We start from the raw sequence: 57432 nt of genomic DNA on the forward strand, positions 1-57432 counted from the left end.
CCGACCCGCCGTTCTGAACGGTACCGCCGTCGCAACACGTCAAAGGGGCCCGAGGGCCCCTGCGTACTTGAGAAAATTACTCAGCATTGCGCCGCCGTTTAAGCGCGGTTTTACGCCGCCATCAACACCGAGGAAGCCGCGCGTTCGATCGAGGAAGTGGAAGCGCGGCTCCGGGCGTCGGATACGCAGGCGGTTTTCGGCGCGCTGACCGCCGACGGCGAGTTGGCCGCGATCGCCGGCGCGCGCAGGGATGCGCTCGTGCAAGTCGCGCATAAGGCGGTGCTTTGGGGGGTGTTCGTCGCGCCCGCGCATCGCGGCAAAGGGCTCGCCCGTCGGCTGATCGGCGCGGCGTTGACGCACGTGTCGCGCGATTGGGGCATCGCGCAGGTCAATCTGTGCGTGAATATCGAGAATGAGCCCGCGAAAGCGCTGTACGCGTCGCTCGGATTCGAGACGTTCGGCGTCGAGCGGCGCGCGATGCGTGTCGGCGATCGGTTTTACGACGAGCAGCACATGGTTCGAATGTTGCGCTGAGCGCGGTGCTGACGATAAGCGAGACGTATTCGGCCGCATGCGCCGTCGACATGCTTATTTATTCTGCCGCGGTCATGCGGCGTTCGTTCGCTCGACAAGCGCCGCTCCGAGTTGGTCGCCGCGCTCGCTTCGATCGCTCGAGTCAGCCGATGGCCGGCACGCTCCGGCATCGCCGCTGTCAGACGCGCGTTTTCTTGCTTCGCCGGGGCCGGCGATCAATCCGCTGAACGACCGGCTTTCACGCCGCACGTTCGCGGCGTTTTGTTACGTGACGCGTTGTCATCGAGCGACGGTTTGCGCCAGCCTTTGTTGCTGGGCAGCCGCTTCGTTTTCCTGTTCCCATTCGTACCAGTCGTCGCCAAGCAATTCGATCGGATGCTGCGTCCGGTCGGAACCGTTGCCACAAGACAGCGCGTCGACCGAGCAATATCGGTCGCATCCCCAGCAGTTGCGTTCAGGGTGCTTCGGATGCAGCGGGAATTTCTTCGCCATGCCGGGGCCTCGCAAAGTGCGTTGGAGGGTGTTGCGGCGAGCGATGTCAGGACGGCGCCTTGGTGGGCGGGGTAAACGATTTGGAAAGGCGCGACGCGCGCACGACTTCGTGCGTGGCGAGCTGACAAGGTTTCTATCGCCGCGATCTGCCCATTCTGTCGATCGGGCGACGGACTTGCCTTGATATTGCGCATCGAATCGCGCGATGCGACGTTGCGTCGCGCGGCGCCACGTTGCGCCACGCCAGCCGACGTCATTCGGCGCCGAATGACGTCATTCGCGTAATCGGGCGCCCGGCGCGATGCTTACCGTTACCGGCCCGCGGCGTGTGTGGCGAGGTGCTGGCGGATCAGCGTCAGGTAACGGTCGCCGACCGTGTGATCGGTCTCGGTGCGCCGTGTCGGATAGCGCAGCGAAATCGGCGGCCAGACGCCCAGATAACGGCAAATGGCGGACAGGTACGGCTTGCGGACACGCCCCATGCGCTGCGCCGCGCGCTCCACGCGCTCGTCGCCGACCTGGCTGCGCAGCCAGGCGAGGATTTGACGGTCGGTATCGTTGACGATGCGAACCAGGTGCTCCATCTGACACCTCGCTGGTTATAAATACAGTACTGTTAATTTATCCAGTATTTTGCGAGCGTGCAACTGTATTAAATGGGGTGCGAACTGGGTCGCGATGGGTGGTCGGGAGCCGGAAATATGCGTCGCGCAAAGCGAGGCCGATGCGGTTGCGAAGTAGCCGGAGAGGGCCGGGCAGAACCGCTTGGACTGGCGGGAGCGAGTTCTCTTGTGCGTGTGGAGTTCAGGGGATTCGATGAATCCGGCACCGGGTGACAGGAAAGTCGTCAATATCCCGCTTCGATCCTCCACAGGATTTCATCTCGCCGGGTAACGAAATTTTGGTAAGAGCGCGAGCGCAGTTCGACGAGCGGGATGTATCGTGGCGGCCGCATCCGGTCAGTCGTCCGCGGACTTCACGTCGGCGCGCGCAACAAAGCCAGTCTCGTGCGCACTTTCTCCGAAAGGATGCGCACGGCCTTGCCGGGACCGCGGGAGCGCCATGCAGGCGGAGCCGGGCGTTCGAGCCTTTCGGCGAAGATGAAGCACATGACGACGATGGTCGCCAAAACGTGCACAGGCCCTGTCAGCAGTGCAAGCAACATCAACGCCCAGCAATTCCCGGCGCAAGAGACGCCGCTTGCCAGGCCGAAACGCAGCGCATCGCGATCGGCGGCCATGCCGAACGCCGCGAGGGACGGCCGGCGGTGGCAGACGTTCAGGAACCATTGCTTGGCGGGCGAACACTGCCAAAACAGCGCCAGTGCGAGCCCGAGGCCCACGCGCGTCAGGGGTCCCGGCACGGCCCAGATGAATGCGATCGAGACGACCTGCAGGCCGATCCACGCGGCGGTCCAGACAGCCGCATAACCGGCAACGAAGCAGAGTGCGGCTCGCATGCGGCGTCGCGCGAAACTGCGGTCCAGGACGTGCCGGAGCGGCGATGCGGCGAGCGGCGCCATCATGGCCGCCACCATCAGCACCGAATCCGACGCGAACTTCGACGGCGAGCTGGACAAGAACGCAAGATGGAGCCATGTCGACAGCGGCAGCCGCCAGTAGTCTCCCGAGATCGAGCAGAGCGCGGGCGGCATCAGGCCGCCCGCGTCGACGAGCAACGCGGACCAGGCGATCAGGCTGATCGACACGGATACGACGAACGACGCGTCGAGCCGCTGCCCGGCGTGCTTCATCATCGCACCCGCGTCACGTGCTTTGCCGATACACGCTGATGCGGCCGATGCTCACTTGCGATTCTTCCGCCACCGGCGTGAGCGCGACGAGCCGCACGTCGAGCTTGGACAGAGGCAAGGCGCCGGCGAGATGCAGCGCATCGATCACGTGCGAGATTTCGACCACGAACGTCAGGCCGTCGCCCGCGTGCCCTTCCTCGCCCACCGTCGCTTTGCTCACGCCGAAGAGGGCGACGCTGCCGGCAAGATGGTCGGGATATTTGGCGGGATCTTCGCCTTCGGGAACGTTGATGTATACGCTGAGGATCGTGGCGTCGTCGAGGCCGCGGACATTCTCGAGATTCAGGAAGACCCGGTCGGGCGTGGCCGAGGTTGCGGCGGCGGTCTCCGTCAGATTGGCGGTTATCTTGCGGTGCACGGCGGCATCGAGCGTGACGGAAGATCGCGCCTCCGCGCCCTTCACCGCGAGGTTCCGGTCGCTTGCGCCGAACAGTTCGACGATCTTGGGGTCGGTCAACGCGATGTTCTCCTCGAGCGTTTCGGCCGTGACCTGATCCGCGCGCAGGCGATTCAGGCGTGCGGCCGTCAGCGGCGTTTTCGTCGGCGCCGATACGTCATCGTAAGCATAGCCTAGCTTCGAAAGGTTGCTCATTTCGCCGGGCGTGTAGGTCCAGTTGTCTCCGTGCGGCATCGGCATTTTGAAAGGCCGCTCGCCGATGGCTGCCGGACCTTTCAGCCAATTCACTTTGGTCGGATCGACGTGAGTGGGGGGATGCCTGCGCCAGACTTCCCACAACCGATCGATATTCGCGTGGTGAAGCCAGAAAATCGGGTCCAGTCCTGCGATGTCCGGATGGGACATCAATCCGGGCAGGCGCGTATGCGTGTCTTTTCCGCCGACGATGCCATGCACGGCGTCGTGCGGCTGCGTCTCGATACCGCCGTGAACCCCTTTGCTGTGATGGAAGCCCGTGTCGACGCCGCCGAAACCGGGGCCGCCTCCGCTTGCGACGCCTTCGAAATCGGGATCTGCCAGCGCGTTTTGATTGACCCAGTTGATCGGCACGTAGACCTCGCCGTTGTTGTACGGGCCGTAGCGCTGCTTCACGTAGAGCGGATTGTTGCCTTTGCCGTCCGGCCAGTCGGGCGACGCAAAGGCTTTGGGCAGACGGTCCTCGCCGGGCTTGAAGTAGTTCCAGTAGGGGAGCGCCCAATCCTTGGGGCCGTGCAGCTTGACGACCTCGTCTCGAACGACGGCTTCGAAAGCGAGCACGTAGCCGCGATGCCAGGGCAGGAAGTACCAGCTGCCGTGCTGACACTGCTTCCAGTAAGCCTGAATGTCGGCGGAGCTGGGCATCCGGTCATGCGAATTCAGGTGGCCGAGACGGCGCCACAGGTCTTCGTTGAATCCGTGAATGGCCGCGTAGAAACGCCAACTGTTTCGATCGTCGAGGGCGCGCGATTGCATCGCTTTTACGCCGCGTGCGTACCAGAGAATGGGATCGGCCCAATCGGCGCCCAAGGTCCAGACGTTTTTGCGTAGATATGTCATGCTGATTTCCCCTTTTTTAAGTGTGCAGCATGCCGTGATCCGATTGGCGAAATCGGATCATCCAAGTGGTAATCGATGAATTGGAATTTATGAATTTTTATAAAAATTAATTGAATGTAAAGTTAGTTGTTCGTCATGGACAGCGTGGCGATCCGGCTCGCATGGTGCAACGCCAAATATTTGATGAGGCAATAAATTTGTGCTTCGTTTTCTGATTTCCCGAGTCGAGCCATCGCCATGAAAATCGTAGTATATTTTTTACATATTTTCATGCGTGAATGAGGCATTGCTGAAAAATGGCGATTTGATCGAATGGATGCGATTCCAGACGATGGGGCCGGATTTTATAAATCGATCAACGCGGTAAATCGAGCAGATTTGAATCGGATCGAAGCCGGCTTGTTGCGACAAATTGCACTTTCCGATCGAAATGCCGGGGCCGGCGCGCTTGTCGCGGATTGGATCGCGATGCGGTCGTCGCGGCAGCCTCGAATCGGGGCGGCGGGGCAGCGCATCAGGCTCGGCGCGATACGCGAGATCGTCGTACATCGCGCCGGCAGTGAAATCAATCGTCGGGCGCGACTGATCGATCGCATGTGTGCCGCAGCGCCAGCGACAATCGAAAAGAACCGCCGGCGTCGGAAGCGGGCTTCAAAGAACCGGGGCGTGCGGTCGACTTTTTCGGTAAGCAGTTAAAACGAGGGTCGTCGTACCGATTGGATCGAAGTGGTGAATCAGGCAATTGCGAGGGGCGTGTGCCGGAGCCCTGTCGAGCGGCGGCTATCGTTCCTAAAACGCTCGATATTGACGTCGCGGCGCACGCGCCGATAATCCGCCAAGCTGCGTTCAATGGCGCGCGATCGAGTTGCCGGCTGGAGAGTCGTATTCAATCGGCGCCGGTCACGCTTCCGGCCGCGTCTTCAAGTGATCGCGACCAGAAACGCCTCGCCGCTCGACGGCCGCAGACCATCAGTCCGGCCGGCGAAATAGCGCTGCGTGAGATCGTCGGTGGACACGTGCCGCATTTCGCGGAACCCGGCTTCGCGGGCGAGCACGAGCATCTCGGGCGGGCTGAAGAAGCTGACGAACGGGGTGCCCGCCGCCCGCGCGCGCTCGTAGACCGCCTGGTGCTGCGGGCGCTCGGCGGGATCGAGGAGATCGAGCGGCAGCAGGAACGTCATCGCCAGCGTGGTGCCCGGGGCGAGCGTCGCGATCTCGCGCAGCGTGGCGGCGACCGCATCCCGGGTCAGATACATCGAGACGCCGGTCGACGACACGACGGCCGGCTGACCGGCATCGAAGCCGTCGGCCTCCAGCCGTTCCCGCCAGGCTCCCCCTGCCTCGAAATCGACCGGCACGAGCCGCAGCCATTCCGGGATGCCGAAGCCGAGTGCGATCAGGCGCTGCCGCTTCCAGGCCTGCGCGCCGGGCTGGTCGACTTCGAATATCCGAAGGCGCGACGCGAGCTTCGTTCTGCGCTGGGCGAACGTGTCGAGGCCGGCGCCGAGCACCACGTACTGGGCGATGCCGCGTTCGGCCTGCTCGCAGACCAGATCGTCGATGAAGCGGGCCCGGCCGACGATCGCCGCGCGGTAGCCGCGGGTCGCTTGCGGTTCCATGTCCGGACGGTCGCGCCAGTCCTCATCCGGCGCCGCCAGTTGCAGACCGATCTCGTCTTCGAGCACATGCGGCGGCGGATCGATCTGCACATGCATGGCCCGCCACAGAGCGACTCGCACCGCGGTGCTGTCCGGGGCTGCGATGGATTTGTTCGGCATGACGTTCCCCATTCCATAGATGAATGTCGTCGACCGTCACAGTGTATCGATCGTCCGGCGTTGCCCCAAGAGGTCGGTCCACGCCGGATCGGGCCGGCTGTCATTGGGCGAACGTCACGGCCGCGCCGCCGTGCCGCCCGCCATCGCCGGCATCAGTCCGACGTAGCACTCGTCCGTCAGCGTGCGCAGGAACGCGACGAGATCGTCGACATCGGCGTCCGTCATCGCGGGCGGCGTGCCGGGGCGGCGATTCATCGGCGTCGAGTTCACGTTGATGTTGCCGCGATAAGCGGCCGGCACGTCGTCGAACGTGTCGCGCCCGTGATACCAGCGTTTCGGATCGGTCGAGCGCGTGTTGTAGAACGCGACCGCGTCGCGCAGCGTGTCGAACACGCCGTTGTGCATGAACGACGCCTTGATCGCGACGTTGCGCAGCCCCGGCGTGCGCAGATAGCCGCACCATTGCGTCGGTTCCGGCCAGCGCAGCTTCGCGGCCGTGTCGCACAGGCCGTTGTCGAAGCGGCGCGGGTCGCGGTTCGCGGGCAGCGCGCGGTTGCGCGGCACCGCGATCGCGTCGTAGCCGAAGTCGGTGAAGAGCGAGCGCTCGGGGCGACTCGCGGTATCCGATAGCGTATGGCAGCTCATGCAGTTGCCCTTGTCCGGATTCTTGAAGAGCGCGAGCCCGCGCAATTCCTGCGGCGTGAGCGGCGCGCGCTTCGTCACGTATGCATCGAAGCGCGACGAGAACGGCGCCATTTCGTCGCTCTGCAGATACGCCTGCATCGCGTCGCCGAGCGCGCGCACCGTCTGCTCGGGATCGCGCCGGACCGCCGGGCCGAAGCGCTCGGCGAGCGCCGCGGCGAGCTCGGTGCCGTCGATCTTGCGCAAGAGCGCCGCGGGCGATGCGTTGTTCATCTCGTCCGGATCGAAGAGCGGGCCGCGCAGCTGCTCGGCGAGCGTGTCGGCGCGGCCGTCCGAGAACAGGCCGCCGAACGGCGCGGGCGCGAGCGCGTCGTCGTCCTGGTAGAAGTGGCGGCGCGGCACGTAGCGCACGTACAGCAGCGATGGCGCGTTGCGCCGGCTGAAGTGTCCGGGGCGGCTGCCCTGCGGCACGCGCGGGCCAGCGAGCGCCGCGGGCGACAGCGTGGGTGCGAACGCGCGGCCCGGATCGTGGCAGCTCGCGCACGATGTGCCGCGCGGCTCCGACAGCCGCGGATCGAAGAACACGCGCCGGCCGAGCGCGACGAGCGCCGGGTCCGGGCGGAACACGGCCGTCGTCGTATCGATCTTCGACGCGACCTGCGGCGTGCCGCGGCCGATCGTGCCGACGACGCGCTGCGGCGGTGCGCCGGGGAGCAGGACTGTCGTCGGCGATCGGGACGACTCGGCTGTGGCGCGGGCGGTGTTCGGCGTGGTCGTCGTATGCGTCGCACCTGCCGTGCTCATCGCCTTCGTTGCGCTCGTCGCGGCGGGACCGGCTGCGAGTGCGAGTGCCGCCATCGACGCGAAGAGCGCGCCGCAGGCGGTGTGTGCGATTGTCGAAATGGTGCGGCGTCTTTGCGTCGTGCGTCGATGCGGCGCGAACGGCGGCGGAGTTGCACCGTCCGTTTCCGGCGCGGCTTCGGACGGTGGATCGGCGAGCGCGCGGCTCGCGATGCCGAGCGTGCATCGAGCGGACGCTCGGCGCTCGGCGCGCGCCGCGACGTGATGCGCCGGCGCGCGATCAAGCCGGCCGGCGCGCGGCGCAGCCGCGTCGATCGTATCGATCGTGTCGATCGTGTCCATCATGTCGATCATGTCGGCGGCGGCTGCATTCGACGCGCCCGACGATGCGGCGCGGCCCGCACGCTCCGCGAACGCCGGCGCATGCCGCGCCGGCTTGATCCGTGTTCCGCCCGTCACGGTGCGACGAAGCCGGTCTTGTCGCACGTGAGCGTCGTGCCGGCCTGGTCGCAGGTCGCGAGCAGCTTGCCCGCTGCCGTGTACGCCTTGAACGTCCAGCCGCGCGCGGGCGCCGCACGCCGCTCCATCATCAGGAAGCCGAAGCTGTTGTTGTGCGACAGCTTGTCGATGACGACGCCCGGCGCCGGCGTCAGGTTCGCCGGGAACGGATCGGGCAGCGCGACGTCGAGGTTGTCGCCGCCGTTGCCCGACACGATCGTCGCCGGATGTCCGGACGCGAAGTTGATCGCCTGGAAGTCGTGCACGTGGCCGTGCAGCGCGACCTGCACGCCGGGCGGGTAGTACGCCTGCGCATAGAGGCTCGACATCACCGACTGCAGCGCGAGATTGCCCGGCGCGGGCGTGCTGCCCGGGATCGGCGCGAACGCGAGGATTGGATGATGGTTCGTGAAGATCGTCGTCGACATGCCCGGCTTGTTCGCGAGCGCGGCCACCGTCTGGAACTGCTTCTGATAGATCTGGAATTGCACGTCCGTCGTCTTGAGCGCCGCGCGGCCGACCTTCGCGGTATCGAACACGATCACCTGCGAGCCGGTGCCAAGCGGCACCGCGTAGGGCTCCGAATAGTTCGCGTTGCCGTCGTTCGCCGGATCGTTGCACGAGCGCGCGTGCGCGTACGGGCGCGGATCGAGGAAGCGATACCAGCCCTGGCCCGCGCGTGCGCATTCCTCATGGTTGCCGCGCACGACGACCCACGGCGCCTTCGCGAGGAGCGGCGCGGCGGGCTCGAACAGGTCCGCGCGCCACGTGTCCCAGCCGTAGCCCCACGGGCTGTTCTTGCAGCCGGCGATGTCGGGCGGGCACGCGTTTTCGCGATAGTGATAGTCGCCGACGTGAAGCACGAGATCCGGATTCAACCGCGCGACGCTCGACGCGATCGTCGCGAACGGCCATACCGTCGCGTCGCTGCACGCCTGAAACGCGTTGTCGGCCTTCTTCATCCGGCAGCCGGTGTCGGCGATGATCGCGATGCGCTGCGGCTCGGCCTTCGGCAGCGGCAGCGCCCGTCCGGCGACGGTCACGTCCTTCGCGCCCGCGGGCAGCGTCGCTTCGCAGACGGACACCGGAAAGCTCGACGGTTTCGAATCGGCCGGATCGCTCGCGGTCGGACGTTGCGCGACGGTGCCCGCGGCGGCGCGCAGCGTCATCCGCGCGATCTTGCCGTCGGCGCTCAACTGCGGGCAGACAGCGGGCGCCGGGTCGCCCGATGCCGCGGCGGGCGGCGCGTAGCTCGTGATCACGCGGGCGATCGCCTGATTGGCGTCGCCGATCTCGACCCACGCCGCCTGGATGTTCGCGGAAGCGCTCGCGGCGTCCGGCTGGTTGTCGATGCTGCTCGTGCAGGCGTGGAACAGCGTGGCGCCCGCGAGCGTCAGCAGGAGCGCGGCGGCGCGGCGAAGAATCGGTCGTGGCATGGTCGTTCCCGTTGGAAAGCCGTAAAAGTACGCATGGCCGATGTAATAAATGTGAAGGCGGCGTGACATCATCGCTTGGCTTGACTTGGCTTGGCTTGGCTTGGCGTGGCTTGGCGTGGCGTGGCGTGGCGTGACGTGACGTGACGTGACGTGACGTGACGTGGCGTGGCGTGGCGTGACGTGACGTGACGTGACGTGACGTGACGTGACGAGGCGTGACGAGGCGTGACGAGGCGTGACGAGGCGTGACGAGGCAGGACGAGGCAGTGGTCGGGGCCCGAGGCCGGGCCGGCGACGCGTGCGATGCCCTCACCATCGCTGCCGCCCCGCCAGATCGGCGCAGCGCGGATGACCGGCGCGCGACGCACCGCAGTGCTTCGCAGCACCCCCCGCCGCATATCGGCGCGCCACCACCGCTCGCGGCTACGCGGCTCGTCCCTCGTCGAATCGAAAGCGCCGCGCGGGCGTCTCGACGAGAATCGCGCGCCGCATTGCATCGTCGCGCATCCATTGCTGCGCGAGCGCGAACGCACGGCCGAACGTCTCGGTTCGCTCGAACTGCGTGTGCGGCCAGTCGCTGCCCCACACGAGCCGCTCGGCGCCGTATTCGGCTTCGAGCGCGTCGAATGCCTCGCGCGCGTGGGCCGCCGCTTCTTCGGGCGCGAGCGGCCAGGTGCGGTAGATGCCCGAAATCTTCACCCAGACGCGCCGTGTCGCGGCCGCGCGCAGCAGATGGCGAAACCCCGCGTCGGCGATGCCGAGCGCCGGATCCGGGCGGCCGAAGTGATCGACGACGATATCCACGCCATGCGCGAGCAGCGGCGCCATCAGCCGTTCGAGCCGTCCCGCTTCCGCATGCAGCTCGACATGCCATCGCAGCGCTGCGATGCGTTCGAGCGTTGCGCGCCACGCGGGGCTGTCGAGCGCCGGGTCCGGCAGTCCGATCAGGTTCAGCCGAATGCCGACGATGCCCGCGCGATCGAGCGTGTCGAGCGCGTCCTGCCCGCAGCCGGCGTCGATCACCGCAATGCCTCGCAGCCGCCCCGGCTGTCGCGCGAGCGCGCGCAGCAGGTAGCGGCAGTCGCTGCCGAGAAAACTCGGCTGCACGAGCACGCCGTGCGATACGCGATGCGCGTCGAGCTGCGCAACGTACGCGTCGAGCGGCGCGTCGTAGCCGGGCGCGTAGCGACGCCGGCCGGCGAGCGGCAGTCCTGTCTCGAAGACGTGCGCGTGCGCGTCGACGGCCGTCATGCGGCCGGACTCGTCGTGCGCCGGCGCTTCGTGCGCGCGCGCTTTCCGCTCCTGCTCGCTCAACGCTCGATGCTCCTCATTCGATGAAATGACAACGACAACCTGAAAACCATGCGACGACGATCAACGACGCTGCGCACCCGCCGTCGCGATGCGATGCGCGCGCGCATCGATATCGGCGCTTTCGTCGAGCGCGCGTCCGCGCGTCTCGGGCAGCATCAGCACCGCGGCGGCGACGATCGAATACGCGATCGCCGCGTCGATGCCGATCGCGGTGCCGAGCGGCATGCCGGCCGACATGTGGCCGACGAGCACTGGAAAGCCGGCCGATGCGACGCGTCCGAAGTTGTAGCAAAAGCCGACGCCCGTGCCGCGGGTGCCGCGCGGATAGAGTTCGTTGAAGAGCGCGCCCATGCTCGCCGGGATGCCGGCCGCGAAGAAACCGAGCGGAAAGCCGAGCACGAGCATCGCGCCGTTGCCGAGCGGCAGGAACAGATACGCGATCACGGTCGCGACGCAGCACGCGGAGAACACGAGGATCGTGCTGCGCCGTCCGATGCGGTCGAGCAGGTGCGCGCTCGCGACGCAGCCGCAGAAGAAGGCGCCGATGATGACGGCGAGATAGCCGCCCGTGCCGAGCACCGACAGATGCCGCTCGACCTTCAGATAGGTCGGCAGCCACGTCATCAGCGCGTAGTAGCCGCCGTGCGCGCCGACGCCGAGCAGCGCGCCGATCAGCGTCATCCGCAGCGTCTCCCGCGCGAAGATGCCGACGAGCGGCGCGGCCGCCGCGGCTTGCGATGCGGCCGGCGTCTTGGGCGCATCCGTCGAAGGCTCGACGATCCCGCGCCGCACGTAGACGATCAGCAGCGCGGGCAGCAGACCGACGCCGAACATCACGCGCCATGCGAGCGCGGCGGGCATCAGCGAGAACGCGAGCACATAGAGCAGCACGGCGGCGGCCCAGCCGACCGCCCAAGCGCTCTGGACGGTCCCCATCGCCTTGCCGCGATGCTCGGCGCGGATCGTTTCCGCCATCAGCACGGCGCCCGCCGCCCATTCGCCGCCGAAGCCGAGGCCCTGCAGCGTCTTCAGGATGACGAACTGCGGATAGCTCGTCGCGAACGCGCAGAGGAACGTGCCGACCGAGAAGAACGCGATCGTCCATTGCAGCGTTCGAACGCGGCCGAAGCGGTCGGACAGCATGCCGGCCGCCCAGCCGCCGATCGCCGACGCGACGAGCGTCGCGCCGCCGACGAAGCCCGCCTGCGTGCGGGAGAGCGACCACTCCGCGATGATCGCGGGAATCACGAGGCTGAACATCTGCACGTCGAGCGCATCGAGCGCCCAGCCGCCGAAGCAGGCCCAGAACGTGCGCCGTTCGCGGGCCGATATCGTGCCGAACCATTTGAACACGGTCGTCTCCTGTTCCGCGCCGGACGGTCGCCGCCTGCCGCTGCTCGCGGCACGGCGGTCGCCGGTCGGTCGCGCTCGCGTGAACCGACCCTAGCGGATCTCCGCCTGATAGATGAACTCGCTCGCGGGGCCGCGCGAGCGCCGCCATTCGAGCGGCCGGCGATCGTAGCCGTACGCGAGCCGCTCGATCACGACGGCGGGCGTGCCCGGCTCGATGCGCAACAGGCGCGCGTGCACGGGCCCGATCGCCTCGACCGTCAAGGTCTCGGTCGCCGACGCGACGATCTGGTTGCAGTGCGCTTCGTAGACCGGATACAGCAGGTCGCCGATCGCGTCGGGCTCGAGTCGCGCGAACGCGGCGAAGCCTTCGTAAGGCAGCCAGATTTCCTCGGCGAGCATCGGCGCGCCGTCGATCAGGCGCAGGCGCGTCATCTCGATCACGGACGCGCGGCCCGGGATCTGCAGCGCGGCGGCGACGGCCGACGGCGCTTCGACGACCTCGCGGCGCAAGATCCGGCTCTCGGGTATCCGGCGCTCGCCTCGCTTGCTCTGGAAGCGGAAGAAGCGGAACAGCGAGTTGTCGAAGCTCGCGCGCCGCACGAACGTGCCGCGCCCCTGGAAGCGTTCGAGCATCCCGTCGGCGACGAGCAGGTCGACCGCCTTGCGCACGGTGCCGACCGCGACGTCGTAGCGCTTCGCGAGCGCCTGCTCGGTCGGGATCGCTTCGCCCGGCCGCCAATGCCGGGCGGCGATGAGCGCGGCCAGTTCGTCGCGCAGGCGCTGATAGCGGGGGAGTCGGTCGTCGGTGGCGTGCATGGTTTCTCCGAATTCATCTATATGTTTGCATGACTTGGGGCGACGCGAATCGGTGGAAACCCGGTGATGACTGGGATCAATAGGTGGACGGCGCGGGTAATTACGCATTGCCACACTCAACTAATCAACCAATCATCTATATGAATTTATGAGCAAGGAGACGGCAGGTGGACGAGTCCTCAACCCGCGAGCGGGCGGTCATGACGAAAATCGCGCGGCGGCTGATGCCGCTGCTCGTCATCATGTTCCTGATCGCGTTCATCGACCGGCAGAACGTCGGTTTCGCGAAGCTGCAGATGGTGCACGCGCTCGGGATGACCGAGACATCGTACGGGCTCGGCGCGTCGCTGTTCTTCATCGGCTACCTGCTGTTCGAAGTGCCGAGCACGCTCGCGCTGCATCGGTTCGGCGCGCGCCTCTGGCTCGCGCGCATCATGATGACGTGGGGCGTGATCACGGTCCTGCTCGGCTTCACCCATTCGACGAGCGTTTTCTATGTGTTTCGCTTCATGCTCGGCGTCGCCGAGGCGGGCTTCTATCCGGGCGTCATCTATTACCTGACGCTGTGGTTCCCGCAGAGCCATCGCACGCGCGTGCTCGGGCTCTTCACGCTCGGCAGCGCGCTCGCGAACATGCTCGGCTCGCTCGCGGGCGGGCTGCTGCTGTCGCTCGACGGCCAGTTCGGACTTGCCGGCTGGCAATGGGTGTTCGTCGCGACGGGGCTGCCGGCCATCGCCGTCGCGCTCGTCGCGCTGCGCTTCCTGCCCGAGTCGGTCGAGCGCGCGACGTTCCTGTCCGACGACGAGAAGCGCCTCGTGCTCGCCGCGCTCAAGCGCGAGGCGCCGCCCGAAGCGGTGTCCGAATCGCCGTGGCGCGCGCTGATCGATCCGCGCGTGCTGATGTTCGCGCTCGCGTACATGCTGATGTCGACGTCGCTCTACGGCGTCACGTACTGGCTGCCGACGCTGCTGAAGAGCAGCGGCGTGCCGCCGTCGACGAACGGGCTGCTGAACATGATTCCGTGGGCGATCGCGGCGCTGCTGCTGCTGTGGCTGCCCGCGCGGCTCAAGCACGAGCGGATCGTGCTGAAGGCGATGGCGGTCGTCGCGGGCGTCGGCGTCGCCGGCTTCGCGCTGAGCCTCGCGCTGCCGGGCCTGCCGCTGCGTTTCGCCGCGCTCGTGCTGGGCGGCGCGTGCATCCCGCTCCTGTATCCGTGCTTCTGGTCGCTGCCGCCACGTTTCTTCTCCGGTGCGCGCGCTGCCGCGAGCATCGCCGCGATCAACTCGATCGGCAATCTCGGCGGCTTCTTCGCGCAGAACCTGATGCCGTATGTCGGCAAGGTCGCGGGCAACGCGGGCGCGCCGATGCTCGTGCCCGTCGTGTGCCTCGCGACGCTCGGCGTCGGCATGCTGGCCGCCGCGTCGATGGCCGGCCGGCGGCCGCGGGAGGGCGTGACGGCGTGAGCGAGCGCCGCATGACGCGGCGGCGGCGATCCCCTCCGGCGATTCAGGGGCGGGTCGCGACGAATGAGCTTGCGATGAATGAGCTGGTCCGGGCGGCGTTGCGCGAGCACGCCGCCCGGTTCGTTTGGTGCGCGGGGCTCGTGTGCGGCTGAACGAATGGTTCGAATCGTCCGGTTCGTTCGTCGCGAATTCGTTGTCGGCGCGTTTCGTGACACAATCGCGCGCATTGTCGATCTGACGGTTTCCCTTCGGCCACGATAAGCACAACGAGGAAAACTTGGCCTACAAGCTCATCGCCTTCGATTTCGACGGCACGCTCGCGGATTCGCTCGCGTGCTTTCTTCGCGCGCTGTCCGAATCCGCGCAGCAGCACGGCTTTCGCGCGATCGACGACGCGCTGCTGCCGCAAGTTCGCGGGATGTCCGCACGCGAGATCGTCGAGTTGCTCGGCGTGCCGCCGTGGAAGGTGCCGCGCATCGCCGCCGACATGCGGCAGCGGATGCACGCGCGCGCTGCCGATGTGCAACTCTTTTCGGGCATCGACGCGGCGCTGCGTTCGCTCGCGCGGCGCGGGGCGCACGTCGCCGTCGCAACGTCGAATTCGGAGGCCGTCGTGCGCGCGATCGCGGGGCCGGCGACGTGCGCGCACATCCGGCATTTCAACTGCGGGATCTCGCTGTTCGGCAAGGCAAGGCGCTTGCAGGCGCTCGTGCGCGCCAGCGGATTCGCGCGCGACGACGTGCTGTACGTCGGCGACGAAGTGCGCGACGCGCAGGCCGCGGACAAGGCGGGGATCGCGTTCAAGGGCGTCGCTTGGGGGTACACCGCGCCGGAGGCGTTGCAGGCGCATTGCCGGTTGCCGTTGCTCGATCGGCCGGACGCGTTGCTGGCGTTGTAGGTGCGCTGACGGCGTCGTCATGCCGTCGTCATATCTTCGACGCGATGCGGCGCGAAGGCGTCGCGCGAGGCGATGCGGGGACGTTTCATGCGTGCGCCAGATGCTCGGGGGTGACGAAGCGTCACGACGCATCGCTGGTTTCGGGCCGCGCGAGTGTCCTGGCGACGACAGGCTGTCGTCGCGAGCCGCGCGGCCCGCGTCGCGCCGCTCAGGCGTCGCTTGCCGCCGCAGTCTTGCGCGGGCGGCGCGCGCGGGCGGGCGATTTGCGCGAAGCCTTCGCCGGCGCCGTTTCGGCCGCCGTTTCGCCGGCAACGCCTGCCGCGGCTTCGCCGGCCGGCGCCGCTTCGGCTGCTGTGTGCTGCCGCTCCGCTGCGTCGGCCGCTCGCGGCTTGCTCTTCTTCGCCGCAGTCTTGCGTGCGCGCGAACGCGCGGGCTTCGTTGCTTCGGCTTCCTGCGCTTCACCCGTCTCGCTCGCGCGAGCCGGTTCGCGCGCCGCGTGCGTGTCGTGCGCTTCGTGGGCCGGATGTGCTTCGCGCGTTTCGTCCGCCGCGCGCGCGCGACGGGCTTCGCGTGCCTCGACGACATCCGCGTCGACGATATCGGCATCGGCTTCGATGCCGCCGTGGCCTTCCGCGCCCGCGACCGTCTCGACGATCAGCGGCATCTGCTCCGGCACGCGCTTCTTCGCGCCGCGGCCCTTGCCGTGTCCTTTCTTGCCCGACGGTTTCGCGCCGACGTGGTTTTCTTCGGCGGCCGCGGCCGCCTCGACCGGCTTCGCCGCCTCGACGGCCATCTGCTGGATCGACCGGAACACGAACGTGCCCGACTTGTCGTCGCGGCCGATCTCGAGCAGCCCGCGCGCCTGCGCTTCCTCGAGCAGGTTGCCGAACGCGCGGAAGCCGTAGTACGACTCGTTGAAGTCCGGCTTGCGGCGCTTGATCGCGCTCTTGAGCACCGACGCCCAGATCTTGCCGCTCTCGCCGCGCTCCGACGCGAGCGCGTCGAACGTCTCGACGGCGAGCGAGATCGCCTCGGCCTTGCGCGCGTCGCCATCGTGCTTGCGCTGCTTGTCGTCGTCGGCCGCGCGCTTCGAGCCCGCGCCGGCCGTGCCCGCCGTGCGCGCATCGCGCTTCGCGAGCGCGCGCTGCTGCTCGCGCGCGAGGTCGTCGTAGAAGATGAATTCGTCGCAGTTCGCGACGAGTAGGTCCGACGTCGAGTTCTTCACGCCGACGCCGATCACGCGCTTCGCGTTCTCGCGCAGCTTCGACACGAGCGGCGAGAAGTCCGAGTCGCCGCTGATGATGACGAACGTGTCGACGTGCGCCTTCGTGTAGCAGAGGTCGAGCGCGTCGACGACGAGCCGGATGTCCGCCGAATTCTTGCCCGACTGCCGCACGTGCGGGATTTCGATCAGCTCGAAGCTCGCTTCGTGCATCGCCGCCTTGAACGTCTTGTAGCGATCCCAATCGCAGTACGCCTTCTTGACGACGATGCTGCCCTTCAGCAGCAGCTTCTCGAGCACGGGCTTGATGTCGAATTTTTCGAACTTCGTGTCGCGCACGCCGAGCGCGATGTTCTCGAAGTCGCAAAAGAGCGCCATGTTGACGCTGTCCTGGGGTAAGGCCATGAGGTCTCCAACTGAGTGTCGGGTCGATCTTGCGATCGAGAATGGCGAACATGATAGCGGGTCGGCGCGGGGAAGCGGAAATCGGCGTGTGACGAGGGGCGAGCTCAGAGGCGGACGGTGGGGCCGCAACGGGCGTTTGGCCGCGCGCTCGGCGTGCGTCGCGCAGGCGCGCGAGCGTGTCCCGCCGCTCGCCGAGGCACGTGCGCACGTCGCTCGCGCCGTCGAAAAAATGCGGCGTGTCGAGCGGGGCGTTCGACACTTGCGTCGAGCCGCGATGGCACGGCGAGGCGGAATGGGACACGTCCGGAGCCGATCGATCTTCGCCGGCCGGTTCATTGCTGTCGTCGTGCTGCGATGCGTGCGGTCAGCCAATCAATGAACGCGGGACGGTGCCGATCGGCGAAGTGCTCGACGAGCCGCCGGTACTGCGGCGATACGACGCCGCGTGATGTGCGCGCGGCGGCGGAGAGGCGGTCGCATGCAAGTGCAGTACGCATTACGCATTGCGTACCGCGCGCAAGCGCTGTCGCGCCGCTCAAATCGGAAAGCTCGTCGTCGACAGAATCTCCTTCAGCACGACGAACGTCCGGATCTGCCGCACGCCGGGCAGGTACAGCAACTGTTCGGCGTGCAGCCGGTTGAACGTATCGCTGTCGCGCGTGCGGATCAGCATGATGTAGTCGAATTCGCCCGTCACGACATGGCACTCCATGCAGCCGGACACTTTCTGCGCGGCCTGCTCGAACGCGTCGAACGAATCGGGCGTCGAGCGGTCGAGCACGACGCCGATCATCACGAGCATCCCCGCGTTCAGCGCCTTCGGCGCGAGCAGCGCAACGATCCCGCGGATCAGGCCCATTTCCTTCAGGCGCTCGACGCGGCGCAGGCACGCGGGCGCACTCAGGTTCACCTTCGCGGCGAGCGCGACGTTCGAGATCGACGCATCGCGCTGCAGCACGCGAAGGATCGCGCGATCGACGCGGTCGATGTCCGCGCCGTCCGGATGGGCGACGGCCTTCCGCGTGAATTTTTTTGTTGCGCACATGGGCATAAGTTCCTAACTAAATTAATTGAAATTCTAATATATCGTCATAAAAGTAGGTTATTGGTCGCGTATTCGCAACCCTGTTTTCGCCGATCGTTTCTAACATGGGACGTCGCGGCGGATCGCGATCGGGCGGCGCAGCGCGTTGTCCGATGCGTTCGCGCGCCCGTATCTTCGATGACAGGAGCGATCGATGAATCTTCAGAAATTCCCGCGTTACCCGCTGACTTTCGGCCCGACGCCGATCCAGCCGCTCAAGCGGCTCTCCGCGCATCTCGGCGGCAAGGTCGAGCTGTACGCGAAGCGGGAGGATTGCAACAGTGGCCTCGCGTTCGGCGGCAACAAGACGCGCAAGCTCGAATACCTGATTCCGGAAGCGCTCGCGCAGGGCTGCGACACGCTCGTGTCGATCGGCGGCATCCAGTCGAACCAGACGCGCCAGGTCGCGGCGGTCGCCGCGCATCTCGGCATGCAGTGCGTGCTCGTGCAGGAGAACTGGGTCAATTACCACGATGCCGTCTACGATCGCGTCGGCAACATCCAGATGTCGCGGATGATGGGCGCGGACGTGCGCCTCGTGCCGGACGGCTTCGACATCGGCTTTCGCAAGAGCTGGGAGGACGCGCTAGCCGATGTCCGCGCGAACGGCGGCAAGCCGTACGCGATTCCGGCCGGCTGCTCCGATCATCCGCTCGGCGGCCTCGGCTTCGTCGGCTTCGCGGAGGAGGTGCGCGCGCAGGAGGCCGGGCTCGGCTTCAAGTTCGACTACATCGTCGTGTGCTCGGTGACGGGCAGCACGCAGGCGGGGATGGTCGTCGGCTTCGCGGCCGACGGGCGTGCGGACCGCGTGATCGGCATCGACGCGTCGGCGAAGCCCGCGCAGACGCATGATCAAATCCTCAGGATCGCGAGGAATACCGCCGAGCGCGTCGAGCTCGGCCGCGACATCACGGGCGACGACGTCGTGCTCGACGCGCGCTTCGGCGGTCCGGAGTACGGGCTGCCGAACGCTGGCACGCTCGATGCGATCCGTCTGTGCGCGAAGCTCGAAGGCATGCTGACCGACCCTGTCTACGAAGGCAAGTCGATGCACGGGATGATCGAGAAGGTGAAGCTCGGCGAATTCCCGGCCGGCTCGAAGGTGCTGTACGCGCATCTCGGCGGCGTGCCCGCGCTGAACGCGTACAGCTTCCTGTTCCGCGACGGCTGATCCGACGCGCCGAGGCGTTGTCTCGGTTCGGCGCCCGTGTTCATGTCGATGGACGGGGCGATGCGTTTGCACGGCGAAACGGCGAAACGGCGAAACGGCGAAACGGCGAAACGGCGGCAACGGCGGCAACGGCGGCGGCGCGCGGGTGGCAGCCGCCGTCGTCGCCGACGCTCGTGTTGCGATCGTCCGGCAGCCGGCAGCCGGCAGCAGGCAGCAGGCCCACTGCGGTTCCGTCACTCGTCTTCAAATCCCGGGCGGCGCGGCGGCCCGCTTGCCCGGCGCGCGCGCGTGTATTGCATCGGCGTCATGCCGAACGTGCGCTTGAAGTGGTTGCAGAGCGCGCTTTGATCGTAGAAGCCCGATGTCAACGCGGCGTCGGCGAGCGACCGGCCGGCCTGCAGTTCCCGCAGCGCCGCGCGCAGCCGCAACTGGTTCAGATCAGCATCTGACGAAGGCGCGCGAAGAGGCGCGCGGCGCGGGGTGGATCGGGCGATCGAACGAAGCCGACGTCGTCGTGCGTGCGCCGCGCGTCATGCTCGACGCGCTGACGCCGCTGCGCGCCGCGTTGGCCGCGGTTTTCATCGTTGCCGACGTGAGGCTGGACGCGGGCGCGGAGATCGCGGTCGCGGCGACGCGCACGCGCCTCGCGCGCTGCGAGCGCTGCTGGCGGCACGAGCCGACGGTCGACGCGCACGCCGGCGACGACGCGCGCTGCGAGTGCTGCCGCCACGCGCTGTCGCGGCGGGTGCTCGCGAACTAGCGAGCCGGACCGCGGCGCAGGGCGCACGCTGCCGAAGGCCGTGCCGCTCTTGCCCGAATTCCTGCGCGCGCGGCTCGCGAGCGACGAAGACGGCGGCGACGCGACGTTTCACCGATGAGACGGAACGAGCCGATGCGCGGCCCGGCCCGCGCGGCCGGCGTCACGTTACATGTTCCGTAACGTCGGCGCCGTCCGCGCGGCGCCGCGCCGACGCAGGCTTGCCGCGCCGGCATCGGCGGCGCGTCGTTCGGTTGGCACTCTTATTGCTCCTGAATGGGAAGGAACCGGATTCAGGGAGCTTCAGATGGGATTCATCGAGGTCGAGGTCGAGCGCCGGCGCGTGAGCGTCGAGGAGTCGAATGAAATCGACGGCGCGGCGCTGATCGCCGAGGTGATGTCCGAGACGCTCGCCGCGGCCGACGCCGCGCCGCGCGATCAGGCGCCGCCGCTCACGCTGTACGGCGCGTATCGGCAGGGCTTCGCCGACTATCTGGCGGGCCGGTCGAATCCGTATCGGATCGGCAGCCGTTTCGCCGGCATCTGGCACGAAGGGCACGCGGAGGCCGCGTCGAACGACGTGCTCGACTTCGCGGCGCGCGCGCGGGCCTGCTGGGGCGCACGCGCGGCGGCGAGCCCGATCGCGTTCTTCCGCCGGCGCCGCTAGGCGCCGTCAATCGATGCGAGCGGCGGCGCGCCCGCCGCTTCAGCCGAGCGCGCCGCCCGGCGGCAGGCCGGCGAGCGCATGCGTGCGCATCACCTTCCGATACCACAGCGTCCACATCATCAGCGCGCCGTAGATGCCGTAGCCGACGAATGGCGCGACGATGAGCGCGCGCTCGACCGGCCAATGCCAGGTGATCCACGCGCGCAGCAGGTTCTCGGCGACGAGGCCCGTGCCCCAGACGAGCGTCATCAGCCGCATCGACGACACGAACGCCGGCCGTTGCGCCCATAGCTCGTCGATTCGCGCGGCGCCGTCGTGCGCCTCGCGCGCGACCGTCGCCCGCGTGAGATGGAACACGAGCGGCTTGTGCAGCGCGAGCGACACGAGGAACGCGACGCCGACCGCACCGGAGGCGAGCGATTCGCGCATCAGCAGCATGCGCGGGCTGCCGCCCGCGAGCGCGGCGGCGATCGACAGCGCGATGCCGAGCAGCACGAGCGCGGACAGCGCGTCGACCCGCCTGAAGCGCGCGAGCTCGATCCCACTCCAGACGAGCGGCGGCACGGCCGACGCGATCAGGCCGCCCGTCTCGCCCCAATACGGCACGGCGGCGCGATACGCGGCCCAGGGCAGCAGCAGGTTCACCGTCAATTCGGCGAGAAGACCGGGGCGTATTTTCATGGCGGCGACGTGGTTCGTTGGATTGACCGCGGCGCGGTCGGCGCGCGGATCGCATTCGTTTGATTGCACGCACCCATCATGCCGGATTTTGTGGGCTTCGAGCGAAACGTTCGTCCGGCGCGCCGGCGTCCGGCAGGCGTTTGGCACGGGCCGCTACGCGGGCTTGCCCGATGCCCGGCGCGCGAAGAAATCGAGCGCGTGCTGGCGCGTCGTCATCGGCGCGAGGCTCGCGGCCGGATCGAGCCCGTCGCGCCGCGACGTGCCTGTCACGAGGCTCTTTTGCAGATCGTTGAGGGGTGCGGTGGGCGGCGGATGAACGAAGTCCATGGCCGGCGCGATGATCGCCGGCAGATCGGTGCGCGGCGTGTCGCGCGTGAAGAGTTGCGCGAGCGTCGGCGCGTTCGCGATTCGCGCGCTCTTCAGCATCTTGTCGGGCGGGATGCCGAGCCAGTCGCGCAGCGTCGCGAGGATCGACGTGTGGTCGTACGGGACGGCGGTCGGCGAGCGGAACACGGTGCCCGCTTCGATGTACGGCGACACGACGACGGCCGGCACGCGCACGCCGAAGCGATGAAAGCCGAATGTCTCGTCGCCGGGGTTGCTCGCGTCGTCGGGCGGCGTCGCGTTCGCGGGCGGCAGGACATGATCGAAGCAGCCGCCGTGCTCGTCGTAGGTCACGACGAGCAGCGTGCGGGGCCAGCCGGGCGACGTGCTGACCGCCGTCCAGATGTCGTGCAGGAACGTGTCGCCCGCGCGCACGTCGTGCGGCGGATGCTGGTCGTTCGGCTCGAACAGGAAGCTCGGCTCGATGAACGCGTATTGCGGCAGCGCGTCGTGCCGGCACGCGGCGACGAAGTCCACGAAATGCTTGAAATGATCGGCCATCGTGTCGGCCCACAGCGTCGGAAACATCGTGTGCGTCAGCGACGGCGTGACGATCGTGTCGCTGTACACCGCCCAGCTCGCGCCGATCGACGTCAGCACGTCGAAGATCGTCGGCACGTTCCATGCGAGCGGATCGGGCATCGCGCCGTTGTTCACGTGTCCGTTCGACGTGCCCGCGTGCGCGAACGCGCGGTTCGGCCAGGTCTGGCTCGGCACCGACGCGAACCACGCGTCGGACACCGCGTACGCGCGCGCGAGCGCCGTCAGCGTCGGCAACTGCACGATGCTGTGGCATTGCATCACGTGGCTCGGATCGGTCGTCTGCGTCGTTTCGTAATTGACGACGAAGCCCTGCATCGGCGGCCACGGCGCGTTCGCGTCGCTCGGGCCGAGGATCTGGCTCGTCACGTTGACGAAGGTCTCCTGCGGATCGGGGATCACGCTGTTCGCGGCTTCCCGCGTGACGGGGATCGTCTTGCCGGCCGTAGACGGATTCGCCATCTCGGGCTTCAGGCCGTCGAACTGCGGCGAGCTGCGCGGGGGCAGCACGTGCGCGGGTTGCGAGCCGGGCGGATAGAGCCAGCCGAGCATTGTGTCGAACGAGCGGTTCTCGAACATCACGACGACGACGTGCCCGATATTTTCCAGGATCTTCGCCACGATCTTCTCCTTCTTACGCGCAAACGGCGTCGCGGAGCATCCTGCCGGACGCGCGCGACGGGTCCCGTGCGCCGCGCGGCGGCCGACGTTCGAGCGTCGATCCGGGGCGGCGCGTGTCGTGCCGCTTGTGGTGCTTCCGAGCGGAAATATGGATTAGGTATATCCGATATTTCGGGAAAAACAAGGCGCGATGACGCCGCCCACGACCGCCGCGATCGCAGTGACGATCACGACGAGGTCGGCGCCGCTCGCAAACGAGCGGACGTCGCGCGGTTCCCGGCTGAAGTCGGTCGTCATGCTGCAGCGGGGGCGCGGCGCGCCTACCGGCGCTCGCGCCGCAGCCGCGCGAGCGCCTGCCACGCGCAGCCGGCCGTCGTGCCCGCGATGCCGAGCATCACGACGAGCACGCCGAGCCCGAAGCCGGGCGGCATCTCGCCGGAGCCGGGCGGGTATGGCTTCGCGAGCAGCGCGCACGCGGTGCCCGCGACGATCAGCGCGGCGCACGCGAGCCAGTACCCGCGCCCGCGCGCTTGCCTGAACGCGGAGTACAGCGCCCAGCCGAGGCCGAACAGATACGGCGCCGCCAGCGTGCCGAGTCCGAACCATTCGGCGAAAGGCGTCGTGCCGGCGGCGGCGAGCGTGGCGGGGGCGGTCATCGAATCGGCACCTCTTCGTGTCGGAAAAGTCGGAAACGGCCGGCTATCTTAACGATTCGCATCGAACGCGCACAGGTTGCGCACGTTGCCTTTGTCAGAATCGGGGCGACGCCAGCGGAATCCGCGCGGTCTGTCTAGAATCGACGCTTTGCGACCCACGAGGATCTGCACGATGAAATCGGTTTTCGACGCCCCCGCATCCGCGGCATCCGCCGCAACGGACGACACCGCGCTCGCCGAGCGGCTCGATCGCGTGCTCGAGACGGCGCTGGCCGAGCGGCGCGTCGTCGGCGCGGTCGCGCTCGTCGCGCGGCACGGCGAAGTGGTCTACCGGCGCGCGCACGGCTTCGCGGAGCGCGAAACGCAGCGGCCGATGCGCGAGGACACGCTGTTCCGCCTGTCGTCGATCACGAAGCCGATCGTGGCCGCCGCCGTGCTGCGCCTCGTCGCCGACGGCCGGATCGCGCTCGACGCGCCGATCACGCGGTGGCTGCCCGCGTTCGCGCCGAAGCTGTCCGACGGCCGCGCACCCGCGCTCACCGTGCATCAATTGCTGACGCACACGGCGGGGTTGAGCTACGGGCTGCTCGAAGAACCGGGCTCGATCTACCACACGCTCGGCATCTCGGACGGAATCGATCGCGTCGACTTCGATCTCGCGGAGAACCTGCGGCGCATCGCGGCCGCGCCGCTCGCATTCGAGCCCGGCGGCGCGTGGCGCTATTCGCTCTCGCTCGACGTGCTCGGCGCGGCGATCGAGCGCGTGACGGGGCTCGCGCTGCCCGACGCGGTCGCGCAGCTCGTCACGTCGCCGCTCGGGATGCGCGACACGGGCTTCGTCGCATCCGATCCCGCGCGCTTCGCGGTCGCTTACGCGAACGCCGTGCCGGAACCCGCGAGAATCATCGACAACCTCGACGTGCCGCTGCCCGAAGGGCATGGGGTCGCGGTGCGCTTCGCGCCGTCGCGCGCGTTCGACGCGTCGGCGTTTCCATCGGGCGGCGCGGGGATGTACGGCAGCGCGGACGACGTGCTGCGCATGCTCGAGACGATTCGCACGGGCGGCGACGGATTCTTGCCGGCGGCGCTCGTCGCGGCAATGCGCACCGATCACACCGGGCCCGCCGCCGAGACGCGCGGGCCCGGCTGGGGCTTCGGCTATGGCGGCGCGGTGCTGTCCGATCCGGCGCTCGCGCAGTCGCCGCAAAGCGCGGGCACGATGCAATGGGGCGGCGTCTACGGGCATTCGTGGTTCGTCGACGCGGCGCGCGGCCTGACCGTGCTGCTGATGACGAACACCGCGTATGAAGGGATGTCGGGGCCGTTGACGGTCGAGGTGCGCGACGCGGTCTATCGCGTGTAATCACATGTCATCGGCGGGCCGGCGCGGCGTTTGCGCGGCGTGACGAAAGGCGGTGCGCGGCGTCGCGCCGGTCGATGCGCGAAGGTGCGGCGTCGGGCGCGCCGCGTCGCGATTCGGCGCGGCGCATCCGCATCGTCCGCATCGTCCGCATCGTCTGCATCGTCTGCAGCGGACGACAGCGGACGACAGCGGACGACAGCGGTCTGCGCCGCGCACGCGCCGGCCGCTAGCCCTGCCCATCCGGCCCCGCATGCTCGGGCGCGCGGTTCAGCAGATGCGTGCGCGTATCCGCCGCGAGCGACACGTAGCGCTCGTACTGCCGCAGCACGTCGGCGATGATCTCGTCGCCGCGCAGATACTCGATGTCGTAGCCGAGCCGCCCGTCCGCGAAGAACGTCAGCACTTCGTACACGTGCTCGCGCTGCGCCTCGGGCTCGGCCGCCTCGCGGATCCGGAACGCGGGCGCGGACTTGCGCGACACCCGCGCGCCGTACACGAAGTCGCGCTGCGCGGGCGCGGGCACCGTGAGGCGCACCGCGTCGTCGTCGTCGCGCGCGACGTGCGCGTCGACGCCGCCCGCCTTCAATTCGCCCGCGACCTTGCGCAGCGCGGGCTCGACCGTCTCCGCGACGAACTGCCGGGCCTCGGTGTCGGTCGTCTGCCGCAGGATCTGCGACAGACGGTGACGCCAGTGCTGGCCGGTCCAGAAACTCGTCGCGGGCGCCATGTCCTGCGAGTAGTGCGCGTGGTCGGCCTTCAGGCCGCGCCAGAGCCCGTAGCAGAGCGCGAGCATCACGAGCGCGACGGGCAGCGCGGCGACGAGCGTCAGCGCCTGCAGCGCCTTCAGCCCGCCTGCGACGAGCAGCACCGACGCCGTCACGCCGAGCACGGCCGCCCAGAAGAGCCGCTGCCAGACGGGCGAATGCGCGGCGCCGCGCGTCGCGATCGCGTCGATCACGAACGCGCCCGAATCGGCCGACGTCACGAAGAACACCGCGATCAGCACGATCGCCGCGAGCGACAGCAGTTGCGTGAGCGGCAGGTAATCGAAGAAGCGGAACAGCAGCGCGTCGACGTTGGTCGCGGTCTGCGTGAGCGCGCCCGCGGCCGCGTGCGTGTCGATCCAGATCGCGCTGTTGCCGAACGCGGTCATCCAGACGAGATTGAACGCGGTCGGCACGAGCAGCACGCCGATCACGAACTGGCGGATCGTGCGGCCGCGCGAGATGCGCGCGATGAACATCCCGACGAACGGCGACCACGACACCCACCACGCCCAGTAGAGCAGCGTCCAGCCGCCGAACCAGCCTTTCTCGTTCGGCGTTTCGTACGCGTACGTGCGAAACGACAGCGACACGAGCTTCGACAGATATTCGCCGATGTTGTCGCCCATCGCGCGCAGCAGGAACGACGTCGGCCCCGCGATGACGACGAACGCAAGCAGCGCGAACGCGAGCATCAGGTTTAGCTCGGACAGCCGGCGCACGCCCTTGTCGAGCCCGCTCGCGGCGGAGAGTCCGGCCAGCGTGACGACGACCGCGACGAGGCCGACGCGGAACATATCGCTGTCGGTATCCCAGCCGGCGACCGTATGCAGGCCCGCGCTCAGCTGCAGCACGCCGTAGCCGAGCGTCACCGCGATCCCGGCGACCGTGCCGACGAGCGCGAACGCGTCGACCGTGTGGCCGATCCAGCCGTTCACGCCTTCGCGCAGCACCGGATAGAGGCCCGAGCGCAGCGTGAGCGGCAGGTTGTAGCGAAAGCCGAAGTACGCGAGCACGAGACCCATCACGCCGTAGGTCGCCCACGCGTGCAGCCCCCAGTGGAAGAACGACATCAGCATCGCCTCCTGCGCGGCGGCGGGCGTGCCGCCTGCGGCCGTCGGCGGCAACAGGTAGTGCTGGATCGGCTCGCCGACGCCGAAGTACATGAGGCCGATGCCCATGCCGGCCGCGAACAGCATCGCGGTCCACGACACGAAGCTGAATTCGGGCTCGGCGTCGTCGGGGCCGAGCTTGATGTTGCCGAAGCGGCTTGCCGCGATCAGCACGAGGAAGATCAGGAAGGTCGTGATCGCGAGTACGTAGAACCAGTCGAAACGCTCGATGATCCATTGCTGGCCGGCGCCGAAGAGCACGCCCGCTTCGTTTGGCCGCAGCGCGCAGACGGCGAGGAGCGCGCCGATCACGGCGAGTGACGGCACGACGACTTGCGGCTTGAGCGTCGTGCGCGGCGTAGGTCGGGATGAGGGCATGGGGTGGGTTTCCGGAAAAACGGGCGTCGCGGGGTGTGCGCGTCAGCCGAGGCCGGTGCCGGGACGGCGCGGACGGTCCGGCTGCGGCAACGCGCGCGCGAAGCGCAGGGTGGAGGGGCGGGAGCAGCGAGGATGCAGGCTGAAACTGACAGATTGTAAGCTATTCGGCGAAGCTGCCCGGAAAAGCGGGGCGGATTGCCTCGTGCGCACTATCTGGCGCGGGTTTCCGGCGATCGTCCGGAGACAGTGCAAACCCCGATGAAAATTTATTTTTTTCGTTTCGCCAATTGTGTAAATTTACTTTCATCGACATCCGCCGCACCGTATCCGCCGCATGCCCAGTTCCAGTCCGACCGCCACGCCGCTCGACGCCGAACCGTCGATCTCCGCGCGCCTCGCCGCCGCGCTGCCGTCGCTTACGCCGATTCATCGGCGGATGGGCGAGTACGTGCTCGCCCATCCGTTCCGCGCGGCGACGATGCGCATCGACGAGCTCGCGAACGCGGTCGATGCGTCGATCGCGACCGCGAACCGCTTCGCGCGCGCACTCGGCTTCGACGGCTATCCGGCGCTGCGCGCGGCGCTCGTGCGCGGCTTCGAGGCGACGCTCGCGCCCGTCGAGCGGCTGCGCTCCGCGCAGGAGCGCGAAGCGGGCGCGCGCGGCGGCGAACTGATCGATGCGAGCTTCGAGCAAGCGGTCGCGAACCTCGAACGCACGCGCGCGCGGCTCGATCGCGCGAACGTCGAGGCGGCCGTCGATTCGCTGCTCGCCGCGCGCCGGATCTTCATCGTCGGAATGGGCGCGAGCGCGTTTCTCGCCGGATTGATGGAGCACGGGCTGTCCGTGTACCGCGACAACGTGCAGTCGCTCGCGCTGCTCGGCGGCCCGACCGACGCCGCGCGACGCCTGTTCAGCGCGCGCGACGACGATCTCGTCGTCGCGATCGCGTTTCCGCGCTACGTGTACGACACGATCGAGCTCACACGCCGCGCGGTCGAGCGGGGCGCGCCGGTGCTCGCGATCACCGACGGGCCGGAGTCGCCGATCGCGTCGTTCGCGATGCGCGCGCTCTACGTGAATGCCGAGCGGCGGCTCGCGGCGACATCCGAGGCCGCGGTGCTCGCGCTCGTCGAAGCGCTGATCGACGCGGTCGCGCATCGCTCGCAGCGCTCGGCGCGCGCCGCCGCCGAAGTAACCGAATTCATGCTGCCGTGGCTCGAAGCGCGCGGCGCGACCGCCGCGCCGCTTCGCCCGCCGCGCCGTTCCAGGAAAACCGACTGATGACTTCACCCGCAATCGTTGCGATTCACGGCGGCGCAGGCACGATCCTGCGCAACGCGATGACGGCCGACGCCGAAGCGCAGTACCGCGCCGAACTGAACGCGATCCTCGCCGCCGCGCAGGCCGTGCTCGCCGACGGCGGCAGCGCGCTCGACGCGGTCAGCGTGGCGGTGCGAATGCTCGAGGACTGCCCGCTCTTCAACGCGGGGCGCGGCGCCGTCTACACGGCCGACGGCACGCACGAGCTCGACGCCGCGATCATGGACGGCGCGACGCTGAAGGCGGGCGCGATCTGCTGCGCGACGCGCGTGCGCAACCCGGTGCTCGCCGCGCGGCGCGTGCTCGAGGCGAGCGAGCACGTGATGTTCGCGGGCGCGGGCGCCGACGCGTTCGCGGCCGCGCAGGGGCTCGACCTCGCCGAGCCGGGCTACTTCGACACCGAGTTCCGCCGCGCGCAGTGGCTGAAGGCGCGACAGTCGTCGGGCGTGCTGCTCGACCACGACGCGGCGACGCTCGCGTTCGGCAACGGCAACGGCGCCGCGTTCGCGCCGCAGCCGCTCGATCCGGACCGCAAGCACGGCACGGTCGGCGCGGTCGCGCGCGATCTGCGCGGCCATCTCGCCGCGGCCACGTCGACGGGCGGGATCACGAACAAGCAGCCGGGGCGCGTCGGCGACACGCCGATCATCGGCGCGGGCTGCTACGCGAACGATGCGACGTGCGCGGTGTCGTCGACGGGCACGGGCGAGATGTTCATCCGGCTCGCGTCCGCGTACGACGTGTCCGCGCAGATCGAATACCGCGGCGCGACGCTCGCATCGGCCGCGTACGACGTCGTGATGAACAAGCTGCCGCGGATCGCCGGCCGCGGCGGGATCATCGCGATCGATGCGCGCGGCAATCTCGCGATGCCGTTCAATACCGAAGGGATGTATCGCGGCTACGCGCGCGTCGGCGAGACGCCCGTGACCGCGATCTACCGCGAAGAGGCGGCGTGACGGCGCGGCCGTCCGATCGCAGAAACAGGAGAGCCAGATGAGCGCGAGCCGATCCGCCCCGAGCCTGCCCGAGCAGCGCGTGCTCGAAGTCGACGGGCTGTCCGTCACGTTCCGCCGCGAGGGCGCCGCGTTCGACGCGGTGCGCGGGCTGTCGTTCCACGTCGATCGTGGCGAGACGCTCGCGATCGTCGGCGAATCGGGCTCCGGCAAGTCGGTGACGTCGCTCGCGCTGATGCGCCTCGTCGAGCACGGCGGCGGCGCGATCGCGGGCGGCAGGATCGTGCTGCGCCGGCGCAATGGCGCGGCGCTCGATCTCGTGCGCGCGTCGCCGTCGACGCTGCGCACGGTTCGCGGTGCGGACGTCGCGATGATCTTCCAGGAGCCGATGACGTCGCTCAATCCGGTCTTCACGGTCGGCGACCAGATCAGCGAGGCGATCGCGCTGCATCAGAACAAGCGCGCGAGCGAAGCGCGCGCGGAGGCGCTGCGTCTTCTCGACCTCGTGCGGATTCCGCAGGCGCGCCGCGTGTTTGCGCGTCATCCGCATCAGTTGTCGGGCGGAATGCGGCAGCGCGTGATGATCGCGATGGCGCTGTCGTGTCGGCCCGCGCTGCTGATCGCCGACGAGCCGACGACCGCGCTCGACGTGACGATCCAGGCGCAGATCCTCCAGTTGATCCGCGGGCTGCAGGACGAAATGGACATGGGCGTGATCTTCATCACGCACGACATGGGCGTCGTCGCGGAAGTCGCCGATCGCGTGCTCGTCATGTATCGCGGCGAGAAGGTCGAGGAGGGCGTGTCCGATGCGATCTTCGCCGCGCCGTCCCATCCGTATACGAAGGCGCTGCTCGCGGCGGTGCCGCGGCTCGGGTCGATGCAGGGCACCGACGTGCCGGCGAAGTTCCCGCTGCTGCGCTTCGATCCGGTGGCGGGCGACGCGGTCCTGGTCGCGAGCCGTGACGCCGCGCCCACGACGCCCGCGGCGCCCGACGCGACGCTTGCTCCGGTCGCCCCGCCGGCGTCGGCGGCGCTCGCCGCGCCGCCTTCCGCGCAAGCGGCGGTCGACCCTTCGTCCGCGCCGCTCTTGCGCGTGCGCGACCTCGTCACGCGCTTTCCGATCAAGAGCGGCGCGTTCAGCCGCGTGTCGCAATGCGTGCATGCGGTCGAGCGCGTGAGCTTCGATCTGCGCGCGGGCGAGACGCTCGCGCTCGTCGGCGAGTCGGGCTGCGGCAAGTCGACGACGGGCCGCTCGCTGCTGCGCCTCGTCGACAGCCTGAGCGGCTCGATCGAATTCGAAGGCCGCGAGATCCGCGCGCTGAAGGGCCGCGAGTTGCAGGCGCTGCGCCGAAACATCCAGTTCATCTTCCAGGATCCGTTCGCGTCGCTGAACCCGCGCTTGACGGTCGGTTTCTCGATCATGGAGCCGCTGCTCGTGCACGGCGTCGCGAGCGGCAAGGCGGCGCAGGCGCGCGTCGACTGGCTGCTCGATCGCGTCGGCCTGCCCGCCGACGCCGCGCGCCGCTATCCGCACGAGTTCTCCGGCGGCCAGCGGCAGCGGATCGCGATCGCGCGCGCGCTCGCGCTGAATCCGAAGGTCGTGATCGCCGACGAGTCGGTGTCGGCGCTCGACGTGTCGGTGCAGGCGCAGATCGTCAACCTGATGCTCGACCTGCAGCGCGAGCTCGGCGTCGCGTATCTGTTCATCTCGCACGACATGGCGGTCGTCGAGCGGATCAGCCATCGCGTCGCGGTGATGTACCTCGGCCAGATCGTCGAGATCGGCCCGCGCCGCGCGGTGTTCGAGACGCCGCGCCATCCGTACACGAAGAAGCTGATGAGCGCGGTGCCGATCGCCGATCCCGCGCGCCGCCACGCGCAGCGCACGCTGCCCGCCGACGATCTGCCGAGCCCGATCCGCGCGATTGGCGACGAGCCTGTCGTCGCGCCGCTCGTCGCGGTTGGGCCGGGGCACTTCGTCGCCGAGCATCGGGTTGGCGGCGCGTATTGAAGCTTGCACACACACACACACGCGAAGCGCTGACGGCGCGGCGCGACGGTCACGCAAACGCAACACGCAGGCAGCATCGAATCACGAAGGGAAGCAAGGAAGACCGCAGGAAGCCCGTCACGCAGGATTCCGGAACATCAGGATTCCGGATTCGCGGAACGCACGGCAGCAGGACCACACGATCCCAGATCCACGCACTACCGAAGCATCGCAAAGGAGCCCACACATGACTACGCCGCATTCGTTCTTGCCGTTCTCGCCGCGCGCGCTGATCGCCGCTTGCGCAGGCGTCATCGCGATGTCGTCCGCCTCGCTCGCGTTCGCCGAGCGGACCGCGGTGATGGCCGTCGATTCGACGTTCACGACGCTCGACCCGTACGATTCGAACGACACGCTGTCGCAGGCGGTGTCGAAGTCGTTCTATCAGGGCCTGTTCGGCTTCGACAAGGACATGAAGCTCGTGAACGTGCTCGCGACCGGCTACGACGCGAGTCCCGACGCGAAGGTCTACACGATCAAGCTGCGCCAGGGCGTGAAGTTCCAGGACGGCACGGATTTCACCGCGGCCGCGGTGAAGGCGAACTTCGACCGCGTGACCGACCCGGCGAACAAGCTCAAGCGCTACAACCTGTTCCGCCGGATCGCGAAGACCGAGGTCGTCGATCCGTACACGGTGAAGGTCACGCTGACCGAGCCGTTCTCGGCGTTCGTCAACGTGCTCGCGCACCCGTCCGCCGTGATGATCTCGCCCACCGCGCTGAAGAAATACGGGCGCGACATCGCGCTGCATCCGGTCGGCACCGGTCCGTTCGAGTTCGTCGAATGGAAGCAGACCGACGACCTGAAGGTAAAGAAGTTCGCCGGCTACTGGAAGCCGGGCTATCCGAAGATCGACGCGATCGACTGGAAGCCCGTCGTCGACAACAACACGCGCGCCGCGCTGGTGAAGACAGGCGAGGCCGACTTCGCGTTTCGCATCCCGTTTGAGCAGACGGCCGACCTGAAGGCGAACGCGAAGGTCGACGTGATCGAGCGCGCGTCGATCATCCAGCGCTACGTCAGCCTGAACGTGATGCAGAAGCCGTTCGATAACCCGAAGGTCCGCCAGGCGCTCAACTACGCGGTCAACAAGGACGCGCTCGCGAAGGTCGCGTTCGCCGGCAACGCGACGCCCGCGACGGGCATCGTGCCGCAGGGCGTCGACTACGCGGTGAAGCTCGGCCCGTGGCCGTACGACCCGGCGAAGGCGCGCGCGCTCCTGAAGGAGGCGGGCTATCCGAACGGCTTCGAGACGACGCTCTGGTCCGCGTACAACAACTCGACGTCGCAAAAGGCGATCCAGTTCGTCCAGCAGCAGCTCGCGCAAGTGGGCGTGAAGGCGCAGGTGCAGGCGCTCGAGGCGGGCGAGCGGGTGGCGAAGGTCGAGAGCGCGCAGGACCCGGCGAAGGCGCCCGTGCGGATGTACTACATCGGCTGGTCCGCGTCGACGGGCGAGTCGGACTGGGCGATCACGCCGCTGCTGGCTTCTTCGTCGTTTCCGCCGAAGCTCGTGAACACCGCGTACTACAAGAACGACGCGGTCGACGCCGATCTCGCGAAGGCGCTCGCGACGACCGATCGCGCGAAGAAGGCCGAGCTGTACGCGGACGCGCAAAAACGCATCTGGTCCGACGCGCCGTGGATTCCGCTCGTGCAGGAAAAGATCGTCTACGCGCGCAGCAAGCGTCTGCAGGGCGCGTACGTGATGCCGGACGGCTCGTTCAATTTCGACGAGATCGCGATCAAGTGACGCGAAACGGCCCGAACGATCCGAACGATCCGGTCGCTTCGGGCATACGCGGCGCGCGGTCCGACCGCGCGCCGCATCGAGGTGCAAGCGCATGCTGAATTTTCTGGTCAAACGATTGTTCGGGCTCCTGCCGACGCTCGTGAGCGTCGCGGTGCTCGTGTTCCTGTTCGTCCACCTGCTGCCGGGCGATCCCGCGCGGCTCGCGGCCGGGCCCGAGGCCGACGACGCGACGGTCGCGCTCGTGCGCGCCGATCTCGGCCTCGACAAGCCGCTGCCGGCGCAGTTCGCGAACTTCTTCGTGCGGATCGCGCATTTCGATTTCGGCACGTCGACACGCAGCAAGCGGCCTGTTTCGACCGAGATCGGCGAGCGCTTCATGCCGACGCTGTCGCTGACCCTCGTCAGCATGGTCTGGGCGACGCTCTTCGGGATGGCGATCGGCATCGCGTCGGCGGTGTGGCGCAACCGCTGGCCGGACCGCATCGGGATGACGCTCGCGGTGTCGGGCATCTCGTTTCCGGCGTTCGCGCTCGGGATGCTGCTGATGGAAGTATTCTCGGTGAAGCTCGGCTGGCTGCCCGTCGTGCCGGACGGCTCGTGGCGGAGCTACGTGCTGCCGTCGCTGACGCTCGGCGCGGCCGTGGCGGCGGTGATGGCGCGCTTCACGCGCGCGTCGTTCGTCGAAGTGCTGCACGAGGATTTCGTGCGCACCGCGCGCGCGAAAGGCGTGCGCGAGCCGATGGTCGTGCTGAAGCACTGCCTGCGCAACGCGATGATTCCGGTCGTCACGATGATGGGGCTGCAGTTCGGTTTCCTGCTCGGCGGGTCGATCGTCGTCGAGGCGGTGTTCAACTGGCCGGGGCTCGGGCGCCTCCTCGTCGATGCGGTGACGATGCGCGACTACCCGGTGATCCAGGCGATCGTGCTGCTGTTCTCGCTCGAGTTCATCCTGATCAATCTGACCGTCGACGTGCTGTACGCGGTCATCAACCCGACGATCCGTTTCAAGTGAGGCGCGCATGAACGCGACTGTTTCCACCTCCTCCGCCTCCGCCACGGCCGCCGCGTCGACCGCGATCCGCACGCCGTGGAGCGAGTTCTGGCGCAAGTTCAAGAAGCAGCACGTCGCGCTCGCGGCGGGCGCGTTCGTGCTGCTGCTCGTCGTCGTCGCGATCGTCGGCCCGCATGTCGTGCCGTACGATCCGGAGAACTATTTCGACTACGACGCCCTGAACGCGGGGCCGTCGGCCGCGCACTGGTTCGGCGTCGATTCGCTCGGACGCGACATCTTCAGCCGGATCGCCGCGGGCGCGCGGATCTCGCTCGCCGCGGGCTTCCTGTCGGTCGCGCTCGGCGCCGTGATCGGCACGTTCTTCGGCCTGCTCGCCGGCTACTACGAAGGCTGGTGGGACCGCGCGACGATGCGCGTCGCCGACGTGCTGTTCGCGTTTCCGGGAATCCTGCTCGCGATCGGCGTCGTCGCGATCCTCGGCAACGGGATGATCAACGTGATCTGCGCGGTGGCCGTGTTCAGCGTGCCCGCGTTCGCGCGGCTCGTGCGCGGCAACACGCTCGCGCTCAAGCAGATGACCTACGTCGAGGCCGCGCGCAGCATCGGCGCGTCCGATCGCACGATCATCATGCGGCACATCCTGCCGGGCACGGTGTCGTCGATCGTCGTCTACTTCACGATGCGGATCGGCACGTCGATCATCACGGCGGCGAGCCTGTCGTTCCTCGGCCTCGGCGCGCAGCCGCCGACGCCCGAGTGGGGCGCGATGCTCAACGAGGCGCGCGCCGACATGGTCAACGCGCCGCACGTCGCGCTGATGCCGAGCATCGCGATCTTCCTGACCGTGCTCGCATTCAACCTGCTCGGCGACGGGCTGCGCGACGCGCTCGATCCGAAGCTGGAGCGGCAGTGATGGGCGCGTCTTCCGAACGCGCGCCGGCCGCGGCGGCGCCGCATGTCGGTGCGCTGCCTGCCGGGCCGCTCGGCAGCCTCGCCGACGTCGCGGGCGTGACGGTCGGCCATGCGACGCTCGACGCGCACGGCGTGCAGACCGGCGTGACCGTCGTGCGGCCGCACGGGGGCGACGTCTATCGCGACAAGGCGCCCGCCGCCGCCGCCGTGATCAACGGCTTCGGCAAGAGCATCGGGCTCGTGCAGGTCGACGAGCTCGGCGTGCTCGAGACGCCGCTCGCGCTGACGAACACATTCGGCGTCGCCGCGGTCGCGCACGCGCAGATCCGTGCGGCGATCGATGCGAATCCGCGGATCGGCCGCGCATGGCCGACCGTCAATCCGCTCGTGTTCGAGTGCAACGACGGCTATCTGAACGATCTTCACGCGTTCGCAGTGACGCCCGCGCATTACGCGCAGGCGCTCGCCGATGCGCGGCCCGCGTTCGCGCGCGGCGCGGTGGGCGCGGGACGCGGAATGTCGTGCTTCGACCTGAAAGGCGGGATCGGCTCGGCGTCGCGCGTCGTGCGCGCGGCGGGCGACGCGTGGACGGTCGGCGCGCTCGTGCTCGCGAATTTCGGACGCCTGCCGATGCTGACGATCGCGGGCGTGCCGGTCGGCCGGATGATCGCCGGGCGGGATGCGGGCGGCTCAGGCAAGACGGGCCGTTCGGGCGATCCGGATGGCGCGGGCGGCGGGATCGCGCCGCGCGGCGTGCCGGACGCCGCCGCTTCGCATCCGGACGCGCCGCCGCCCGAGCAAGGCTCGATCATCATGCTCGTCGCGACCGACGCGCCGCTGTCGTCGCGGCAGCTGAAGCGCGTCGCGCTGCGCGCGGCCGCGGGCCTGGCGCGCACGGGCTCGGTGTACGGCCACGGCAGCGGCGACATCGCGCTCGCGTTCTCGACCGCATACACGGTGCCGCACGACGCCGAGCGCGTCGCGCTGCCGGCGCTCGTCGCCGATGCGGCGCTCGATCCGCTGTTCGCCGCCGCGGCCGACAGCGTCGAGCAGGCGATCGTCGATGCGCTGTGGCAGGCGACGAGCGCCGTGGGCCGCGACGGCCACGCGCGCCGCGCGCTGCGCGACGCGGCGCCGGAACTCGAACGATGGCTGCGCGAATCGCGCGCGGGAGACTGATGAAAGTCCTGATTTCGACCGATATCGAAGGGATTGCGGGCGTCGTGAACGCCGAGCAGACGCGCGCGGGCAATCCCGAATACGAACGCGCGCGCCGCTGGATGACGGCTGAGGCGAACGCGGCCGCCGAAGGCGCGTTCGCGGGCGGCGCGACGCGCGTGTGGGTCAACGATTCGCACGGCGGCTTTCGCAACCTGCTGCCGGACGGCCTTGACGCCCGCGCGCGCGTCGTGCTCGGCAAGCCGCGCACGCTCGGGATGATGGCGGGCCTCGAAGGCGGGCCGGATCTCGTGTTCATGATCGGCTATCACGCGAAGGCGCAGACGCGCGGCCTGCTCGCGCACACGATCAACAGCTTCGCGTTCGCGCGCGTGCTGCTCGACGGACGTGAAATCGGCGAAGCGGGGCTCTATGGCGCGCTCGCGCACGAGTACGGCGCGCACGTCGTGCTGCTGTCCGGCGACGACGTATTCGTCGACGAGACGCGGCCGCTGTTTCCGGCGGCGCGCTTCGTGACCGTGAAGGAGGCGACGGGGTTCGCGAGCGGCGCGTCGATGACGCCCGCCGCCGCGTGCGCGGCGCTCGGCGTCGCGGCGCGGCAGGCGGTCGAGCACGCGCGCGAGGCCGCGCACATGGCGCGTCCGCGCGCACCGCGCGCGGCGATCTGCGCGTTGCAGGCGCAGACCGTCGCGGCCGCCGATCTGTTTTGCCAATGGCCGTCGCTCGAACGCGTCGACGCGGTCACGCTGCGGTTCTCCGCGCCGTCGATCGAGCACGTCGTGCGGACGTTGAACTGTCTGTCGGCGATGTCGTTCATGCTGCGTTGAGCGGCGCGTTCCGCGCATGCCGGGCGCCGGGCGTGCGGCGCGTCGCAGTGCGGCGCGCGGCGACGAAACGCGAACGACCTGTCGCTAGCGCCCGAGCGGCGACGCGCTCGCTCGCTCGAATTCCGCGTGAACCGACGCATAGATGCCGAGCAGTTCGTCCACGTCGAGCGCCCGCTCGCGATGCATCGACTGCGTGCGCACTTCGTCGAGGCATGCGCCCAATTCCGCGTCCGCCGCGCGAATGCCCTGTTGCTCGAGCACATGCGCGATCGAAGCGCGGCCGGAATGCTTGCCGATGACGATCCGCCGCTCGCCGCCGACGATTTCCGGCGGAAACGGCTCGAACGCGCTGCTGTTGCGCAGCGTGCCGTTCGCGTGGATGCCGGACTCGTGCGCGAACACGTTGCCGCCGACGACCGGCTGCCACGGCGGGCAAGGCACGTGCGACGCTTCGCTGACGAGCCGGCTGAGCGCGATGAGCTTCGTCGTGTCGATGCCGAGGTCCGCGTGGTAGAGCCGCTGCAGCGCCATCGCCGTTTGCGCGAGATCGGGCATGCCCGCGCGCTCGCCGATGCCGTTGACGGTGACGTGGAAGAACGTCGCGCCGGCGAGCAGCCCGGCGATCGTATTGGCGGTCGCGAATCCGAAATCGTTGTGCGCGTGGCATTGCACCGCGATGCCCGATGCGCGCTTCACGCGCGCGACGATGTCCCCGTACTGCTCGGGCGTGAGGATGCCTATCGTGTCGGACAGCCGGATGCGGTCCGCGCCTGCGTGCGCGACGTGCGCGGCATACGCTTCGACGAACGAAATGTCTGAGCGGCCGACGTCCTCCGCGCTGATCGACACGAACGCGCCGCGATCCTTCGCGAGCTTCACGAGATCGGCGGAGCTGTCGAGCAGCCATTGGCGGTCCTTCTTGACGCTGTCGTTCAGATGAATGGCCGACGTCGGCAAGCCGATGTGGATCGCCTCGAATCCGAGGTCGAGCGACTGCTCGACATCGTTGCGCACGCCGCGGTTCCAGCCGACGAGATGCGCTTCGTTCTTGCGTTCGAGCAGTTCGCGGATGGTGAGCAGCTCCTCGCCGCCCATCGCCGGAATGCCGATTTCGAGCCATCGGACGCCCGCGTCGACGAGCGCGCCGAAGATCGCTTTCTTGCGCGGCCTCGAAAACGCGATTCCGGGCGATTGCTCGCCGTCCCGCAGCGTCGTGTCTTCCAGGATGATTGCATGCATGGCGATGCTCCGTTGAGGTTGATTGGGATGCCGAACGCCGTCGCGCGCGCGGCCGCGCTCGCCGTCGTTCATGCGAGGTCCGTCTACTTCGTCAACGCGCCGGAAAAGCCGATCAGGACGGTGCCCGTCGTGATGATCGAGCAGCCCAGCACCTTCCTGGCCGAAGCCGGCTCGGACAGAAAGAAACGTCCGATCAGCGCCGCGAACACCACGCTCGTTTCCCGCAGCGACGACACGGGCCCCATCGCGCCTTGCTTCATCGCCCAGATGACGATGCCGTAGCCGAGCGCGGCCGACATGCCGCCGAAGCCCGCCTTGACCAGCTCCCGTTTGCGGCCGCCGAGCGTCAGGCGTCCTTCGAGCAGCCAGTAGGTCGGCAGCATCATCAGCGCGGTGAGCGCGAACATCCAGGCTGCGTAGCCGATGCTGTCGCCGGCCGCGCGCGCGCCGATGCCGTCCACGACGCTGTACGCGGCGATCGACGCGCCGGTGCCGAGCGCGTCGGGCAGCGCGCGCGTCCATGCATCGTCGCCGAGCGCGCGCCGGTCGAGGCCCACGGCGAAGATGCCGCCGGAGATCAGCAGCAGGCCGAGCAGCGTCGGCGCGCCGATGCGTTCGCCCGCGAACAGCGCTGCGCCCGTCGTGACGAGCACGGGCGACGTGCCGCGCGCGATCGGATAGGCGACGCTCAATTCGCCTCGCTGGTACGCGCGCACGAGCATCAGGTTGTACACGACGTGCAGCACGGCGGAAGCGACGATGTAGGCCCAGCTGTCGCTTGGCGGAATCGGCCGCAGCGGAACGAAGCACAGTGCGAAGAGGCCCATCGCGATGCACAGGACGGTCGACGACCAGAGGCGGCTTCCACTGCTGCGAATCAGCGCGTTCCAAGTCGCGTGCAGCAACGCGGCGAACAGGACGATCAGGATGACGGAGAAAGGCAAGGGAACTCCCGTGAGAGGTTGGCGAGCCGGCCGGGCGGCGCAACGCGGCCGGGTCGGATCGTTCAGGCGGGCTGCGTCTCGAGCCCCAGCTGCACGCGCGCCTCTTCGGCGGACGCGAGCTCGCCGCCGAGGCGCTCGACGATCCACTTCGCCCTGTCGACCAATTCGCCGTTGCCGGACGCGAGCTTGCCCTTGTCGATGTAGATCGTGTCCTCCATGCCGATCCGGACGTGTCCGCCGAGGATGAACGATTGCGCGAGCATCGCAAACGCGTGCCGGCCGATCGAGAACCCGGTCCATTCGACGCCGGGCGGCAGCAGCGACTTCGCGAAGACGAGCGCTTCCGGCGTCGCCGGCATGCCGTATTTGATGCCGACGATGAGGCTCGCGATCGCCGGATGCCTGAACGTGCCGTCGTCGAACAGATCGCGCGCGAGATGCAGGTTGCCGCTGTCGAAGAGCTCCAGCTCGGGAATCGCGCCCGTCTCGTAGATCGCGCGCGCGATGGTCCGGATGCTCGCCGGCGTATTGATGACGACGTCGCCGCCGAAGAACATCGTGTCCAGATCGACAGTCGCGATGTCGGGGCGCAGCGCGCCGAGATGCGCGACGCGCCGTTGCGGCGGCAGAAGGTTCGTGCGGGGGCCGGGGACGAGCGGGTCGGGCTCTCCCGGCTGAAAACGTCCGCCCGGCCCGGTCGTGATGTTGAGGATCAGCGCCGGGTTCCGCTCGCGAATGCGCTCGACGACCTCGCGGTAATGCCCGATGTCCATCGACGCCTTGCCCGTGTGCGGGTCGCGCACATGCAGATGGACGACCGCCGCGCCGGCGTCGGCCGCTTCGAGCGACGATTCCGCGATTTGCCGAGGCGTGATCGGCAAATTGGGATTTTGGTCCTGGCGGGTCTGGCTGCCCGTCACGGCGCAGGTCAGGATGGTTTTTCGCTTCGTCATGTGTTCGGTCCTCCGAAATGGGGCGGTCCTGCGCGCGCCGTCATTGCGGCGTCGCGCGGTTGATTCGATCGCGATAGAGGCGGGACATCCTGATGAACCGGTCCGCGCCCGGAATGGGAACGGGCTCGGCATGACGAGCCTTCAGCGTGTCCTTGAAGCGCGGCACGGAGAAGTCGGCGTCGCTCGACCATGCGTCGTCCGGAACGAACGTGTAGCACGCGCCGATCTGCAGCCACGTATGTCCGTCTCCGCCGCCCACGAGCGGCAATTCGAGCCGCGACGCGAGGCTGCGGTATCGATCCGATGCGCCGAGATCCTTGGCGGGCAGCTCGATCGCATCGAGGCGGCCGCCGACGGACGGCAACTCGTCGATCCACTTGTGATGGAAGTAGACATGGTGCGCGACGATCGCGTAAGGCTCGCCCGTGGCGTCGAGTGCGTCGAGCAGCGCAGGCAGGGCGTAGGCCCCTTTTTGAGGATCGAGTGCGCGCAGCGTCGACGGCGCCGCGTGAACGCCCGCGTCGCCGCCGCCGCGCAGCGACACCTCGGCGCCGGCGCTGACCGTGAGACCGCCGGGCAGGCGAAGCACGCCGGCGGAAAGCGGCGCGCCGGCGAGCACGTTGCGGTCGAACAGATCGGCGAGCAACGCGTGGTAATGCGTCGCGTCCAGGTGTTCGCAGATGCATACCGCGTCGAGTCCGTCGCGGTGCGCGGCGTCGAGCGTGAAGCGGATCTCGTCCCAATCCGGCGACGCGCTTTTGCTGGGAAGAAGATGAACGTGCGTATCGAATTTCATTCGATCATCCTTTAAAAAGAGTTATGCGAGAATGAATCAATCGAGCGTCGCGGCCAGTGCCGGCGAATGACCGTCGATGTCGAAGACGGGCTCCTTTATAACGAGGGCAACATGAAGAGAATCGCAGTCATTTACGGCACGTATCACGAAAGCGAAGCGGCGCAAATGCGCGACGCGGTGCTAGCCGAGGCGCTCGCGGCGGGGGCCGAGATCGTCTACGAGAAAGGCGTGCCGGGTTCCATGGAAAAGCCGCTTGCCACCAAGCGTGCGCTGATGGAAGAGAACGTCGATGCGGTCGTCGTTCTCGGCATCATCGAAAAGGGCGAAACTCAGCATGGGCTCGTGATGGCGCAGGCCGTGATCCGTTCTCTCGTCGATTTGCAGCTGGAATTCATGAAACCCGTCGGCGTCGGCATTCTCGGCCCCGACATTCAATCGCATCAGATTCCGCCTCGATTGCGCCTTTACGCGGCCAATGCGCTGAAGGCGGTCTGCGCGATGCTGTGAATCAACCGGGGCTCGGCCCTGGGATGAGTGACAGGACATCCCGGATCGGCAACAGCATGGATTCGATTTCCAGCGATCTGCCGTTCTCGAGGATGCCTTGCGCGGCCCGCCGCATCGCGGGATACGCGGCGCGTAACAGGTGATTCGCGTAGATGACGACGTTGAACCCGACGCCCGCCAGCTCGCTGAAATGCACGTCGTTGTAACTCGTCGGCACGCAGACGAGCGGCGTCGACGGGAACGCGCGCCGGTAACGGCGCGCGAACTCGAATACCTCGGCGGGCGAGGTGCGGCGGCTATGGATCATGACGCCGTCCACGCCCGCCTCGGTGTATCGGCAGGCGCGCAGGAGCGCGTCGTCGATGCCCTTGTCGAGTATCAGGCTTTCGATGCGCGCGATCACCATGAAGTCGTCGTTGAGCTTGGCGCGCCTGGCGATCTCGATTTTCTCGCAGAAATCGTCAGGAGACGCTTGTTCCTGAAACACGTCGTTGCCCAACAGCGAATTCCGCTTCAGCCCGATCTTGTCTTCGATGATCACGGCCGATACGCCGGCCGCCTCGATCAATGGAACGTTGATCGCGAGATGCTCGGGCTGCCCGCCGGTATCTCCATCCATGATCAACGGAAGATTGGTGTTTTCGAAGATTTCGGAAATGTTCGAAAGGCGGCTGCGAATGTCGAGCAATTCGATGTCCGGCTTGCCTCGCAATGTCGAATCGGTGAGCGAGCTCGACCAGAAGCCGTCATAGCGGATTTCCACATCGTCTTGGCCGCTGCGGAGAGATTCGATGATCAGCGCGCTCAACGGGCTGAATGACTCGATTATCCGAAGGCATTTTTTATTCCGTATCTGATTCTTGAATAGCGATACGCGATTCGAATTTGTCGGGCGTTTGTAAGAGTGGAGCATTTTTTTTGCGATTTGAGGTTGATGGGGGACTTTTTAAAGGCGGCGTAAATTTATTAAGGAGTCTAGGTCGTGATGTAAGTATGTCAAGTTGATGACGGCATGTGTTTTTTGGAATATGTAAATTCCTTTTACAGGGATAAGGAAGATGCGTCATTTCAAATCCGTCAATCCGGTTCGTTTTTATTTCAGATGCAAAAAACGATTTCGATCGCCGTATCGATGGACAGGATGAGAAAAGATGAAGGTGCGGGGAGGTGTGAGGCGAGGCCGTCGAACGTCGGTCGACCGGGCGAGGACCATGCCGTCGCTGCGCGGCGAATCGCGTTGCGTTTCGCGTCGAGTCAACCGTGACTGTCTCGATCCCGCGTCATGTCGCGGCCTTCGCGGACAGGAAAAAGCAGGCGGCGCGAACGAAGCGAGCGCGGCGAGCGATGGCGCAGCGCGACTGCCTTCGTCGAAAAGAGGAAAAGGGAAAAGAAGCCGGCGGCGAGCGCCGCCCGGGCGATTCGCGCACGCCGGACGATCGTAGCGAGTCCGGGCCGCGACGCGCGCCGCGGGCCGCGCGAGAGCGGTCCGCGGCGGTTTGCGTTCAGACGTCGAAGAACACCGTCTCCTGCTCGCCCTGCATGCGGATGTCGATGCGATAGATCGTCGCGCCGCTCGCCTGCGCATCGCGCTTCGCGATCAGCGTCGTGCGACGCGCGGCCGGCACGCTTTTCAGCACCGCATCGGTTTCGTTCGCGGCCGCTTCGTCGTCGAAGTAGATCCGCGTGAACGCATGCGTGAGAATGCCGCGCATCATCACCGTCACGTCGACGTGCGGCGCGTCCGTCTCCGACGTGCGCCCCGGCTTCACCGTATGGACGACGAAGCGGTTCTGCGCATCCGTGCCCGTGCCGACGCGCGCGAAGCCGCAAAAACCGCTTGCGTCGGCTTCTTCGCGCGACGCCGGATAGCGGCCTGCGCCATCGACTTGCGTGAATTCGAGCAGCGCGTCGCCGACGGCGTTGCCGTCGCCGTCGATCACGCGGCCGACGAGGACGATGTGCTCGCCCGCCGCTTCGGGCGTCGCGATCATGGGCGTGAAGAGACTCTTCAGGTCGTAGTTGTACTGCTGCGGGCAGAGGCCGTACGCGAAGTACGGGCCCACGGTCTGCGAAGGGGTCTGTTTCAGCGTCGTCATGCTCAGCGCTCCATCGGGGTGGCGTCGCGGCCGCGCAGCACGATGTCGAATTCGTAGCCGAGCGCAAAGCCTTCTTCGGTCGTGTCGATCGAGAAACGCGAGATCAGGCGATCGCGCGCGTCCTCGGGCGTGCCCTGGAAGATCGGGTCGAGCGCGAACAGCGGATCGCCCGGAAAATACATCTGCGTGACGAGCCGCGAACCGAAGTAGTCGCCGAACAGCGAGAAGTGGATGTGGTTCGGCCGCCATGCGTTCGGGTGGTTGCCCCACGGATACGCGCCCGGCTTGATCGTCAGGAAGCGATAGCGGCCGTTCCCGTCGGTGAGGCACCGGCCCGCGCCGAGGAAGTTCGGGTCGAGCGGCGCGTCATGCTGGTCGACCTTGTGCACGTATCGGCCCGCGGCGTTCGCCTGCCAGACTTCGACGAGCGTGTTGCGCACCGGCTTGCCGCCTTCGTCGAGCACGCGGCCCGTGACGATGATCCGCTCGCCGAGCGGCTCGCCGTTCCTCGCCGCGTTCTTCGTCAGGTCATGGTCGAGCGGACCGAGGTCGTCGGCGCCGTAGACGGGCGCGTGCTGGTTGCGCAGCTTGTCCTTCAGCGGAATCAGCGGCTGGGTCGGGCCGCGCTTCACCGACGAACGGTACGGCGGATGAATGTACGCGGGATGCGACGGCCAGTCGCGCGGCGCGAGCGTCGAGGAATCCATCGAGTCGTCTCCAGATTGATGGTTGTCAAAGCGGGATGGAAGGACTTTAGCTAATCCGGAAAGTTATGCAAAATGATGTTTTATCGCTAATCGTATAACCAGACGTTATGCAAAATCGGATCGCCGACGCCCGGGTCAAATTCCGGCACCTGCAGTGCTTTCTCGCCGTCGCGCAGTTCGGCAGCGTGCAGAAGGCCGCGCAAAGCCTGTCGATCACGCAGCCGGCCGTGTCGAAGACGATCGCCGAGTTCGAGGCGATCCTCGGCGTGAAGCTGTTCGAGCGCGGCCGGCACGGCGCGCGGCCGACGCGCGAGGGGCAGTTGTTCATTCCGCATGCGAGCGCGTGCGTGCTCGCGCTGCGGCAGGGCGTCGGGCTCCTCGCGCGCGAGAGCGGCGGCGCGGCCGCGACGCTCGAAATCGGCATGCTGCCGACCGTCGCCGCGTCGCTCGCGCCCGCCGTGCTGAAGGCGCTCGCGAACGAATGGCCGCGCGTGGTCGTGCGGGTCACGACCGTCGCGAACGCCGAACTGATCGAGCGGCTGAAGTCCGGTGAGATCGAATGCGCGATCGGGCGGTTGTCCGACCCGGAGCGGATGGTCGGGCTGTCGTTCGAGCACTTGTACAACGAGCCGCTCGTCGCCGTCGTGCGCGCGGGCCACCCGCTCGCGGCGAGCGCCGCGCCCGCCGCGCAGCTCGCGCGCTATCCGGTCGTGCTGCCGCCGTACGGCACGCTGATCCGCCAGGCGGCCGAGCAGCTGCTGAGCGCGTGCGGCGCGCCGCCGCTCGATTCGTTCGTCGAGGTGCTGTCGGTGTCGGTCGCGCGCGCGCTCGCGCTCGAGAACGACGCGATCTGGTTCGTGCCGCGCTATGCGGCCGAATACGATCTCGCGGCCGGCACGCTCGTGCGGCTTGCACTGCCTGTCGAGGGCGCGGACGAACCGGTCGGCTTGATCCTGCGCACTGATGCGCAGCCGTCTCCCGTTGCGCGCTCGCTGATCGAAGCGGTGCGGGCCGTTGCGCGGCGGCGCCTCGGCGCGGCGGGCGGGCGACGGCGCGGGGAGCGGGGCGTTGCGAAGAAAACGCGCGGTGGGGGCGGGCGCAAGTCCTGACGCGGCATGCGTGCAGTCGGCGCTCAGTTGGTGCGCTTGTCGATCGCCTTGGCGTGCTCGATCACTTTTGCCAATTCGGTCGTTCCGAGCGGTTGGATCGCGTCGGTCGCTTTGATTACTCCAATCACGTCGGCCGATTCGACCACATCGACCACATCGGCCACATCGGCCACATCGGCCGATTCGATCGCCCCAAGCGCCTCGACTGCCGCGACTGCCTCAACCGAGCCGGTGATTCGCTCCATCGTCATCGATTACGCGCGCGCTTCGATGTGATTGCCAGTCGGCCGCGCATTCCCCGGATAATGTCGCGCGCGACGCGGCGGCTCGCTGCGATGCGGACGTCCGCGCCATCCAACATCCACAGCGCGCTTGCTCCGCCGCAAATGGAACGCATCGCGTCACCCGTCACCCGTCACCCGTCACCCGTCACCCGTCACCCGTCACCCGTCACCCGTCACCCGTCACCCGTCACCCGGCACCCGTCACCCGGCACCCGGCACCCGGCACCCGGCACACGGCGGGTGACGTTGACGTTGACGGTGAACAGCGTCCGTCGCCCGCCCGCTCATTCCGCGCCGAGCTGGCCGAAGTCGAACCGCTCTTCGGCCAGCAAAAAGCCGCTCGATTTCTTGCCCGGCTCCGAGCCTTTGATCTGGCATTGCTTGAAGAACGAAATGTACGTGTTCTGCTTGTAGCCGCTGTCCGGCGCCGGCTCGACGTAGCGCACCCATAGCTCGAGCGTGTCCTTGCCCGGCATCTCGATGAAATGTCCGCTGTCGCGCATCAGATTCACATACGCGCTCGACATCCACCACGCATAGGCGGTCCGGCTGCGCATCAGTTCGCCGTGCGTGTCGACGAACAGCACGCACGCGAGCGCCGAATTGGGCGTCGCGCAGATGAGCGCGAGATCGGACGGCTTGATCGAGAAATAGCCTTCCCAGCTCGGCCGGTCTCCCTTGTCCTTCGGCGGCGCGATCGGCGTGGCCTGGCGGCTCTTGACCTGCACATAAACGGGCGTTTCCGGCGCGCTGCGATCGACCGGCTTCGGCGCATCGTCGAGCCGCGACAGATGCCGGTACGCGCGCGTGACGACGAGATCGAAGCCCTTGTCGATCGGCAGCTTGAACGCCTCCATGTTGTGGCGGAAGCACTCGGACATGATGTAGTGCTCGCCGGCCGCGCCGATGTAGAGGAATTCGGTGGGAATGGACGATGACGATTTAGCGGTTGCCATGGCGAAAATGAAGAGCGATTGGATTGGAAGTCCTGCTACGGCGTTTGCAATTCCAAATGGATGTTGATTCGGTGTTTCATTTCCTGAAACGATCGAGGCTTTCGAGCGCGCTGCGTGCGACATGCAATCACGCATGACGAAAAAGTATGACGGCGGGGTTCGCGTGCGCAAGTGCGATTGCATCGTCGAACGGCGACGATGGCGGTTCGTTCGATTGCGCAAGCGAGACGGAAACGGCTGAGCGATCGCGCGCACGCGCGTTGTTATCGGCGTCGATTCGGCGTTCTTGAGCGTTTTCCCGCGACGTGTGTCGAATCGCCGTGCGCAGGGTCAACACGGCGCCGAACGTTCGATAAAATGGCCGCTCGCCGCATTTCGCGGCGTCGATTCGAAACGCTTTCCGATCGATTGGCTCGCGTCGCCGATTCGGCATGTCGAGACTCTTCGCGGTCGGAATATTCCGATCCGGTTCGGCACGGCGGCGCGCAACCGCGCGTCGTTTCCGATGCGCGTCGCGCGGCTCGCATCAGGGATAATGCCCGGCGATCTTTTCCGTGACGAAGCGCGTCGCGCTCATCTAGACAAGCATGAAATCGATACATGCCGGCTTGCGCGGACGGCGAGGGCTGTCGCACCGGATGCCGCTCGGCTACATGGTGATCGCCGGCGCGGTGGCGATCGCGATCGTCATGATGTCCATTTGCGCGGCGATCCTGCGCGACAGCCGCGACGACGCGTTCGAGCACGCGCAGGACGCCGCGCGCAACACGCTGCGGATGATCGAGCACGATGTCACGCGAGGCTTTCTCCTGTACGACCTGACGCTGCGCCGCATCGCCGCGCAACTCGGCGACCGGCGGATCGCCAAGTTGTCCGCCGACCTGCGCCGCGAGATCCTGTTCGATGCCGCGGTGGCCGCCAACGTGGCCGGCGCGATCTACGTGCTCGACGCGCGCGGGCGCGTGCAGCTCGCGTCGGTGGACGGTCCGCCGCCGCCGGGGCGTTTCGCGTCGTATGACTTCTTCTCCGCGCAACGCGACGATCCGAAGCTCGGAACATTCCTGAGCGGTCCGTATCGGATGCCGGCGCGAGGCGGCGAGCCGAGCGTCGCGCTGTCGCGCCGCATCGAGCGCGCGGACGGCTCGTTCGCGGGCGTCGTCGTGCTCGCGGTGCGCCTGTCGTATTTCCAGCAACTGCTGGCGGCGGCGGGCGTCGGCCCGCACGGCGCGCTCGCGCTGATTCACGCGGACGGACGCATCGTGACGCGGATTCCGTTCGACGAGAAGACCATCGGCCTCGACCTGAGCGGGACGAGCCCGTACATGCGCATGCAATTCGGGCGCTCGGGCGAGTTTTTCGACGTCACGCCGATCGATCACGTGAAGCGCTTCTACCTGTATCGCCGGCTCGACGAGATTCCGCTGATCGTGCAGGTCGCGATCGCCGATGAAGACATCTACGCGGCGTGGCGGGTCCGCGCGTGGCGCTTCGGCGTGCTGACGGGCGTGTTCGCGCTGATCTTCGTCGTGATGAGCGCGTATCTCGCGCATTCGCTGTGGCGCAAGTCGACGGCCGAAGCGGCGCTCGCGCGGCTCGCGGGCACCGACAGCCTCACGGGACTGCACAACCGGCGCGCACTCGACGAGACGCTCGAGCGCGAATGGCGGCGCGCGGTGTGCGGCGCGCGGCCGTTCGCGATCCTGTTCGTCGACATCGATCACTTCAAGCGCTACAACGACACATACGGGCATCAGGTGGGCGACGACGTGCTCGCGACTGTGTCGCGCTGCATCGCGCAGCAGGCGGCGCGGCTCGGCGACGTCGTCGCGCGATACGGCGGCGAGGAGTTCGTCGTCGTGCTGCCGGACACGCCGCGCGGCGGCGCGCTCGTCGTCGCCGAGCGCGTGCGGACGGGCGTGCGGATGCTCGGCATCGAGCACGAAGGGTCGGAAGTCGGATTCGTGACGGTCAGCGTCGGCGTCGCGGTGTGGCAGCCGGACAGCAGGCCCGCACCGCACGTCGCGGCCGTCGTCGAGGCGGCCGATCAGGCGCTCTATCAGGCGAAGGCGGGCGGCCGGAATCGCGTGGCCGACGTCGGGCTCGGCTGATGCGACGGGCCGCTTCGGGGCGCTCGGGCGCGGCGGCTTCGAGCGGTTTTCTTCGAGGCACCGGGGCTTCGGGTCGCTTGGGCCGCTCGACCGGCCCGAGCGACACGAGCGACACGAGCGACACGAGCAATACGAGCAACACGAGCAACACGAGCAATACGAGCAATACGAGCAATACGAGCAATACGAGCAATACGAGCAATACGAGCGGCTTGACCAGCTTGACCACCTTGACCGGCGGCGCAGCCGTGCGGCGATGCTCGCCGCGCGTTCCGACTTCGATTGCCTCCTGGCGACCGGTCAGGCAAATCCGGCCGGTGATCGTCAGGCGACAGCGCGCCGCCGAGCATAGAATGGCCTTCTCTCCCGACAGCGAAAGGTGCGCGATGAGCGAACGACAATGGAACGCGGTGGACGATTTCTTCTGCCGCCAGCTCGCGCCGTCCGATCCGGCGCTGGATGCGGCATTGGCCTCGAGCAAGGCGGCCGGCCTGCCGGCCATCAACGTCACCGCGAATCAGGGCAAGTTCCTGAACCTGCTCGCGACGATCCGCGGCGCGCGCCGGATTCTCGAACTCGGCACGCTCGGCGGCTACAGCACGATCTGGCTTGCGCGGGCGCTGCCGCCGGGCGGCGTACTGCTGACGCTCGAAGCGAATCCGGACCATGCGGCGCTCGCGCGGAAGAACATCGCGCGCGCGGGATTGGCGGACGTCGTGTCGGTCGTCGTCGGCCGTGCGAAAGACAGCCTCGAGCGGCTGATCGCCGAGCGGACCGAGCCGTTCGACCTGATCTTTCTCGACGCCGACAAGGAAAGCTATCCGGACTACCTGCCGCTGACAGTCGAATTGGCCCGCGCGGGGACCGTCATCGTCGCCGACAACGTCGTGCGGCAGGGGCGTGTCGCGGATCGGCGGAACGACGATCCGGACGCGATCGGCGTGCGCGAATACTTCCGCCTGATCGCCGCCGATCCGCGCCTGACGACGACCGCGCTGCAGACGGTCGGCTCGAAAGGCTGGGACGGGTTCGCGTTGACGGTCGTGTCGTCCGTGTAGGCGGATGTCCGTCAATGGCCCGGGCGGTCGGACCCTGCCGATGCACGAGATTTCCGGATGCCGAACCGGGCTTCAGTCGGGCCGCGTGCGATGGATGACGACGACCGGATACCGTTGTTTCCAAACGGCGCAAGCGACCGAATGTCCGATCGCGCTGTTCGACATCGCGCTCGCCAGACCGGGAACGTACGGAATCGACGCAAACGCGCCGTGTGCGCCGGACGTCACTTCAAGTTTCTTCCTGGGCAATTCGATCAGCGTGGTGCATAGTCGGTCCCAATCCGTCGCGGCCGGCGAACCGTCATTGGCACGGTGGATCGCGGCATACCGACCGCTCGTCGGGTAGCACGGTGCGCCCACTTCGACGCCCTGGCTGGTGCTCCCGTTGAACAACGCGACGAGCATTTCGCCGAACGTGGTGTCGCAGGGGGCATTCTGAATCGCGGGCCCGCACATCCAGCGAGACGGCCACAGGCCGTTCGTGTTCCAGCCCGTGCTCTTGCGGCTGGGCGCGGCCGCATACCAGCCATAGGACGGCGTGTGCGGGGCGCCGGGCACGGCGAACGTGCCTAGCGGCTCGCGGCGTGCGTTCGCGCGATGCAGGTCGAACTTCGGCCACGCCGACAGCAGCGCAAGCTCCTTGTTGGCCGACGCGTCGGGATTGGACAGCGACAGCGACGTGACGGGAACCTTCGGTCGTTGCGCGCCCGGCGCGGCCTTGGCCTGGACGATCAAGCCTCTGCCGCGACGAAGCGTGATTCGGCGATCCCTGGTGAATGCCTCGATCACGAAAATGGCGGCGTCGCCCAATTCGACCGGGCGGGTGATGGTGTTCGCGTAGCAATCGACGGCGCCGTAAGGCTGCATGTCCGCATACGGCTTTTTGTCGATCCAGCCCATCGAGATTTGAAGCGATTCGGCCGGGTGGGCTGTCGACAGGAACGCATCGCGGACCGCCGTCAGAAAGGCGCGGTCGAAGAGTCTGGCCAGTTGCGCCAGCTCGCCGAAGCGGCCGAACCCGTTGTATTGCTTGGCGACTGCCGCATCGATATCCGCACTGGCGCTCATGGCTTCCTCGTCGACGGGGGCTATCGTTTTTCGGTGATCCTCGCGAGCACGAATTGTGCGCCGCGGCCCGCGTCGAACGGACGGCAACTGCGAAGTTTCGGAGCGCCCGCCGTCAGGCCGCGCGCCGCCGCCGCACCGCCTGCGCGAGCGTGTCGAGCACCGGCTCGGTCTGCGCCCAGCTCAGGCACGCATCGGTGACCGACACGCCGTATTGCAGCGGCACGCCCGGCTTCAGATCCTGCCGGCCGGCCTCGAGATTGCTCTCGATCATCACGCCGGTGATGCGCCGCTCGCCTTGCGACAATTGCCGCGCGAGATCCTCGGCGACGTCGATCTGCCGCAAGTGCGACTTGTTCGAATTCGCGTGCGAGCAGTCGACCATCACCTGTTCGCGCAGGCCTGCCGCGCGCAGCACCGCGCAGCCGCCGTCGACGCTCGCGCTGTCGTAGTTCGGGCCCTTCTTGCCGCCGCGCAGGATCACGTGCGCGTCGTCGTTGCCGCGCGTCTCGAAGATCGCCGCCATCCCCATCTTCGTCATGCCCATGAACGCGTGGCTCGCGCGCGCCGCGACGATCGCGTCGGCCGCGATCTGCACGCCGCCGTCGGTGCCGTTCTTGAAGCCGATCGGGCAGCTCAGGCCCGATGCGAGCTGACGGTGGCTCTGGCTCTCGGTCGTGCGCGCGCCGATCGCGCCCCACGCGATCAGGTCCGCGATGTACTGCGGGCTCAGCAGATCGAGGAATTCCGTGCCCGCGGGCAGGCCGAGCGCGTTGATGTCGAGCAGAAGCCGGCGCGCGGCGCGCAGCCCTTCGTTGATGCGGAAGCTGCCGTCGAGCCGCGGATCGTTGATGTAGCCCTTCCAGCCGACCGTCGTTCGCGGCTTCTCGAAGTACACGCGCATCACGATCAGCAGGTCGTCGTGCAGCGCGTCGGCGGCGGCCTTGAGCCGGCGCGCGTAATCGAGCGCCTGGTCGTGATCGTGGATCGAGCATGGGCCGACGACCGTCACGAGGCGGTCGTCGCGGCCGTGCAGCACATCGCCGATCGCCTGGCGGCGCTTCTCGACGAGCGTCTGGACGGCGGGCGGCACGGGCAACTCGTCCTGCAGCAGCGCCGGGGAGATGAGCGGGCGCACCGCGCCGATGCGGACGTCGTCGATGCGCGTCGTGTCCTGCGTCGCGTCGGCGAAGCCCGCTTCCCGGTCGTGCTGGGGATTGTCGATATTTTGCATGGTGGGGTCCCGATTCTGCGAAATGAGCCACGATTATGGCATCCGCGCCGCCGCCGGGGCGGCGGGCGGACACGTTCGCGCTGCGTTGCGACAAACGATCGCGCCGCGTCGCCGGGAGCCGGCGGCGGGCGGGTGTCGACGCATGCGCCGAATATCTTTTTGCGCGAAGATGTCGAATTCGACGCCGCTGGTTCGTCGTTGTGTCGAGGCGGCCGGACGAACCCGGGTCGAGTTCGGCGGCCGTGCGGCTCGAACAATTGACTCAAGGGGAGCAGGCGATGCGTGTGATGGTGATCGTGAAGGCGACGAACGATTCGGAAGCGGGCAAGATGCCCGGCACGGAACTGCTCGAAGCGATGGGCAAGTTCAACGAGGCGCTCGTGAAGGCGGGCGTGATGCTCGCGGGCGAAGGTCTGCATCCGAGCGCCAAGGGCAAGCGGGTGCGCTTCTCGGGCAGCGCGCGGACCGTGATCGACGGACCGTTCGCGGAGACCAGCGAACTCGTCGCCGGGTTCTGGCTGTGGAAGGTTGCGTCGATGGACGAGGCCGTCGAGTGGGTCAGGCGGTGCCCGAATCCGATGGAAGGCGATTCGGACATCGAGATCCGGCCGTTGTTCGAGATGGAGGATTTCGGCGCGGAGTTGACGCCGGAGCTGCGCGAGCAGGAGGCGCGCCTGCGCAGAGAGATTGACGACAGCGCGAAGGGCGGGCGCTGACGCTTCGCCTGCGCTGGGCGTCGGGCGTCAGGCGTGAGGGGCACGCGCGTGCCGCGCATGGCTGCGCCGCAGATGCCGAAGGGCGTCGTTGAACTGTTGCTCGGGGACGACGCGTTCCGGCGGGAGGTCGGCCTCGTCGAGCGGAACGCGGGGGCGACGCCGGCCGCGGCGGCGGAGTTTGCGAATTGCGTCGCGCTTGCGGCGCGCGCGGAAGGGCGGCGTTTGGTCGAACGGCGCGGTGGGTGCGGAAGGCGGCTTAAAAGCGCTAATAGAAAGCGTTTTGAAGCCGTCGCCAGCAGATGATGCAGGCTGCCATTTTCATCAATGCCTCGTGTATGGTCGCAAGGCGTTCGAACACGATGCGCAGACGCTTGAAGTTGTGCAGCCATGCGAAGGTGCGCTCGACGACCCATCGTGTCTTGCCAAGGCCACTTCCGTGTGGCTTGCCGCGACGGGCGATCTGCGTAGCAACACCGGCAGCGTGCAGTGGCTTGCGATATTTGTCATGGTCGTAGCCACGATCGGCCTGCACGATGACCGGCTTCGACGGTGGCCGTTCCCACTTGCCACGGATGGGCGGGATCGCCTCGACGAATGGCAACAGATGGATGACGTCGTTACGGTTCGTGCCCGTCAGCGTATCTCCCAGGGAATGCCGGACTGCGGCACGAACAGGATAGATCGTGTCCACGAAAGCGGGTCATCTCCACACACAAGGTTTCGGATAGGCTCCGCCCCCGGCGAGGAGCTCTTCATCGACTACGGGCTGGAAGTTACCGATCCTGTCTCCGAACGGGAGCGTCGCGAATATGTCTGTCGCTGCGGCGGCTTAGGATGCCGAGGCACAATGCTGGCCTCGACCAATGGCCTCGGACGTTGAACGTCGCCTCACACCCTTGCAGGGCCAACGCTCCTGCTTCGCAACAATTCCAGAGCGAGCAGCAGACAGGTCGAGAAGACGATCAGGATCGTCGCGAGCGCGGCGATCGTCGGACTGATGTTCTCGCGGATGCCGGTGAACATCTGGCGCGGCAGTGTCGTCTGGTCGGCGCCCGCGAGGAACAACGTGACGACCACTTCGTCGAACGACGTCGCGAATGCGAACAGCGCGCCCGACATCACGCCTGGTGCGATCACGGGCAGCGTTACATGGAAGAACGTCGTCACCGGATTCGCGCCGAGCGACAGGCTCGCGCGCACGAGGTTCTGATTGAAGCCCTGCAGCGTCGCCGCGACGGTCGTCACGACGAACGGCACGCCGAGCGCCGCGTGCGCGCAGATGAGCCCCGTGTACGTATTCGCGAGGCCAAGCGGCGCGAAAAACAGATACATGCCGACGCCCACGACGACGACGGGCACGATCATCGGCGATAGCAACACCGCCATCAGCAGGCCCTTGCCGCGAAAATCCGTCTTCGTCAGGCCGATCGCGGCGAGCGTGCCGAGCACGGTCGCAACGAGCGTCGCGGCCGGCGCGACGATGAAACTGTTCTTCGCGGCCATCCGCCACTCGTTGGACGCGAGCAGGTTCTCGTACCAGCGCATCGAGAAGCCCGGGATCGGATAGACGAGGAACGTGCTCGACGAGAACGACAGCGGTACGATCGCGAGCACGGGCAGGACCAGATACAGCAGCGTCAGCACGACGAGGCCGCGCAGCGCGAAATACCACGCACGCTCGGCCATCGACACGTGCGGTGCAAAAAGCGGCTTCGCAAGCAGTTTCATGTTCATTTCCCTGGTTCGTCCGGTTTCGCTCAGCCGAGGCTCAATTGCGTGCGGGTGAAGCGGCCGTAGATCGCGTACAGCACGAGCGTCGCGGCGAGCAGCAGGCCGCCGAGCGCGCACGCCATCCCCCAGTTGATCGTCACGTTCGTGAAGTACGCGACGTAGTAGCCGACCATCTGATCGTTCGGACCGCCGAGCAACGCGGGCGTGATGTAGTAGCCGATCGCGAGGATGAACACGAGCAGCGCGCCCGCGCCGATGCCGGGATACGTTTGTGGCACATACACGCGCCAGAACGCGGCGAACGGGTGGCTGCCGAGCGAAATCGCCGCGCGCTGATAGCTCGGCGGAATCGACTTCATCACGCTGTAGAGCGGCAGGATCATGAACGGCAGCAGAATGTGCGTCATCGAGATGTAGACGCCGACTCGATTGAACAGCAGCGAGAGCGGTTGCGAGATCAGTCCGACGTCGATCAGCGCGCGATTGACGAGCCCTTCGCTTTGCAGCAGCACGATCCATGCGGCGACGCGCACGAGCACCGACGTCCAGAACGGAATCAGCACGAGGATCATCGCGAGATTCGCGCGCCGCTCGGGCAACGTCGAGATCCAGTACGCGAGCGGATAGCCGAGCAACAGCGCGAACAGCGTGACCGCGAAGCCGATCACGAGCGTGCGTCCGAAGATCGCGAGATAGATCGATTGATCGGGATCGGCGGGCACGACCTGGCCGAAGCCGTCTTGCTTGTGATCGAGTGCCGCGAGCAGATAGAACGGCGAATAGCGGCCGCCGTTCTTCGCGATCGCCTGCCAGTAAGCGGAGTCGCCCCAGCGCTCGTCAAGTTCGATCAGCTTCGCGTGCGTCTGCGCGGGCGTGAGCATCGCGTTCGCGTCGCCCGCCAGCGGCATCGCGCGCGCGGTCTTCGCGACGAGCGACCGATAGCCCGGAATCTCGGTGTTCAGGCGCCGCGCGAGCGCGCCCATCGCCTCGCTGTCGGCGACCAGCGTGAGATCGGCCGCGAGCGCCACGTACGCGGCGTTGCCGGGCGGTGCCTTGCGGTCCCAGTTCGCGAGCGCGGCGACCGTATGCGGCAGCGCGGTCGCGATCTCGGGATTCTGCACGGCGCGCGTGAGCAGCGCGCCGATCGGAACCACGAACACGAGCAGCAGGAATATCGCGAGCGGCGCGACGAGCAGCAGCGCCATCGCGCGTTTCCTGGCCTCGGCCGCTTTCAGTTCACGCTTGAGCGAGTGAGTCGGCGGCGCCGACTGCGTAGCAATCGTCATCGAATTCAACGGTTGTCTCCGGCCGAAACGCCGTTCGGAGGAATGCCGCGCTCGCCGCCGTGACGCGCGCGGCCGGTTCGTCATCGGCTCACGGCGGCCGTCACTTCGACGCCCACGCGGCGAAGCGCTGCTCGAGTTCGTCGCCATGGTCGGTCCAGAACGCGATGTTCTGCAGCACGGCGTTCTTGCCGTTTGCCGGCGAGTTCGGCAGGTTCGCAAGCGTCTTCGCATCGAGCGCCTTGAGCGCCGCGACGTTTGCGGGGCCGTACGCGATGTGGTGCGCGTACTCCTGCTGCGGCTTTTGCGACAGCGTGTACGCGATGTACTGCTCGGCGAGCGCCTTGTTCGGCGAGCCCTTCGGAATCGCCCAGTAGTCCAGATCGTAGATGCTGCCGTTCCACACAACCTTCAGGTTTTTCCCCTCGCGCTGCGCGGCATCAATTCGACCGCTAAACGCCGCCGCCATGACAACATCTCCCGCCACAAGAAACTGCGACGCCTGCGCACCGGCCTCCCACCATTGAATGTACGGCTTCAACCCGTCAAGTTTTCTGAACGCCCTGTCCTGGCCCGCCTTGGTCAGGAGCACCTTGTACACGTCCTTGGGTGCGACACCGTCGGCCATCAACGCAAACTCGAGATTACCGCGTGCACCTTTACGCATAGAGCGCTTTCCCGGAAAACGTTTCACGTCCCAGAAGTCGGCCCAACTTGTGGGCGCCGTTTTTAGTCTGTCAGCGTTATATGCGAGTGCGGTTGACCACACGAAGATGCCTACACCACATGCCTGCGGGGCTTCTGGAATCAGATCACTTTTTTTAACGATTTTGGACCAATCGAGCTTCTCGAATAGTCCCTCGTCGCAGCTGCGTCCCAAGTCGCCCGATTCGACCGCGACGACGTCCCAGTTCACATGCTTCGCTTCGACCATCGCCTTGATCTTGCCCTGTTCGCCATTGTATGCAACGGCGGTAACCCTAACGCCCGTTTTGGCCTCGAACGGCCGATTGAATGCAGCATCTTGCGCCACTCCATTCGCGCCACCGAAGTTCACCACTGTCAATTCTGCAGAAGCGGCGTTAGTCGCAACCGAGATTGTTACGATGGCGCTTGCCATCCCACACATGATGGAATGGTATTTCTTCGAGCATTTCATTATGAGGCCCTCATTTATTGAATTTAGATGAAGCAGGTAGTGCCGAAGAAAATCAACCGAACACTCTCAAATGCTCTGCTTCAAATTTGAGCGTTATGTACTTTCCGGGAATCATATTCTTTTGTGCTTCAACGCCTAACGGAATTTTCACAAGCAAATCTTCATGCCCCGCCATCGCGAAATGTACTCGAACGTGATCACCAAAGTACACGAGTCGCCGAATTTTACCGACGAGCGTATTTCGCGTACTTTTACAATTGGGATCAGCCAAGTGCAATCGTTCTGGACGAATATTTGCAGTAGCGGTCTCCCCAAGGCGAACATCACCGACTTTCACGCCGT

At 67.2% G+C, this 57432-nt stretch carries 52 protein-coding genes and 4 pseudogenes (1 of these 56 only partly in view); 20 read left to right on the plus strand and 36 right to left on the minus strand.

Features of this window, described 5'->3' with window-relative positions; genetic code table 11:
* Nucleotides 1-129: 129 nt before the first annotated feature.
* Nucleotides 130-534 (plus strand): annotated as a pseudogene (locus tag WS62_RS15775) (GNAT family N-acetyltransferase); the annotation flags it as partial.
* A gap of 279 nt (nt 535-813) precedes the next feature.
* On the opposite strand, the gene WS62_RS33865 reads toward WS62_RS15775, so the two are convergent.
* From WS62_RS33865 to WS62_RS15825, 11 genes are all read right to left on the minus strand, one after another.
* Entirely contained in the window at nt 814-1026 is a 213-nt protein-coding gene (locus WS62_RS33865) for a DUF3079 domain-containing protein (protein WP_066491254.1), read from the minus strand.
* 311 nt (nt 1027-1337) lie between these two features.
* A complete protein-coding gene (locus WS62_RS15780; RefSeq protein WP_066572335.1) occupies nt 1338-1610 on the minus strand; it encodes a hypothetical protein in 273 nt (90 codons plus the stop codon).
* Nucleotides 1611-2002: 392 nt separating this feature from the next.
* Nucleotides 2003-2782, minus strand: coding sequence for a copper chaperone (locus WS62_RS15785; protein WP_231748308.1), 780 nt, complete (start codon nt 2780-2782; stop codon nt 2003-2005).
* 10 nt (nt 2783-2792) lie between these two features.
* Complete coding sequence (locus tag WS62_RS15790; protein WP_066572337.1) at nt 2793-4331, minus strand: tyrosinase family protein; 1539 nt, start codon at nt 4329-4331, stop codon at nt 2793-2795.
* Nucleotides 4332-4589: 258 nt separating this feature from the next.
* Nucleotides 4590-4880: a hypothetical protein gene (locus tag WS62_RS15795; protein WP_066572338.1), complete on the minus strand. Its 291-nt coding sequence runs from the start codon at nt 4878-4880 to the stop codon at nt 4590-4592.
* 371 nt (nt 4881-5251) lie between these two features.
* Nucleotides 5252-6109, minus strand: a complete 858-nt coding sequence (locus tag WS62_RS15800) for a class I SAM-dependent methyltransferase (RefSeq protein ID WP_066572477.1) — start codon at nt 6107-6109, stop codon at nt 5252-5254.
* Nucleotides 6110-6223: 114 nt separating this feature from the next.
* Entirely contained in the window at nt 6224-7609 is a 1386-nt protein-coding gene (locus WS62_RS15805; protein ID WP_231748313.1) for a cytochrome-c peroxidase, read from the minus strand.
* A gap of 398 nt (nt 7610-8007) precedes the next feature.
* On the minus strand, nt 8008-9486 hold the full coding sequence (locus WS62_RS15810; RefSeq protein WP_066572351.1) for a metallophosphoesterase family protein: 1479 nt from the start codon (nt 9484-9486) through the stop codon (nt 8008-8010).
* 423 nt (nt 9487-9909) lie between these two features.
* Nucleotides 9910-10800, minus strand: coding sequence for an amidohydrolase family protein (locus WS62_RS15815; RefSeq protein ID WP_066572354.1), 891 nt, complete (start codon nt 10798-10800; stop codon nt 9910-9912).
* Between the two features lie 60 nt (nt 10801-10860).
* The gene (locus tag WS62_RS15820) at nt 10861-12153 is read right to left on the minus strand and encodes an MFS transporter (RefSeq protein WP_066572357.1); all 1293 of its coding nucleotides are present in this window, start codon (nt 12151-12153) and stop codon (nt 10861-10863) included.
* A 90-nt stretch (nt 12154-12243) separates the two neighbouring features.
* Entirely contained in the window at nt 12244-12969 is a 726-nt protein-coding gene (locus WS62_RS15825; protein ID WP_066572360.1) for a GntR family transcriptional regulator, read from the minus strand.
* A gap of 200 nt (nt 12970-13169) precedes the next feature.
* Between WS62_RS15825 and WS62_RS15830 the strand changes: the two genes are divergently transcribed.
* Both WS62_RS15830 and WS62_RS15835 read left to right on the plus strand, forming a co-directional pair.
* The gene (locus tag WS62_RS15830; protein WP_082721001.1) at nt 13170-14432 is read left to right on the plus strand and encodes an MFS transporter; all 1263 of its coding nucleotides are present in this window, start codon (nt 13170-13172) and stop codon (nt 14430-14432) included.
* Between the two features lie 277 nt (nt 14433-14709).
* Complete coding sequence (locus WS62_RS15835; protein ID WP_066572366.1) at nt 14710-15330, plus strand: HAD hydrolase-like protein; 621 nt, start codon at nt 14710-14712, stop codon at nt 15328-15330.
* A gap of 208 nt (nt 15331-15538) precedes the next feature.
* On the opposite strand, the gene WS62_RS15840 is transcribed toward WS62_RS15835, so the two are convergent.
* Entirely contained in the window at nt 15539-16957 is a 1419-nt protein-coding gene (locus WS62_RS15840) for an NYN domain-containing protein (RefSeq protein ID WP_082721002.1), read from the minus strand.
* Nucleotides 16958-17492: 535 nt separating this feature from the next.
* Complete coding sequence (locus tag WS62_RS15850) at nt 17493-18002, minus strand: Lrp/AsnC family transcriptional regulator (RefSeq protein ID WP_066572378.1); 510 nt, start codon at nt 18000-18002, stop codon at nt 17493-17495.
* Between the two features lie 193 nt (nt 18003-18195).
* Between WS62_RS15850 and WS62_RS15855 the strand changes: the two genes are divergently transcribed.
* The gene (locus WS62_RS15855; protein WP_066572381.1) at nt 18196-19212 is read left to right on the plus strand and encodes a 1-aminocyclopropane-1-carboxylate deaminase; all 1017 of its coding nucleotides are present in this window, start codon (nt 18196-18198) and stop codon (nt 19210-19212) included.
* A 243-nt stretch (nt 19213-19455) separates the two neighbouring features.
* Here the strand turns inward: WS62_RS15855 and WS62_RS15865 are convergent.
* Nucleotides 19456-19655, minus strand: a pseudogene (locus WS62_RS15865) (helix-turn-helix domain-containing protein); the annotation flags it as partial.
* Here WS62_RS15865 and WS62_RS15870 point away from each other — a divergent pair.
* Nucleotides 19655-19972: pseudogene (locus WS62_RS15870) on the plus strand (isoleucine--tRNA ligase); the annotation flags it as partial. The pseudogenes WS62_RS15865 and WS62_RS15870 overlap by 1 nt on opposite strands.
* Before the next feature lie 304 nt (nt 19973-20276).
* Nucleotides 20277-20636, plus strand: a complete 360-nt coding sequence (locus WS62_RS15875) for a hypothetical protein (protein ID WP_066572392.1) — start codon at nt 20277-20279, stop codon at nt 20634-20636.
* 39 nt (nt 20637-20675) lie between these two features.
* Here the strand turns inward: WS62_RS15875 and WS62_RS15880 are convergent, their stop codons facing one another.
* The 4 genes from WS62_RS15880 to WS62_RS15890 form a co-directional block, all read right to left on the minus strand.
* Nucleotides 20676-21317, minus strand: coding sequence for a VC0807 family protein (locus WS62_RS15880; protein ID WP_066572482.1), 642 nt, complete (start codon nt 21315-21317; stop codon nt 20676-20678).
* Between the two features lie 153 nt (nt 21318-21470).
* Entirely contained in the window at nt 21471-22862 is a 1392-nt protein-coding gene (locus WS62_RS15885) for an alkaline phosphatase family protein (RefSeq protein ID WP_066572394.1), read from the minus strand.
* A gap of 153 nt (nt 22863-23015) precedes the next feature.
* Complete coding sequence (locus WS62_RS36490) at nt 23016-23159, minus strand: hypothetical protein (RefSeq protein WP_156441002.1); 144 nt, start codon at nt 23157-23159, stop codon at nt 23016-23018.
* 23 nt (nt 23160-23182) lie between these two features.
* Nucleotides 23183-23518, minus strand: a complete 336-nt coding sequence (locus WS62_RS15890; protein WP_066572396.1) for a hypothetical protein — start codon at nt 23516-23518, stop codon at nt 23183-23185.
* 172 nt (nt 23519-23690) lie between these two features.
* Here WS62_RS15890 and WS62_RS15895 point away from each other — a divergent pair, with 172 nt between their 5' ends.
* Nucleotides 23691-24881, plus strand: a complete 1191-nt coding sequence (locus WS62_RS15895; protein ID WP_066572398.1) for a serine hydrolase domain-containing protein — start codon at nt 23691-23693, stop codon at nt 24879-24881.
* A gap of 226 nt (nt 24882-25107) precedes the next feature.
* Here the strand turns inward: WS62_RS15895 and WS62_RS15900 are convergent, their stop codons facing one another.
* Nucleotides 25108-27135, minus strand: coding sequence for a BCCT family transporter (locus WS62_RS15900; protein WP_066572401.1), 2028 nt, complete (start codon nt 27133-27135; stop codon nt 25108-25110).
* Nucleotides 27136-27469: 334 nt separating this feature from the next.
* Here WS62_RS15900 and WS62_RS15905 point away from each other — a divergent pair, with 334 nt between their 5' ends.
* The 8 genes from WS62_RS15905 to WS62_RS15940 all read left to right on the plus strand — a co-directional run bounded on the left by WS62_RS15905 (nt 27470) and on the right by WS62_RS15940 (nt 37145).
* On the plus strand, nt 27470-28417 hold the full coding sequence (locus WS62_RS15905; RefSeq protein WP_066572404.1) for a MurR/RpiR family transcriptional regulator: 948 nt from the start codon (nt 27470-27472) through the stop codon (nt 28415-28417).
* Complete coding sequence (locus tag WS62_RS15910) at nt 28417-29415, plus strand: isoaspartyl peptidase/L-asparaginase family protein (RefSeq protein ID WP_066572406.1); 999 nt, start codon at nt 28417-28419, stop codon at nt 29413-29415. The genes WS62_RS15905 and WS62_RS15910 overlap by 1 nt, the downstream gene beginning before the upstream one ends.
* A 37-nt stretch (nt 29416-29452) precedes the next feature.
* A complete protein-coding gene (locus WS62_RS15915; RefSeq protein WP_066572408.1) occupies nt 29453-31426 on the plus strand; it encodes a dipeptide ABC transporter ATP-binding protein in 1974 nt (657 codons plus the stop codon).
* A 226-nt stretch (nt 31427-31652) separates the two neighbouring features.
* The gene (gene gsiB, locus WS62_RS15920) at nt 31653-33215 is read left to right on the plus strand and encodes a glutathione ABC transporter substrate-binding protein GsiB (protein ID WP_066572410.1); all 1563 of its coding nucleotides are present in this window, start codon (nt 31653-31655) and stop codon (nt 33213-33215) included.
* Between the two features lie 91 nt (nt 33216-33306).
* Nucleotides 33307-34227 (plus strand): glutathione ABC transporter permease GsiC, encoded by a 921-nt coding sequence (gene gsiC, locus WS62_RS15925; RefSeq protein WP_066572412.1) that lies wholly within the window; start codon nt 33307-33309, stop codon nt 34225-34227.
* A 7-nt stretch (nt 34228-34234) separates the two neighbouring features.
* Entirely contained in the window at nt 34235-35140 is a 906-nt protein-coding gene (gene gsiD, locus WS62_RS15930; protein WP_066572421.1) for a glutathione ABC transporter permease GsiD, read from the plus strand.
* A complete protein-coding gene (locus WS62_RS15935; RefSeq protein WP_066572424.1) occupies nt 35140-36318 on the plus strand; it encodes a DmpA family aminopeptidase in 1179 nt (392 codons plus the stop codon). The genes gsiD and WS62_RS15935 overlap by 1 nt, the downstream gene beginning before the upstream one ends.
* Complete coding sequence (locus tag WS62_RS15940; RefSeq protein ID WP_066572427.1) at nt 36318-37145, plus strand: M55 family metallopeptidase; 828 nt, start codon at nt 36318-36320, stop codon at nt 37143-37145. The genes WS62_RS15935 and WS62_RS15940 overlap by 1 nt, the downstream gene beginning before the upstream one ends.
* Nucleotides 37146-37229: 84 nt before the next feature.
* On the opposite strand, the gene WS62_RS15945 is transcribed toward WS62_RS15940, so the two are convergent.
* The 4 genes from WS62_RS15945 to WS62_RS15960 all read right to left on the minus strand — a co-directional run bounded on the left by WS62_RS15945 (nt 37230) and on the right by WS62_RS15960 (nt 41077).
* Nucleotides 37230-38384 carry a homocitrate synthase/isopropylmalate synthase family protein gene (locus WS62_RS15945; RefSeq protein ID WP_066572485.1) on the minus strand — a complete coding sequence of 385 codons (1155 nt, stop codon included), beginning with the start codon at nt 38382-38384 and terminating at the stop codon, nt 37230-37232.
* Nucleotides 38385-38467: 83 nt separating this feature from the next.
* Nucleotides 38468-39328 (minus strand): DMT family transporter, encoded by an 861-nt coding sequence (locus WS62_RS15950; RefSeq protein ID WP_066572429.1) that lies wholly within the window; start codon nt 39326-39328, stop codon nt 38468-38470.
* A gap of 62 nt (nt 39329-39390) precedes the next feature.
* A complete protein-coding gene (locus WS62_RS15955) occupies nt 39391-40281 on the minus strand; it encodes a 3-keto-5-aminohexanoate cleavage protein (protein WP_066572431.1) in 891 nt (296 codons plus the stop codon).
* A 40-nt stretch (nt 40282-40321) separates the two neighbouring features.
* Complete coding sequence (locus WS62_RS15960; protein WP_066572434.1) at nt 40322-41077, minus strand: PHP-associated domain-containing protein; 756 nt, start codon at nt 41075-41077, stop codon at nt 40322-40324.
* 111 nt (nt 41078-41188) lie between these two features.
* Between WS62_RS15960 and WS62_RS15965 the strand changes: the two genes are divergently transcribed.
* On the plus strand, nt 41189-41584 hold the full coding sequence (locus tag WS62_RS15965; RefSeq protein WP_066572487.1) for a 6,7-dimethyl-8-ribityllumazine synthase: 396 nt from the start codon (nt 41189-41191) through the stop codon (nt 41582-41584).
* A gap of 1 nt (nt 41585) precedes the next feature.
* Here WS62_RS15965 and aepX read toward each other — a convergent pair whose 3' ends face one another.
* From aepX to pcaH, 3 genes are all read right to left on the minus strand, one after another.
* Nucleotides 41586-42497: a phosphoenolpyruvate mutase gene (aepX, locus tag WS62_RS15970; RefSeq protein WP_066572435.1), complete on the minus strand. Its 912-nt coding sequence runs from the start codon at nt 42495-42497 to the stop codon at nt 41586-41588.
* A gap of 589 nt (nt 42498-43086) precedes the next feature.
* Nucleotides 43087-43680 (minus strand): protocatechuate 3,4-dioxygenase subunit alpha, encoded by a 594-nt coding sequence (gene pcaG / locus WS62_RS15975; protein ID WP_066572437.1) that lies wholly within the window; start codon nt 43678-43680, stop codon nt 43087-43089.
* A 2-nt stretch (nt 43681-43682) separates the two neighbouring features.
* Complete coding sequence (pcaH, locus tag WS62_RS15980) at nt 43683-44387, minus strand: protocatechuate 3,4-dioxygenase subunit beta (protein WP_066572440.1); 705 nt, start codon at nt 44385-44387, stop codon at nt 43683-43685.
* 107 nt (nt 44388-44494) lie between these two features.
* On the opposite strand from pcaH, the gene pcaQ reads away from it, so the two are divergent.
* A complete protein-coding gene (pcaQ, locus tag WS62_RS15985) occupies nt 44495-45496 on the plus strand; it encodes a pca operon transcription factor PcaQ (protein WP_066572441.1) in 1002 nt (333 codons plus the stop codon).
* 23 nt (nt 45497-45519) lie between these two features.
* Here pcaQ and WS62_RS15990 read toward each other — a convergent pair whose 3' ends face one another.
* From WS62_RS15990 to WS62_RS38815, 3 genes are all read right to left on the minus strand, one after another.
* Entirely contained in the window at nt 45520-45741 is a 222-nt protein-coding gene (locus WS62_RS15990) for a hypothetical protein (RefSeq protein WP_231748311.1), read from the minus strand.
* A 323-nt stretch (nt 45742-46064) separates the two neighbouring features.
* Nucleotides 46065-46736, minus strand: a complete 672-nt coding sequence (locus WS62_RS15995) for a hypothetical protein (RefSeq protein ID WP_066572449.1) — start codon at nt 46734-46736, stop codon at nt 46065-46067.
* A 263-nt stretch (nt 46737-46999) separates the two neighbouring features.
* Nucleotides 47000-47371 (minus strand): hydrolase, encoded by a 372-nt coding sequence (locus WS62_RS38815; protein ID WP_082721003.1) that lies wholly within the window; start codon nt 47369-47371, stop codon nt 47000-47002.
* Nucleotides 47372-47374: 3 nt separating this feature from the next.
* On the opposite strand from WS62_RS38815, the gene WS62_RS16005 reads away from it, so the two are divergent.
* Together WS62_RS16005 and WS62_RS16010 are read left to right on the plus strand one after the other, a co-directional pair.
* Nucleotides 47375-48844 (plus strand): GGDEF domain-containing protein, encoded by a 1470-nt coding sequence (locus WS62_RS16005; protein WP_066572455.1) that lies wholly within the window; start codon nt 47375-47377, stop codon nt 48842-48844.
* Between the two features lie 386 nt (nt 48845-49230).
* On the plus strand, nt 49231-49902 hold the full coding sequence (locus WS62_RS16010; protein WP_059472101.1) for an O-methyltransferase: 672 nt from the start codon (nt 49231-49233) through the stop codon (nt 49900-49902).
* Between the two features lie 72 nt (nt 49903-49974).
* Here the strand turns inward: WS62_RS16010 and WS62_RS16015 are convergent, their stop codons facing one another.
* Together WS62_RS16015 and WS62_RS16020 are read right to left on the minus strand one after the other, a co-directional pair.
* Nucleotides 49975-51057, minus strand: a complete 1083-nt coding sequence (locus WS62_RS16015; protein WP_197422850.1) for a hypothetical protein — start codon at nt 51055-51057, stop codon at nt 49975-49977.
* Nucleotides 51058-51082: 25 nt separating this feature from the next.
* Nucleotides 51083-52201, minus strand: a complete 1119-nt coding sequence (locus tag WS62_RS16020; RefSeq protein ID WP_066572458.1) for a 3-deoxy-7-phosphoheptulonate synthase — start codon at nt 52199-52201, stop codon at nt 51083-51085.
* Between the two features lie 278 nt (nt 52202-52479).
* Here WS62_RS16020 and WS62_RS16025 point away from each other — a divergent pair, with 278 nt between their 5' ends.
* Nucleotides 52480-52917, plus strand: a complete 438-nt coding sequence (locus WS62_RS16025) for a YciI family protein (protein WP_066572460.1) — start codon at nt 52480-52482, stop codon at nt 52915-52917.
* A gap of 265 nt (nt 52918-53182) precedes the next feature.
* On the opposite strand, the pseudogene WS62_RS33880 reads toward WS62_RS16025, so the two are convergent.
* The 5 genes and pseudogenes from WS62_RS33880 to WS62_RS16055 form a co-directional block, all read right to left on the minus strand.
* Nucleotides 53183-53566: pseudogene (locus WS62_RS33880) on the minus strand (transposase); the annotation flags it as partial.
* Nucleotides 53567-53805: 239 nt separating this feature from the next.
* Complete coding sequence (locus WS62_RS16040; protein WP_066572489.1) at nt 53806-54645, minus strand: ABC transporter permease; 840 nt, start codon at nt 54643-54645, stop codon at nt 53806-53808.
* Nucleotides 54646-54674: 29 nt separating this feature from the next.
* A complete protein-coding gene (locus tag WS62_RS16045; protein WP_066572491.1) occupies nt 54675-55934 on the minus strand; it encodes an ABC transporter permease in 1260 nt (419 codons plus the stop codon).
* 100 nt (nt 55935-56034) lie between these two features.
* Nucleotides 56035-57060 (minus strand): ABC transporter substrate-binding protein, encoded by a 1026-nt coding sequence (locus tag WS62_RS16050; RefSeq protein WP_066572494.1) that lies wholly within the window; start codon nt 57058-57060, stop codon nt 56035-56037.
* An 82-nt stretch (nt 57061-57142) separates the two neighbouring features.
* Nucleotides 57143-57432, minus strand: partial view of an ABC transporter ATP-binding protein gene (locus WS62_RS16055; RefSeq protein WP_066572467.1) — the 3' portion only. Its footprint extends 802 nt past the window's final position; 290 of the gene's 1092 nt are visible here — the last part of the coding sequence; its start codon lies beyond the right edge, outside the window; its stop codon occupies nt 57143-57145.

Source organism: Burkholderia sp. ABCPW 14, assembly GCF_001523835.1.
Lineage (GTDB): Bacteria > Pseudomonadota > Gammaproteobacteria > Burkholderiales > Burkholderiaceae > Burkholderia > Burkholderia mayonis.

Coding starts and splice junctions, on each gene's coding strand:
- WS62_RS33865 (WP_066491254.1), bottom strand. CDS start 1,026: ATGGCGAAGAAATTCCCGCTGCATCCGAAGCACCCTGAACGCAACTGC.
- WS62_RS15780 (WP_066572335.1), bottom strand. CDS start 1,610: ATGGAGCACCTGGTTCGCATCGTCAACGATACCGACCGTCAAATCCTC.
- WS62_RS15785 (WP_231748308.1), bottom strand. CDS start 2,782: ATGATGAAGCACGCCGGGCAGCGGCTCGACGCGTCGTTCGTCGTATCC.
- WS62_RS15790 (WP_066572337.1), bottom strand. CDS start 4,331: ATGACATATCTACGCAAAAACGTCTGGACCTTGGGCGCCGATTGGGCC.
- WS62_RS15795 (WP_066572338.1), bottom strand. CDS start 4,880: ATGTACGACGATCTCGCGTATCGCGCCGAGCCTGATGCGCTGCCCCGC.
- WS62_RS15800 (WP_066572477.1), bottom strand. CDS start 6,109: ATGCCGAACAAATCCATCGCAGCCCCGGACAGCACCGCGGTGCGAGTC.
- WS62_RS15805 (WP_231748313.1), bottom strand. CDS start 7,609: ATGGCGGCACTCGCACTCGCAGCCGGTCCCGCCGCGACGAGCGCAACG.
- WS62_RS15810 (WP_066572351.1), bottom strand. CDS start 9,486: ATGCCACGACCGATTCTTCGCCGCGCCGCCGCGCTCCTGCTGACGCTC.
- WS62_RS15825 (WP_066572360.1), bottom strand. CDS start 12,969: ATGCACGCCACCGACGACCGACTCCCCCGCTATCAGCGCCTGCGCGAC.
- WS62_RS15830 (WP_082721001.1), top strand. CDS start 13,170: ATGACGAAAATCGCGCGGCGGCTGATGCCGCTGCTCGTCATCATGTTC.
- WS62_RS15840 (WP_082721002.1), bottom strand. CDS start 16,957: ATGGCCTTACCCCAGGACAGCGTCAACATGGCGCTCTTTTGCGACTTC.
- WS62_RS15850 (WP_066572378.1), bottom strand. CDS start 18,002: ATGTGCGCAACAAAAAAATTCACGCGGAAGGCCGTCGCCCATCCGGAC.
- WS62_RS15855 (WP_066572381.1), top strand. CDS start 18,196: ATGAATCTTCAGAAATTCCCGCGTTACCCGCTGACTTTCGGCCCGACG.
- WS62_RS15875 (WP_066572392.1), top strand. CDS start 20,277: ATGGGATTCATCGAGGTCGAGGTCGAGCGCCGGCGCGTGAGCGTCGAG.
- WS62_RS15880 (WP_066572482.1), bottom strand. CDS start 21,317: ATGAAAATACGCCCCGGTCTTCTCGCCGAATTGACGGTGAACCTGCTG.
- WS62_RS36490 (WP_156441002.1), bottom strand. CDS start 23,159: ATGACGACCGACTTCAGCCGGGAACCGCGCGACGTCCGCTCGTTTGCG.
- WS62_RS15890 (WP_066572396.1), bottom strand. CDS start 23,518: ATGACCGCCCCCGCCACGCTCGCCGCCGCCGGCACGACGCCTTTCGCC.
- WS62_RS15895 (WP_066572398.1), top strand. CDS start 23,691: ATGAAATCGGTTTTCGACGCCCCCGCATCCGCGGCATCCGCCGCAACG.
- WS62_RS15900 (WP_066572401.1), bottom strand. CDS start 27,135: ATGCCCTCATCCCGACCTACGCCGCGCACGACGCTCAAGCCGCAAGTC.
- WS62_RS15905 (WP_066572404.1), top strand. CDS start 27,470: ATGCCCAGTTCCAGTCCGACCGCCACGCCGCTCGACGCCGAACCGTCG.
- WS62_RS15910 (WP_066572406.1), top strand. CDS start 28,417: ATGACTTCACCCGCAATCGTTGCGATTCACGGCGGCGCAGGCACGATC.
- WS62_RS15915 (WP_066572408.1), top strand. CDS start 29,453: ATGAGCGCGAGCCGATCCGCCCCGAGCCTGCCCGAGCAGCGCGTGCTC.
- gsiB (WP_066572410.1), top strand. CDS start 31,653: ATGACTACGCCGCATTCGTTCTTGCCGTTCTCGCCGCGCGCGCTGATC.
- gsiC (WP_066572412.1), top strand. CDS start 33,307: ATGCTGAATTTTCTGGTCAAACGATTGTTCGGGCTCCTGCCGACGCTC.
- gsiD (WP_066572421.1), top strand. CDS start 34,235: ATGAACGCGACTGTTTCCACCTCCTCCGCCTCCGCCACGGCCGCCGCG.
- WS62_RS15935 (WP_066572424.1), top strand. CDS start 35,140: ATGGGCGCGTCTTCCGAACGCGCGCCGGCCGCGGCGGCGCCGCATGTC.
- WS62_RS15940 (WP_066572427.1), top strand. CDS start 36,318: ATGAAAGTCCTGATTTCGACCGATATCGAAGGGATTGCGGGCGTCGTG.
- WS62_RS15945 (WP_066572485.1), bottom strand. CDS start 38,384: ATGCATGCAATCATCCTGGAAGACACGACGCTGCGGGACGGCGAGCAA.
- WS62_RS15955 (WP_066572431.1), bottom strand. CDS start 40,281: ATGACGAAGCGAAAAACCATCCTGACCTGCGCCGTGACGGGCAGCCAG.
- WS62_RS15960 (WP_066572434.1), bottom strand. CDS start 41,077: ATGAAATTCGATACGCACGTTCATCTTCTTCCCAGCAAAAGCGCGTCG.
- WS62_RS15965 (WP_066572487.1), top strand. CDS start 41,189: ATGAAGAGAATCGCAGTCATTTACGGCACGTATCACGAAAGCGAAGCG.
- aepX (WP_066572435.1), bottom strand. CDS start 42,497: ATGCTCCACTCTTACAAACGCCCGACAAATTCGAATCGCGTATCGCTA.
- pcaG (WP_066572437.1), bottom strand. CDS start 43,680: ATGACGACGCTGAAACAGACCCCTTCGCAGACCGTGGGCCCGTACTTC.
- pcaH (WP_066572440.1), bottom strand. CDS start 44,387: ATGGATTCCTCGACGCTCGCGCCGCGCGACTGGCCGTCGCATCCCGCG.
- pcaQ (WP_066572441.1), top strand. CDS start 44,495: ATGCAAAATCGGATCGCCGACGCCCGGGTCAAATTCCGGCACCTGCAG.
- WS62_RS15990 (WP_231748311.1), bottom strand. CDS start 45,741: ATGGAGCGAATCACCGGCTCGGTTGAGGCAGTCGCGGCAGTCGAGGCG.
- WS62_RS15995 (WP_066572449.1), bottom strand. CDS start 46,736: ATGGCAACCGCTAAATCGTCATCGTCCATTCCCACCGAATTCCTCTAC.
- WS62_RS16005 (WP_066572455.1), top strand. CDS start 47,375: ATGCCGCTCGGCTACATGGTGATCGCCGGCGCGGTGGCGATCGCGATC.
- WS62_RS16010 (WP_059472101.1), top strand. CDS start 49,231: ATGAGCGAACGACAATGGAACGCGGTGGACGATTTCTTCTGCCGCCAG.
- WS62_RS16020 (WP_066572458.1), bottom strand. CDS start 52,201: ATGCAAAATATCGACAATCCCCAGCACGACCGGGAAGCGGGCTTCGCC.
- WS62_RS16025 (WP_066572460.1), top strand. CDS start 52,480: ATGCGTGTGATGGTGATCGTGAAGGCGACGAACGATTCGGAAGCGGGC.
- WS62_RS16040 (WP_066572489.1), bottom strand. CDS start 54,645: ATGAAACTGCTTGCGAAGCCGCTTTTTGCACCGCACGTGTCGATGGCC.
- WS62_RS16045 (WP_066572491.1), bottom strand. CDS start 55,934: ATGACGATTGCTACGCAGTCGGCGCCGCCGACTCACTCGCTCAAGCGT.
- WS62_RS16050 (WP_066572494.1), bottom strand. CDS start 57,060: ATGTGTGGGATGGCAAGCGCCATCGTAACAATCTCGGTTGCGACTAAC.